Source organism: Ruegeria sp. TM1040 (genome assembly GCF_000014065.1).
Taxonomy (GTDB): Bacteria; Pseudomonadota; Alphaproteobacteria; order Rhodobacterales; family Rhodobacteraceae; genus Epibacterium.
Genome location: NC_008044.1, coordinates 1 through 57,065 on the forward strand (window position 1 = coordinate 1; position 57,065 = coordinate 57,065).

A 57,065-nucleotide genomic window follows, 5' to 3' on the forward strand; every position below is an offset into this window, starting at 1 on the left:
ACAGGCCGTGAAACGGCCACAACACAGGATGCGTGAGGCGCAGCATGACAGACGACACATGGGGTCTACTAAGAAAACGTTTGCTAAAAACGGTCGGGCAGAACAACTTCACCACTTGGATCGAGCCGCTTGAGCTGGACCAGGTGGATGGCGGCGTGGCGACGTTCCACGTGCCCACAAATTTCATGGGGAATTATGTGAGCCAGAACTTTGCAGATCTGATCCTGCATGAGTTCAACAAATCTGGCGAAGCTGTACAGCGACTGGCGTTCAAGGTCGCGGCCAATTCTCCGACCCGCCCGGTGCAACCAACGATGTCCGAAGCGATCGAGGAACCTGCCCCGCTTCAGACAACCGTTGTGGATCAACTGGGCAATCAAGAAGGGAATACGTCTGTGAAATCGCCGCCAGAAGACCTTCAGGCAGCGCCGCTTGACCCCCGTTTCACATTCGACAGTTTTGTGGTCGGCAAACCCAACGAGCTGGCACACGCGGCCGCGCGCCGTGTGGCCGAAGGTGGCCCGGTGACGTTCAATCCGTTGGTCCTTTATGGCGGCGTGGGTCTTGGTAAGACACACCTGATGCATGCGATCGCGTGGGAGTTGAAAGAGCGCAATCCCGAGCTGAACGTCCTGTATCTTTCCGCCGAACAGTTCATGTATCGGTTTGTTCAGGCGCTGCGCGAGCGCAAGATGATGGATTTCAAACATCTCTTCCGCTCTGTTGATGTGCTGATGGTGGATGACGTGCAGTTCATCGCCGGCAAGGATTCTACCCAAGAGGAGTTCTTCCATACCTTCAATGCGCTGGTGGACCAGAACAAGCAGATCATCATCTCAGCCGATCGCGCACCCGGCGAGATCAAGGATCTCGAGGATCGCGTAAAGTCGCGCCTGCAATGTGGTCTGGTGGTGGATCTGCATCCAACCGACTACGAATTGCGTCTGGGCATCCTTCAGACCAAGGTGCAGCAGAACCGCAAGAACTACCCGGATCTGAAAATCGCAGATGGTGTTCTGGAGCTGCTTGCGCACCGGATCTCGACCAATGTGCGCGTGCTCGAAGGCGCGTTGACACGCCTGTTCGCCTTCGCTTCCCTTGTGGGACGCGAGATCGACATGGACCTTACGCAGGATTGTCTTGCGGATGTGCTGCGCGCCTCCGAGCGCAAGATCACCGTCGAGGAAATCCAGCGCAAGGTGTCGGAGTATTACAACATCCGGATGTCGGATATCATCGGCCCCAAGCGCCTGCGGTCTTATGCGCGCCCGCGTCAGGTGGCGATGTATCTGTGCAAACAGCTGACCAGCCGCTCGCTACCGGAAATCGGGCGCCGTTTTGGTGGTCGGGATCATACCACCGTTATGCATGGTGTGCGTCGCATCGAAGAGTTGAAGACCATCGACGGCCAGATCGCCGAGGATGTGGAGATGCTGCGCCGCTCGCTCGAGGCGTAATGCACCGGTAGAATTGGCAGGCTGCGCCTCAACAGGTCTGCCAAGGTTTTTGCGGCCCCGGATGCCCACCGGGGCCGTTGCCATTTTTGGCGCGGCAATTGAGACGCATCTTGGATTGTTTTGCGACTTTGTGGTCGGGTGCGTCGCTCTGCTCTTGACGCTCCGCTCAATCCCTTGGAGAAATCAATAAAAACCTTGTGTTGAAGGGTAGGAACGTTAATCTGCCGCTCCGCTCGAACCACATGTTTCCAAAGACTGCCAGCCGAAGAGGATAGAGGGAAATGAAGATCAGCATTGAACGCGCAACGCTTCTGAAGGCTGTGGCCCAGGCGCAGTCGGTGGTTGAGCGCCGCAACACCATTCCGATCCTCGCCAATGTCCTGATCGAGGCCGAAGGCAGTGATGTGATGTTCCGCGCAACCGACCTCGATATCGAGGTCGTCGACAAGGCGCCCGCACAGGTGGAGCGTGCAGGCGCCACCACCGTTGCGGCCACCACATTGCATGAGATCGTGCGCAAGCTGCCCGACGGGGCACTGGTCACGCTCGATGCCGACGCGGCCAGTGGTCGCCTCACTGTGGAGGCTGGCCGGTCGAATTTTTCGCTGGCAACGCTGCCGCGAGAAGATTTTCCGGTTATGGCGACGTCGGAGTATCACTCCAACTTCACGGCAAATGCCGCCATGTTGCGGCGCCTGTTTGACAAGTCAAAGTTTGCGATCTCCACCGAAGAGACGCGCTATTACCTGAACGGTGTCTATATGCATGTGGCCACCGGTGAAAGCGGTGGCAAGGCGCTGCGCTGTGTGGCAACCGACGGGCACCGTCTTGCGCGTATTGATGCGGATTTGCCGATGGGTGCCGAGGACATGCCAGGCGTGATCGTGCCCCGCAAGACTGTGGGCGAGTTGCGCAAACTCCTCGACGAGGACGACATGGATATCGCTGTCTCTGTCTCAGAGACCAAAGTGCGCTTTGCCACGCCCAATATCACTCTGACATCCAAGGTGATTGACGGGACTTTCCCCGATTACACCCGCGTTATTCCGGTCGGCAATACCCGCCGTCTGGAGGTGGATGCCAGTGAGTTTGCGAAAGCTGTGGACCGGGTTGCCACGGTGTCTTCAGAGCGGTCACGCGCGGTAAAGCTGCAACTTGATGAAGATCGGCTTGTGTTGTCGGTGAATGCCCCTGACAGCGGTGCAGCCGAAGAAGAGCTGGCTGTTGCCTATAGCGACGAGCGGTTGGAAATCGGGTTTAACGCGAAATATCTTCTGGAGATTGCCAATCAGGTTGATCGAGAGAATGCCGTGTTCATGTTCAACTCTTCTGGTGATCCGACATTGATGCGCGAAGGCAGCGACGAAAGCGCGGTCTATGTGGTCATGCCGATGCGCGTCTGACCGGTGTTGCAACGGGTCTGACGGCCCGGCCTCCGGCGGAGGTATTTTTGAAAAGATGAAGCCCCGTGTTGGCACTGACGTCCCTGTTCATGTCTCACTTCCGCTCGCATTTGCGGGCGGATTTGCATTTGGATACGCGCCCGGTCGCGATCCACGGCAACAATGGTGCGGGCAAGACCAATATCCTTGAGGCAGTATCGTTGTTTTCCCCGGGGCGGGGGCTCCGGCGCGCCTCCGCGGCAGATATGGCGCGCCAGCCAGAGGCCCTGGGATGGAAGCTTCGGGGTGTGCTTCAGTCCTCCGGCCAGGCCTATGAGGTGGAGACCTCCTCTGAAGTTGGTAACGCCAGACAGGTCAAGATCGACAACAAGAGTGCAAGCCAGGTTGCGCTCGGGCGGATCGCTCGCGTTGTCTGGTTGGTTCCGGCGATGGATCGCTTGTGGATCGAGGGGGCTGAAGGGCGGCGGAGATTTCTCGATCGCATCGCGCTCAGTTTTGATCCGGATCACGCTGAGGCAAGTCTTTCCTATGAAAAAGCAATGCGGGAGCGCAATCGCCTGCTAAAGGACAACGTCCGGGATGCGGCATGGTATCGCGTACTTGAGGGGCAGATGGCCGAAACCGGCTTTCGCATCCATCAGGCCCGTATGGATGCGGTGGCACGGCTGACAGCTGCTCAAGCTGAGGCAGAGACCGCATTTCCGGTGGCGCAGTTGCAGCTTGTGCAGGCCGAAGGGGATATGCCCGCCAGTGCCGAAGCGCTGCGCGAAATGCTGGATGCTGGACGGATGCGCGATCTGACGGTTGGGCGAACCCTGGTCGGGCCACACCGAAGCGATTTGATTGGCACCTTTTTGGCCAAGGGGTTGCCAGCAAAGGATTGCTCCACAGGAGAGCAAAAGGCGCTGTTGGTCTCCTTGATCCTCGCCAATGCGCGCGCGCTGCAGGCACAGGAAGGTGCGGCCCCGATTCTGCTGCTGGACGAAGTGGCGGCGCATCTGGATGCGGGGCGGCGGGCCGCGCTCTATGACGAGATTTGCGCGTTGGGCACGCAGGCCTGGATGACGGGCACGGGACCTGAGCTGTTTCAAGAATTGGGCTCCCGCGCGCAACATTTGACCGTGAGCGATCGGGGCGGGACAAGCGAGGTTACACTGCAATGAGTCTGAGCCTTTGGGATCTGGTGATTTATGCCAGCGCTGTTTTTGTGCTGTTTCTGACGCCCGGACCGGTCTGGCTGGCCTTGGTGGCGCGGGCGATGTCTGGTGGATTTCACGCTGGGTGGCCGTTGGCGCTTGGAGTGGCGATTGGCGATGTGGTCTGGCCTCTGGTCGCCATCCTCGGAGTCGCGTGGATTACCGCGGCCTCAGCCCAGATTGCACTGGTCTTGAAAGGCGTCGCCGTTCTCGTGTTTGTGCTTATGGGACTCTCGACAATCCGCAGTGCGGGTCAGCCGATTTCAACAAACAGCCGTTTGACCAAGCCCGGACGATGGGCTGGGTTTGTGGCGGGCGTGATTGTTATTCTTGGCAACCCGAAGGCTGCCTTGTTCTATATGGGGATCTTACCCGGGTTCTTTGATCTGTCGCAGGTGACATCGGCAGATATTGCCCTGATTTGCGCGGTTTCCATGGCGGTGCCGCTGATTGGAAACGTGATGCTGGCCGGATTTGTGAGCCAGGTGCGGGTGCTTCTATCGTCTCCGGTGGCGTTACGACGCATGAATCTCGGTGCCGGCTACCTGTTGATCGCTGTCGCCTGCATAATCCCCTTCACTTGAGGAGCCATTGCTCAAGATAGGGCACAAGAGCCTTTGACGGTGGTGGGGTGTTACTGTGTTCCATGCAGAAACCCGTTGCAAGGACATGGTTGAGAAAGCCCTGTATGCCTTCCGCCAGAAGCTCGGGATTGCCGTTTTGGGAAATCTGCCCCTTGGCCTGCATATTGGTTATCCAACGGATGAACAGTGCGATCTGGCGCAGGAAGCCTTCGGTGACGACTTCTTCGATTTCGGCGCCAGTGGTGCCGGAGTAGCGTAGCAACAGATCAAAGATGATCCGATCCTGGGATATGAAATCCAAGAGTGGCGCGAGTCGCTGCGCGATTTCTGCCGGGCTACTTGGTGCAGGTGCGTCTTCCATGTCCTCAATGTAGCGCATGACGCGCGCGCCCAGGATCACTGCCAGCAATCCGTCCTTGTCTCCGAAATGAGAAAAGAACGTGCCCTTTGCAACGCCGGCCTGCGCAACCACGTCTTCGACCCGCAATGCAGAAACACCATGTGAATCAATTATTTCTGCGGCAACCGTCAGCAGTTTAGCACGTGTTTCTAGGCGTCTTCTCTGCGGCGCGCGACCCATGTCTGAATGTCTCCCACATCTAATAAATTGACCAGGGTCAAAAATAAACTTGACCGCGGTCACTTATGGGGTCATTAAATTGACCGAAGTCACATTTAGCAATGCGGAGCCACAAATGTCCACGCGAAAGATTCTCGTTCTGAATGGCCACCCCGGTCAAAATTCGCTCAATAAATCCCTTGCCGATGCCTATCGGCGTGCTGCCGAAGCCGCCGGGCATGAGTTGCGGTATCAGGATCTGTCCCAGATGCAGTTCGATATGGATTTTGGCGAGGGGGGCTATCACGACACAAAGCCGTTGGAGCCCGCGCTGCAATCCTTTGTGGCAGATCTCGAATGGGCGGAGCATCTGGTGGTGACCACGCCACTTTGGTGGGGGGCGTTCCCAGCAAAACTCAAAGGTCTGTTTGACCGGGCGCTGTTGCCGGGGCAGGCGTTTGACACGCGCAACACAAACGCCTTTGGTGTGCCTGCGCCGATGATGACCGGCAAGACCGCACGCGTCATGCTGACCAGCGACACGCCGTCCTGGTTCCTGCGTCTGCTCTACGGCAATGCCATCAAGAAGATCATGTCACGTCAAATCCTCGGCTTTGTCGGCATCAAGCCTGTGCGCTACACCAGCTTTGCGGCGGCCTCACATCCCAAGCCCGGACAGGCGGATCAATGGCTGAAAACAGTGGCTAATCTGGGGCGTGCGGCAGCGTGATTCAGCCAAGAAAAAAGGGGGCTTGCGCGTGACATCTCCCCTCGGAACGCGTATAAAATCCGAAAGCAAGAATAGGATCACGTGAATGTCCGAAAACGAGCAAGCCCCAGCAGAATATGGCGCAGATTCCATCAAGGTTCTCAAGGGGTTGGAGGCCGTGCGCAAGCGGCCTGGCATGTATATCGGCGACACCGATGACGGCTCCGGTCTGCACCACATGGTTTACGAAGTCGTCGACAACGGCATCGACGAGGCGCTGGCCGGCCATGCGGACCGGGTGACGGTCACGATCCACGCCGACTCCAGCGTCTCCGTGAGTGATAATGGTCGTGGTATCCCGGTTGATATCCACGCCGAGGAAGGCGTCTCCGCAGCAGAAGTCATCATGACCCAGCTGCACGCGGGCGGTAAGTTCGACAGCAATTCCTACAAGGTCTCCGGCGGCCTGCACGGGGTCGGCGTATCCGTTGTGAACGCGCTGTCGGATTGGCTCGAGTTGCGCATTTGGCGCAATGGCAAAGAACACGTCGCTCGCTTTGAGCGCGGGGATACCGTGAAACACCTCACCGTGGTGGGGGATTGTGGCGATCGCACCGGGACCGAAGTGCGCTTTTTGGCGTCTACCGATACGTTCTCCAACCTCGAATACTCCTTCGAGACACTGGAAAAGCGCCTGCGTGAACTGGCGTTTCTCAATTCAGGCGTGCGGATCGTGGTGGCGGACGAGCGCCCGGCCGAACGTCTGGAGAGCGAGCTTTTCTACGAGGGCGGCGTCAACGAGTTTGTGAAATACCTCGATCGCTCCAAAACCCCGGTGATGGATGCCCCGATCTATATCAAGGGCGAAAAAGACGACATCGGCGTTGAGATCGCGATGTGGTGGAATGACAGCTATCACGAGACGGTGCTGCCCTTCACCAACAACATTCCTCAGCGTGATGGAGGCACCCATGTGGCGGGCTTCCGTGGCGCGCTGACGCGGACCATCAACAGCTACGCGCAATCCTCCGGCATCGCGAAAAAGGAGAAAGTCTCCTTCACCGGCGACGACGCGCGCGAAGGCCTGACTTGTGTGCTCTCTGTCAAAGTCCCGGATCCCAAATTCTCGTCCCAGACCAAGGACAAACTGGTCTCCTCTGAGGTGCGCCCAGTTGTAGAGAGCCTGATGGGGGAAAAACTTGCCGAGTGGTTCGAGGAAAACCCCAACGTTGCCAAGCAGGTGGTCGGTAAGATCATCGAAGCGGCTCTGGCGCGCGAGGCCGCCCGCAAGGCGCGCGAACTCACACGTCGCAAAACCGCGATGGACGTGAATTTCCTCGCCGGAAAGCTCAAGGATTGCTCGGAGAAAGACCCCGCCAAGACCGAAGTCTTCCTTGTCGAGGGGGACTCTGCGGGGGGCTCGGCGCAGACTGGACGCGACCGCCAAACCCAGGCGATCCTGCCCTTGAAAGGTAAGATCCTGAACGTGGAGCGCGCGCGCTTTGACCGGATGCTCTCGAGCCAGGAAATCGGCAATCTCGTGATGGCCCTGGGCACGGGCATCGGCCGTGACGAGTTCAACATCGAGAAACTGCGCTACCACAAGATCGTCATCATGACCGACGCGGACGTGGATGGGGCGCACATCCGGACGCTGCTGCTCACGTTCTTCTATCGCCAGATGCCGGAACTCATCGAAGGTGGCTATCTCTATATTGCGCAGCCGCCGCTTTATAAGGTCAGCCGTGGCAAGTCCGAGGTGTATCTCAAGGACCAAGCCGCGATGGACGACTATCTGATCAATCAGGGCGTCGACGGCGCGTTGCTGCGTCTGGGCGACGGGTCCGAGATTGCGGGTCAGGATCTCACGCGTGTCGTTGATGAGGCACGCCGTCTGAAGCGTCTTTTGGACGCGTTCCCGACGCATTACCCGCGTCACATCCTTGAACAAGCTGCCATTGCTGGGGCTTTTGTGCCCGGAGCGGTGGATGCGGATCTGCAGGGCGTTGCGGATAAGGTTGCGGCACGACTTGATTTGATCGCGCTGGAGTATGAGCGCGGCTGGCAGGGCCGTATCACGCAGGATCACGGCATCAGGCTGGCACGTATCCTGCGCGGGGTTGAAGAGGTCCGCACATTGGATGGTCCGATGCTGCGCTCTGGCGAAGCGCGCAAGACCGGTAGCTTCACCAAGTCGCTCCAAGAGATTTACGGAGCCCCGGCCACACTGCATCGCAAGGATCGTCAGCAAGCGATCTACGGTCCTCTAGATCTCCTTAAGGCGATTTTGGAGGAAGGTGAAAAAGGTCTGACTCTCCAACGCTACAAGGGTCTGGGCGAGATGAACCCCGATCAGCTCTGGGAAACGACGCTGGATCCTGATGCAAGAACCCTGCTGCAGGTGCGTGTCGATGACATGATCGAGGCAGATGATCTCTTTACCAAGCTGATGGGCGACGTGGTGGAGCCGCGCCGCGAGTTCATCCAGAAAAACGCCCTGAGTGTCGAGAACCTCGACTTCTAAAGCAGGCCTTCGGAGCGAAAGGACAGCTCGTCCGACGCTCCGATGATCAGGTGGTCATGAAGCGTGATGTCGAGTGCGCCGAGGGCGGCCCCCACCTTGCGGGTCATGCCGATATCCGCCTGAGAGGGGGTCGGATCGCCTGACGGATGATTGTGGACTAAAATCAGGGCGCTGGCGTTGAGCTCCAGCGCCCGTTTTGCAACCTCTCGCGGATAAACCGGGACGTGATCCACGGTGCCGCGAGCCTGTTCTTCATCCGCGATCAAGATGTTCTTTCGGTCGAGATAGAGCACGCGGAACTGCTCTGTCTCACGATGTGCCATTGCTGTATGGCAGTAATCCAGCAGTGCATCCCAGCTTGCGATCACCTGGCGTTGAAGGACACGCGATCGCGCCATGCGCTGCGCTGCGGCCTCAAAGATCTTGAGATCGCAGATTACAGCCTGTCCGATGCCTTGCACCTCAGCGAGCCGCTCCGGAGAGGCGGTCACAACGCGGTTGAGGTCGCCAAAACTGGCAAGAAGCTGATGCGCCAAGGGCTTCACGTCCTTGCGTGGAATGGAGCGAAAGAGGATCAGCTCCAGGAGTTCATAGTCCGGCAGGCCGATTGCCCCTGCGCTCATAAAGCGTTCGCGTAAACGGGCGCGATGATCTCTGATATAGGATGGGATCCGCCCCTGCATGATGGGCAGGAGAGGCGCCTCGTCACTGTCGCCATTCGCGCCCTCAAAGAGGGGCAGCATATCTTCCTCAAAGCGTTCTGATTTCCCCATGCTGCCATGGTGTCGCCTTAATGGTTATCAAAGTGTTAACAGCGCTGGCGCAGATCGTGAGGCTACCAAAAAGAAAAACGCCCCGAAGGGCGTTTTGCACGTCAAGACGGGCCAGATGGCCCGTCAAAGGGGGGTAATCACCCTTTCATTCCGTCCCAGAAGCTCTTGACCGAGGAGAAAAAGCTGCGCGTTTCAGGGTTGGTGTTTTCCTCTGAAATCTCGTCAAACTCCTTCAGGATCTCCTTCTGGCGCGGCGTCAGGTTGACAGGTGTCTCCACCGCAAGTTCGATGAACATGTCACCGGTCCCACCGCCACGCAGCGCAGGCATGCCTTTGCCTCGTAGGCGCATCTGGCGGCCCGACTGGCTGCCTTCGGGGATCTGGACACGCCCGCGACCACCATCGATGGTGGGCACCTCGATGGCGCCGCCCAGCGCCGCCTTGGCCATGGAGACAGGAACCCGGCAGTGAAGGTTGTTGCCTTCGCGCTCAAAGAGTTCGTGGCGTGCGACCTCGATAAAGATGTAGAGATCGCCCGGAGGTCCACCACGCAGGCCTGCCTCGCCTTCGCCAGCGAGACGGATGCGGGTGCCGGTTTCAACACCTGCAGGAATGTTCACCGAGAGCGAGCGATCTTTTTCCACGCGGCCATGGCCGTTACAGGTCTTGCAGGGGTTTTTGATCATCTGGCCCAGACCCGAACAGGTCGGGCAGGTCCGTTCCACCGTAAAGAAGCCCTGCTGCGCGCGGACCTTCCCCATCCCCGAACAGGTCGGGCAGGTTGTTGGCTCTGCGCCGCCCTCGGCACCTGTACCCTCACAGGAGGTGCAACTTACGGAGGTGGGCACGTTGATGGTCTTGTGAAGGCCGGCAAAGGCTTCCTCAAGCGACAGGCGCAGGTTGTAGCGCAGGTCCGCGCCGCGAGTTGCGCGCTGGCGCGCGCCCGCGCGCCCGCCTCCTCCGCCCATGAAGTCGCCAAAGAGGTCGTCAAAGACATCCGAAAAGGCAGAGGAGAAGTCCCCTCCAGGGTGACCGCCTGCGCGTCCACCGCCTCCGCCACCCATGCCGTTTTCAAAGGCGGCATGACCATAGCGATCATAGGCTGCCTTGCGTTCCGGATCTTTCAGAACGTCATAGGCCTCATTGGCTTCTTTGAACTGGGCTTCTGCGTCCGGGTTGTCCGCATTGCGATCCGGGTGCAGCTCTTTGGCCTTCTTGCGAAAGCCCTTTTTGATTTCGTCGGCGCTGGCCCCCTTAGAGACACCGAGCACCTCGTAATAGTCACGTTTTGACATCGGAAAATCCCTTCTGCCTCAACGAAAGAGGGCCGGTCCGGGATCGGACCGGCCCATCTTTGGCCAAGGTGCTGCCTTAGCGCTTGTTGTCGTCCAGATCTTCAAACTCGGCATCAACGATGTCGTCGTCACCGGGGCCTGCGGAAGCATCTTCATCAGCGGCAGAGGGCTCGTCCGCGCCACCTTCTTCGGCTTGTGCCTTGTAGATCGCCTCGCCCAGACGCATCGCCGCTTCGGTGACGTTCTGGATGCCGGATTTGATCTTCTCGGCATTCGCCTTGTCGCCTTCGAGATCGTCTTTGAGCGCCGCAATCGCCAGTTCAATCGCCTCGATGGTCGAGGGATCAACCTTGTCGCCGTGATCTTCGATCGATTTCTCGGTCGAGTGGATCAGGCTCTCGGCCTGGTTGCGTGCTTCGATGAGCTCGCGACGTTCCTTGTCAGCCTCGGCATTGTCCTCGGCGTCCTTGACCATCTTTTCGATGTCCTCGTCGGACAGGCCACCAGACGCTTGGATGGTGATCTTCTGCTCTTTGCCAGTGCCTTTGTCTTTGGCGGACACCGAAACGATACCGTTGGCGTCGATGTCAAAGGTCACTTCGATCTGAGGCATGCCGCGCGGTGCGGGCGGGATGTCTTCGAGGTTGAACTGACCGAGCATCTTGTTGTCGGCTGCCATTTCGCGTTCACCCTGGAATACGCGAATGGTCACGGCGTTCTGGTTGTCCTCGGCGGTGGAGAAGACCTGAGACTTCTTCGTCGGGATCGTGGTGTTGCGGTCGATCAGGCGGGTGAAGACGCCACCAAGGGTTTCGATGCCGAGCGACAGCGGGGTCACGTCGAGAAGAACAACGTCCTTCACGTCACCCTGCAGAACACCAGCCTGAATGGCGGCGCCCATGGCAACCACTTCGTCCGGGTTCACACCCTTGTGCGGCTCCTTGCCAAAGAATTTGGTCACCTCTTCGATGACCTTCGGCATGCGGGTCATACCACCGACCAGAACCACCTCGTCAATGTCGGACGCGGACAGGCCAGCATCCTTCAGCGCGGCGGCGCAGGGCTTCATGGAGTTCTTGATCAGGTCGCCCACGAGGCTTTCGAGCTTTGCGCGGGTCAGTTTGATGACCAAGTGCAGCGGCTGGCCAGACGACGGGTCCATCGAGATGAACGGCTGGTTGATCTCGGTCTGCGAAGAGGACGACAGCTCGATCTTGGCTTTCTCTGCCGCTTCTTTCAGACGCTGAAGCGCCATCTTGTCTTTGGTCAGGTCGACGCCATGCTCTTTTTTGAACTCATCCGCGAGGTAGTTCACGATGCGCATGTCGAAGTCTTCACCACCGAGGAAGGTGTCACCGTTGGTGGATTTCACTTCAAACAGGCCATCGTCGATCTCGAGGATGGTAACGTCAAAGGTACCGCCACCAAGGTCATAGACTGCGATGGTCTGGGTTTCGGCCTTGTCGAGGCCATAGGCCAGCGCCGCTGCAGTCGGCTCGTTGATGATGCGCAGCACCTCGAGGCCAGCGATCTTGCCGGCGTCTTTGGTGGCCTGACGCTGGGCGTCGTTGAAATACGCAGGAACGGTGATGACCGCTTGCGTCACTTCTTCGCCAAGATAGCTCTCGGCGGTTTCCTTCATCTTACCAAGGATGAAGGCGGAAATCTGGGAGGGGGAGTACTTCTCGGACTTCGCTTCGACCCATGCGTCGCCGTTGCCGCCGTTGATTACGGCGAAGGGCAGGTTTTTCTTGTCCTTGGCGAGGTCGCTGTCGTCAAACCGACGGCCAATGAGGCGCTTCACACCAAAGATGGTGTTGTCCGGGTTGGTCACGGCCTGGCGTTTTGCAGGCTGTCCAACAAGGCGCTCTTCATCGGTGAAGGCAACGATCGAAGGGGTGGTGCGTGCACCCTCGGCGTTTTCGATCACGCGCGGCTGAGAGCCGTCCATGATGGCAACGCAGGAGTTGGTGGTCCCGAGGTCAATCCCGATCACTTTGCTCATTGTGTTCGATCCCTTTTACTTCATAAGGCGATTACCCGAAGCCGAAACCCGTTTTGGCATTCCGGCCCCGATTCAGTTGCGGTAGGAACAAGATCCGACCGCTTCTCGGCGTATATAGGGAGCGAAATTCACCCCTGCAACCGCGCGATTGCCCTGTCATAGGCAATTATCAGCGGTTTTGCGACAAACAGAGTAAAGATAGGGTAAATGACACGGCTGAAGGTGCGTGGATTCGAAATCCATAAGGGATTTCTATCAGTGCAGGCCCAAAAGGAGCTGATCTCAGCGCTGCGTCCAGTGCTACGGGCGGCCCCTTTATTTTCGCCTGAGGTTCCAGGGGGCGGGCAAATGTCCGTGCGGATGACCTCTGCGGGAGAATATGGCTGGTTCAGCGATCCCAGCGGCTATCGCTATGAAGGCAAACATCCCTCGGGGCGTAAGTGGCCGGAGATCCCGTCAGAAGTTCTAAACGTTTGGACCACTCTCGTTGATCGAGAGCGCCTTCCCGATTGTTGCCTCTTCAACTACTATGGAGAAGGCGCGCGGATGGGACTTCATCAGGACAAGGATGAAGCGGATTTCTCCTTCCCTGTGGTGTCGATTTCTCTGGGTGACGATGGGCTGCTGCGCCTTGGGGGTACCTCGCGCAAAGAAAAGACCCAGACGGTTTGGCTCAATTCGGGAGATGTTGTGGTAATGGGTGGCGAGGCTCGCCTCGCGTATCACGGGATCGACCGTATCCGGTTCCGCTCCTCGCGCTTGCTGCCCAAAGGGGGGCGCGTGAACCTGACGCTGCGCGTTGTAACGTAGTGGGAGTGTCGCAGGATTAGCGCCGTGCACCCCAGCTGAGCGAGACCGCGCGTCTTGTGTAAAACTCTCCCATCAGCCCCAAGACGAGGAAGATAAGCGCAAGCCACATGGTGTACTCCCACCAGGTGACATGGGGATTATAGTTGATGAAGATATAGCCACGTGCCTGATCGATCGTATGGAACAGAGGGTTCCAGATGAACATTGGCAGCATGTAGCCCGGCAGGGTGTTCGCCAGCACCATTTTGCCTGAAAACAACATGTTGGAGCGCTGGTAAATCGTTGAAATGATCCCGATCGCACTTGGCATCCAGGGTTTCAGAACATAGAGTACCAGGCCGATTGCAGCCCCGGAGGCCCAGGCCAATAGCAGCATGCCAAAGGCGGGGACCGGCTCCTCGATGTGGATCGGGGTAAATGCGACATGATACGCAAAGAGAATGATCAACATCGACAACACCTGCAGATAAAGCGCCCCAAGGGCCGCGGACAGGATTGCGATGGTTGTGTTCATCGGGGCGTGCTGCATCATGGGGCTCGAGGCCCCTTCGGCACCTACCACGGCGCCCACGGTTTTGGTGTGGGTCATGAACAGGAACACGCCGGACATCATGTAGAGTAGAAAGTCGCCCCGGATGGCGGCACCCTTGATGCCCATGACCGTGAACATGAAGTAGAAAAACATCACGAACAGCACGGACTGGATGATGTTGATCCCGAGCGCCATAAAGGCGTTGTTGTGCTTCGAACGCACGCTACGCACCACTGAATGAAAGACAACTTCACTCAGCGTGATGGCGCGGGACAGCGGTGACTTATCGGTGCGATATCGAAACATGGCCTCAGAATTCAGCAGCAAGTGGCTTATTCTCACATGGATTTCTTGCTGATCCATTGAGAAGCAAGCATAAGAAGCGCAAACCTTTGTGGCAATAAGTAGGTCTTTGGGAGACTCCGAGTGAATTATGATGATCTGGTAGTGGTGATGCGGCGCTTGGCTCTGGAAGCGGGTGACAAGATCATGGAGATCTACAACTCCGATGATTTCGACGTGAAGCAGAAATCAGACGATAGCCCTGTTACCGTTGCGGACGAGGCGGCAGACGCATTGATCTCGGCGGGGCTGCGCTCGGCTTTTCCTGACGTGATGCTCGTCACCGAAGAGCAAGCCGAGTCTCATAGCGCAACAGGCGATACATTCCTGATTGTTGACCCTCTGGACGGCACCAAGGAATTCATCAATCGCCGTGGCGACTTCACCGTCAATATCGCCTATGTCGAGGCAGGCGTGCCCACGCGCGGTGTGGTCTACGCGCCCGCCAGAGACCGTATGTTCTACACTCTTGCCGATGGATCAGCGGTCGAGGAAAAAGGCCCCTTCAGCAAGAATGAAGTGGGCGAGACCACGGCGCTCAAAGTGGCTGAGAGCGACAATAGCGCTCTGCTTGTGGTCGCGTCGAAATCCCACCGCGATCAGGCCACAGACGATTACATCAACAAATACAGCGTGAAAGACACTCGCAGCGCAGGGTCTTCGTTGAAATTCTGCCTTGTTGCGACGGGCGAGGCCGATCTTTATCCGCGCGTTGGCCGCACGATGGAGTGGGATACGGCGGCAGGGCATGCTGTTCTTTCGGGCGCTGGTGGCCGCGTTGTGCGTTTTGATGATCACAACCCGCTGCGGTACGGCAAGGACGGATTTGCGAACCCGTTCTTTATCGCCCACGCGCCTGCGGTCGAGTTGAAAGACGCGTAAATGTCCGTTCTGATTGTCATTCCCGCGCGTTACGCCTCTACACGGTTTCCCGGCAAGCCTTTGGCTGAACTGACTGGCGCAACAGGTAAGACGCGGTCGCTTATCGAGCGCTCCTGGCGTGCGGCCTGCGCCGTGAATGGCGTGGACCGCGTGGTGGTTGCAACAGATGACGATCGCATCAAAGCGGCGTCAGAAACCTTCGGGGCTGAGGTCGTAATGACCTCAGAGACATGCGCCAATGGCACCGAGCGCTGCGCCGAGGCGCATGCAGCCCTCGGGGGAGGCTATGAGGTGGTGGTGAACCTTCAGGGCGACGCCCCACTGACACCGCCTTGGTTCATCGAGGATCTGATCAATGGCCTTCAGGCGGCAGAAGGAATGGGGCTGGCGACGCCCGTGCTGCGCTGCGATGGCGCCACGCTCAACAGCTTGCTGGAGGATCGCCGTGCTGGGCGCGTTGGGGGAACCACTGCGGTCTTTGGGGCAGACCATAGCGCGCTCTATTTTTCCAAGGAAGTGATCCCATTCCAGTCTGGCAGGTATTCTGACGCAGAGTGCACTCCAGTCTTTCATCACGTTGGCGTATACGCCTACCGCCCGGACGCGCTTCTGGCCTATCCCACGTGGCCAGTTGGTCCGCTTGAGACACTAGAAGGCCTCGAACAGCTGAGGTTCCTGGAGAATGGCCGTAAGATTCTCTGTGTCGAAGTCGATGCAAGAGGACGGGAGTTCTGGGAGCTGAACAACCCAGAAGATCGGCCGAAAATCGAAGAAATGATGCGAAAAATGGGCGTCGAATAGGCTAATGCCCGCAAAATAGGCGAATTTTCTCGCCTTGGGTCGGAAACCTGTGACGCCGTCACAGGATTGCGATAGAGTTATGTTACTGTGGTGGAAGAGTTGAGCCAGACCCGGCTCCAAGTCGTCTTTGATAGACCAACGAGAGTGTAAATGCCTAGAAAAGTTACAAAAGCTATTTTCCCTGTTGCCGGTCTTGGCACGCGTTTTTTGCCTGCCACGAAGTCTGTGCCCAAAGAGATCATGACTCTCGTTGACCGGCCTCTCGTGCAATATGCCATCGACGAGGCGCGCGCTGCTGGCATCAAGGAATTCATCTTTGTGACATCTCGCGGCAAAGGAGCGCTTGAAGACTATTTCGACCACGCGCCTGTTCTGGAACAGGAACTGCGCAAAAAGGGCAAGGATCAGCTTCTCGAAGTTCTCAAGGCGACCAATATGGGATCAGGAGATATTGCCTATATTCGTCAGCACAAGGCGCTGGGCTTGGGCCATGCGGTCTGGTGCGCGCGCCGTCTGATCGGGGATGAGCCATTTGCGGTGATGCTGCCTGACGATGTGATCGCGGCCGACAAGCCCTGCCTTCAGCAGATGGTCGAAGCCTATGCTGAAACCGGCGGCAACATGGTGGCAGCGATGGAAGTTGCGCCAGAGAAAACGTCGTCTTACGGGATCCTCGACGTCAAGGATAGCAAGGATGCCGTGATGCCGATCAATGCGATGATCGAAAAGCCGAGCCCCGAAGAAGCGCCCTCGAACCTCGCAGTGATCGGGCGTTATATTTTGTCGCCTTCGGTGCTTCAGAATCTCAATAAGCGCAAACAAGGGGCGGGCGGGGAGATCCAACTGACCGACGCGATTGCGGAGGATATTGCGCGGGACGTGCCGGTTTGTGGCTACCGTTTCAAAGGGCGCCGCTTTGATTGTGGCTCCAAGTCTGGGTTCTTGCAGGCTACGGTCGCCTTTGCGTTGGAACGTGAAGAACTGCGCGATGATCTCATGGAGTATCTTTCGACCCTGTCGGCCCATCGACAGGCTGCTGAATAAGCTTTACCGCGTTTTAAACGATCAAGCCTGCTCCCTTTGAAAAAGGGAGTGGCTTCTGAGAAAATCATAGCAGAATTCCAAAGCCGGGAGGCAGACACGCATGGCCAATGTGCTGGTCACAGGAGGGGCGGGCTACATTGGCTCGCACGCATGTAAAGCTCTGAAACAGGCAGGCTATACGCCAGTCACATATGACAATCTGGTCACGGGCTGGCAGGATGCGGTGAAGTTCGGCCCCTTCGAACAAGGCGATCTGACCGACCGGGGCCGCCTTGATGAGGTGTTTGCACAATATAAACCTGTGGCCGTGATGCATTTTGCAGCCCTGAGCCAGGTGGGCGAGGCGATGTCCGAGCCGGGACGGTATTGGGCGAACAATGTTGGCGGCTCGCTCTGCCTGATTGAGGCAGCCGTGGCGGCAGGGTGTCTGGATTTCGTCTTTTCGTCCACCTGCGCGACATATGGCGAGCACGACAATGTGGTTCTGGACGAGAATACTCCGCAGCAGCCTTTAAATGCCTATGGTGCGTCCAAGCGGGCGGTCGAGGATATCTTGAAAGACTTCGAAGCCGCGCATGGCCTGCGCAGCGTGATCTTTCGGTATTTCAATGTCGCGGGCGCAGATCCTGAGGCCGAGGTGGGAGAGTTCCACCAGCCTGAAACCCATTTGGTGCCACTGATGATTCAGGCGATCAAAGGCGAGCGGGCGGCGCTTACTGTGTTTGGGACCGACTATGACACCCCAGATGGCACCTGCATTCGCGACTATGTCCATGTCTGCGATTTGGTGGATGCTCATATCCTTGGCCTGAAATGGCTTGAGGATGGCAAAGGCAGCCGCGTGTTCAACCTTGGCACCGGCACCGGGTTTTCCGTCAAGGAAGTGCTGTCGCATTCTCATGCCGTAACGAATACCGAAGTGCCGCATGTCATCGGCCCGCGCCGTGCGGGCGACTGTACCAAGCTGGTGTCCGGCTCGGTGCGCGCCGGAGAGGAACTGGGCTGGGAGCCGAAGCGCTCCACCATGGACCAGATGATCTCTGACGCATGGCGCTGGCACCAAAGCGGCCACTACGAGCGCTGAGGTGAGCGCACCGCCGATGCCCAAGATCTCGCTGATGGCCGCCTACCGGTTGCGCCTGAAGCGGCGGCGGTGTCTGTGGCGGGCCTATCGGGCAAGGCGACAGCTTCGGTGCATCGTCGACAACACCATCAACATAGGGCGCGATGATATTCTCGTGGTGGTGGTGCTGCGCAATGAAGCGCAGCGCCTACCATATTTTCTGGAGTATTATCGTCGGCTTGGCGCAGCGCATTTTCTGGTGGTGGATAACACGAGCGAAGATGGCAGCCTTGCCCTGCTGCAACGCGAAGCCCGGCGTGGCGATCTCTCGCTTTGGCAAACCCACGACAGCTATCGCGCGAGCCGCTTTGGGATTGATTGGTCGGGCTGGTTGCTGATGCAACACGGCAGTGGTCATTGGTGCCTGACGGTCGATGCCGACGAGCTGCTCGTCTATCCCGGCATGGATCAGATGGACTTGCCAATGCTCACGCAAAGACTGGATCAGATCGGGCTGGAGGGATTTGGCGCGCTGATGCTTGACCTCTACCCAAAGGGGCCGCTCGGCACGCAAGAGTATCGCGTTGGGCAAGACCCGACAGAGGTGCTCCGGTGGTTTGATGCGTCACCCTATCACGCTGTGCGGCAGGCCCCGCAGGGCAACCTTTGGCTTCAAGGTGGCGCGCGGGCGCGCATGTTCTTTGCTGACACCCCAGAGCGGGCTCCGACGCTCAACAAGATCCCGCTCATGCGATGGCATTGGCGCTACGCTTACACGAATGCGACGCATGCGCTTTTGCCGCCTCGGCTCAACGCGATTTATGGTGGGACCGAAGGACAGGCACCTTCGGGCGTGCTCCTTCACACCAAGTTCCTGCCAGAAATCGTAAGCAAGTCGAAACAGGAGCGCAGCCGCGCAGAGCATTTCCACAACCCGACCCTCTTTGAGGGGTATTACGCACAGATTGAAACCAAGCCTGATTTCTGGCATCCAGATTCACAAGAGTATCACAGCCCCGAACAGTTGGCCGAGCTCGGGCTTTGTCGGGGATTTGACGCGCGTACCACCGTTGCGGGTGGACAACGTAACCAGTTCTAAACACATTGTTTCCTATTCGTGGACATGACATATTGATGCGACCTTGCGTGGCTTGAGGCGAGCCATGCCTGTATCGGGGTCTTGGGGCAGACTCCGAAGAGCGGGGACACAGATTTGGGGCTTTGGGATTCTTACCGGATGCGGATCAGGCGCAAGCGCCGGATCCTGCGTGCGTTGCGCAAGTCCCGAAACCTGCATTGCGTGCAAAATAATACCTCTCGCATCCGCCCGGGCGATATTCTCCTTGTCTGCACCTTTCGTAATGAACAGGTCCGCCTGCCCTATTTTCTGCAGTATTACCGCAGCCTTGGGGTGAACCACTTTCTGTTCATCGACAATGGATCCACCGATGGGGCACAGGGCTATTTGGCTGGCCTGCAGGATGTATCGGTCTGGAACGCGCAAGGCAGCTATAAGCGCGCCACCTTTGGTGTCGACTGGGCCAACGCCCTACTGCGCAAATATGGTCACGGGCACTGGTGTCTCGTGGTCGATGCGGATGAGCTTTTTGTTTATCCGTTCTGCGATACGCGTCCGATCCGGGCGCTGACCGATTGGCTCGACAGCTCTCAGATCCGCAGTTTCTCGGCCATGCTGCTGGATATGTATCCCAAAGGTCGTGTGGATGAGGTGCCGTATAAGCCCGGTCAGGACCCCCTTGAGATCACGCAGTGGTTTGACAGCGGCAACTATTCGATCACGCGCAACAAGCGCTATGGTAACTTGTGGATCCAAGGCGGGCCTCGGGCGCGGGTGTTTTTTGCCGACCGCCCCAAACTGGCGCCTGCCCTCAATAAAATCCCTCTGGTCAAGTGGGATCGGCGCTATGCCTACGTCAGCTCCACCCACATGCTTTTGCCGCGCGGGCTCAATCAGGTCTATGAAATCAATGGTGGCGAGAAGGCCAGCGGGATCCTGATGCATACGAAGTTCCTCGACACTTTTCCGGCCAAGGCGGAAGAGGAGTTGAAGCGGCGCGAACATTATGCAGGGTCGGTCGAATACCAGGCCTATGTCAAAGAAGCCGAGAGCAGTCCGGAGCTTTGGTGCAAGTGGAGTGAGAAATACATCAACTGGCGCCAGTTGGAGATTCTTGGCCTCATGTCCAAAGGAAACTGGGCATGAGCAACGTTGGCGTGATCATGTTGGTGCATACGGCCCTCGAGCGGGCCGAGCAGGTCGTGCGCCACTGGACCGCCGCGGGCTGCCCAGTAGTGCTGCATGTAGACCGGCAAGTGAGCAAACAGGTGTTTCAGGAGTTCTGCGCGCGCCTGAAAGACGACCCCCTGGTACGCTTTTCGCGCCGCCACAGATGTGAATGGGGGACCTGGGGCATTGTGGCCGCCTCTCAAAGCGCGTCTGAATTGATGCTCTCCGAGTTCCCGGATGTGAGCCACATCTATCTGACCTCCGGGTCCTGCCTGCCGTTGCGCCCGGTGAAAGAGCTGCAAACATACCTCGCGGCTCGGCCCGACATTGATTTCATCGAAAGCGCCACAACCTCGGATGTCCCTTGGATCGTTGGGGGTCTCAGCACCGAGCGCTTTACGATGCGGTTTCCCTTTTCCTGGAAACGGCACCGCAAGCTGTTTGATCGCTATGTCCGGCTGCAACGGAAACTGAAGTTGCGACGTCGGATCCCGGCCGGATTGGTCCCCCACATGGGGAGCCAATGGTGGTGCCTTACTCGACGCACTTTGACGGCCATTCTCACGGATGCCGACAGAGCGCGGTATGACGCGTATTTTCGTCACGTCTGGATCCCGGACGAGAGCTACTATCAAACGCTTGCCCGGCTCCATTCCGACAATATCGAGAGCCGGTCGCTGACCCTTTCGAAGTTCGACTATCAGGGCAAACCGCATGTGTTCTATGACGATCACCTGCAACTCTTGCGGCGTTCCGACTGTTTTGTCGCGCGCAAGATCTGGCCGCATGCAGAGCGGCTCTATCAGGCCTTCCTGTGCCCATCGGCCACTGACATCAACCGCACAGAGCCCAATCCGGGCAAGATCGACAGGATTTTTGCCAAAGCGGTGGAGCGGCGCATCCGAGGGCGCAAGGGGCTCTACATGCAGAGCCGCTTTCCCGCCAAAGGAGTCGAAAGCCAGCAGACCTGTGGGCCGTATTCGGTGTTTCAAGGTTTTTCCGAATTGTTTGAGGATTTTGAAAGCTGGCTGGCGCGCGCAACCGGTGCGCGCGTGCATGGCCATCTTTTTGCGCCTGAACGGGCCGAATTCGCGGGGGAGCAGAGGCTGTTCAACGGCTGTCTGAGCGACAGTGCGCTCCTGCGCGATCGAAACCCCCAGAGCTTTCTGTCGAACCTGATCTGGAACACACGCGGCGAGCGGCAGTGTTTCCAATTCGGACCCCATGACACCCAGAGCATCAACTGGTTTATCGCGCAGGACAGCAATGCGCAGATCTCGGTGATCTCTGGGGCATGGTCTGTGTCCCTGTTTAAGACTAACCGAAGCTTTAGCGATCTTCGGCGCGAGGCGGCAAAGCTGCAGCGCATTGAGGCTGAGCATCTCAAGATCTTGCGAGGGCGCTGGACCCATGCCCGGATCCGGGTCTGGAGCATGGCGGAGTTTATCGAGGCGCCGATGGAAAACCTGCAAACCATCGTGGATGAGATCGGTCCCATGTCCCGTAGCCATATACTAGAAGCGCCGCAGATGGTGGATCTCACAGGGTTTGGCCAGTTCCTGCAAAATCTGAAAAATCAGGGGATGCACCCCTATTTGATGGGGGATTTCCCCGCGCGCTCTGCGCCAAAGCAACCCATGCGCCAGGCGCGCAAAACCTATATCGTGAAGTAATCCCTGATGTCCGCCGATTTCACATCCTTCGTGGTGCTGGCAGAGATGCGCACCGGCTCAAACTTTCTCGAAGCCAATCTGAATGCTCTTAGAGGCGTGAGCTGTCTGGGAGAGGCGTTTAATCCTCATTTCATTGGCTATCCAAACCAAGAGTCCATCTTCGAGGTTTCCAGAGAAGCACGCGATGACGATCCGCATGCGCTCGTGGACGCGATCCACGCGGCGGAGGGGCTGTGCGGCTTTCGCTATTTCCATGACCATGATCCCCGGATCCTTGAAAGGATCCTGAACGACCCGCAGGTTGCCAAGATCATTCTGACCCGGAACCCGCTCGACAGCTATGTATCGTGGAAGATCGCTCGGACGACCGGGCAGTGGAAGCTGACCAATGTAAAGCGACGCAAGGAGGCCAAGGCGGTCTTTGATGCTGAGGAATTTGGCGCCCATGTGGATGGCCTCCAAGAATTCCAGATCGCCGTCTTGAACCAATTGCAACGCACGGGGCAGACGGCTTTTTATGTCGCTTATGAGGATCTTCAGAGCCTTGAGGTCATGAATGGTTTGGCGACTTGGCTAGGGGTGGATGCGCGGCTTGATGCGCTGGACGACAGTCTAAAACGTCAAAACCCCGCGCCCGTCATTGCCAAGGTCGAAAACCCCGAGGAGATGACCGAGGCCCTTGCGGGGATGGACCGGTTCAACCTCACACGCACGCCGAATTTTGAGCCACGTCGCGGTCCCGCCGTTCCCGGATACGTTGCGGGAGTGGTGACGCCGATCCTCTATATGCCAGTGCGGAATGGGCTTGAGGCTCATGTGAGCGAGTGGATCGGGGGGCTCGACAAAGTCCCGGCCGAAGGGTTGATCACCGGCATGAACCAAAAGCAGCTTCGCCAGTGGCGTCATGCGAATCCGGGGCACCGCAGTTTCACGGTTGTGCGTCACCCATTGGCGCGTGCGCACCATGTGTTCTGTACCAAGATCCTGCCGAATGGGCCCGGAAGCATGAAGCATATCCGCAATACGTTGCGGCGCCAATTTCATCTGGATATTCCGCAAGATGGCATTGATGTGGGCTATTCTCGCGAGAGACACCGTCAGGCGTTTGAGCAGTTTTTGACATTTCTCAAGTCCAACCTTGCGGGTCAGACCGCGATCCGGGTGGATGCACGCTGGGCAAGTCAGGCGCAGAGCATCAGCGGGTTTGCTGAGTTGGGTGCGCCGGATCTGATCCTGCGTGAAGAGGATCTTGCAACAGATCTACCGTGGCTTGCGCGCAAGCTGGGTCGGATGTCTCCGGCGGAGGTTCCCCCTGTGCCCGCGGATCAGCCGATCGCACTGGCGGAGATTTACGATGACGCGCTCGAGGTCCTGTGCCGGTCGATTTACACCCGCGACTATTTGACGTTCGGTTTTGACAGTTGGTCGCCCAGGATCGAGCGCTAGCGCCTGATCCTGCCCGGTCTCGGCGCAGGTCAGTTCGGGTTTTCTAATGCTTGGATGCGAGGAAACGCGGGGCTCAGGCCGCCTGTACAGACTGGCTTTCGGTCAGGATCGTGTACAGGGTCGCTGTATCCGGGTTTGCGCGCAGCTTGGTGCAAAAGCTCTGCTCGCGCAGGGTGCGAGAGACCAGCGCCAATGCTTTCAAGTGTTCCACGCCGGCATCAACGGGCGCCAGAAGCGCAAAAACGATGTCGACGGGTTGGCGATCAACGGCACCGAAATCCAGTGGCTTTTCCAAGGAGACATAGACACCCACCACCCGGTCAATGCCACTCAGCCGAGCGTGCGGCAGGGCTACGCCATGGCCAACGCCAGTTGGACCCAGGCTTTCGCGGTCCAGCAATGCCTCAACGGTGAGCGATGCCTTCAGGCCATAGGCGGTTTGTGCGACCTCGGCGACTTCCTGAAACAGGCGCTTTTTGCTCGACGCCGCACCGATAACACGGACGGCCTCCTGCGTGAGGATGTTCGAAATCTGCATTGCCACTGCTCCATTCGGGGTGAAGGGGCCTTATCTCGGCCCCTTCGGAATTCAATCAGGGATCGATCCAGCCGATGTTGCCATCTTCACGCCGATACACCACGTTCAGTCCGTCTTTACCTTCGTTGCGGAACACGAGAACCGGGGAGCCCGCAAGCTCCATCTGCATCACGGCCTCACCGACCGACAGAGACGGGATCTTGGTTTCCATCTCCGCCACGATAATGGGCTGCAGCGAGTCCGGTTCCTGGTCGGATTCCGCTTCTTCAGACGCGAGGATATACGAGCTCGCCCCCATAAGTTCAACCGGCTCGGCGCGATCACGGTGGTGGTCCTTAAGACGCCGCTTGTAACGGCGCAGCTGCTTGTCCATTTTTTCAAGGCAGCTTTCAAAAGACGCATAGATCTCAGTGGCATGGGCTTTGGCCTGACATGTCAGGCCGGTAGACAGGTGCACGATTGCTTCGCAGACAAATTCATGCGCGTTGCGGGAGAAAACGACCTGAGCATCGGTCGGTCGGCCTGCGTATTTCTCCAGAACCGCACTCAACTCAGTCTCTACGTGGGTTTGCAGAGATTCGCCGATGTCGATCTGTTTTCCGCTGACTTTGTAACGCATGTGATCTCCTTTTTGTTTTGCCCGGGTCCGCACAGCACAGTGCGCATGTTCGCACGGTCTATGTCAGGATCGCCAGGAAGGATGGGCACGAAATGCAATGTGCAGAAACCGGGATCCCGAAAGCGGGATCAAAGCGGAGACTGCTGCGGTTTGCACATGTGCCATACTTCAATTCGATGCCAAACCCCGGACGGAGTCAATGGAATTCAGACTGCATTTTTAAGTGTGGGACAACTTATCGGCGAGCCCCTGCCAATCATTCCGCGCGCAAGGGTTATGCCCACGCCTATGCGCCTGCACTGCAGGACTGGCTCTGAGATCAGGAAATCCGGAAGTTGTCACCGAGGTAGACCCGCCGGACGTTTTCGTTCTCGACCACTTCCGAGGGGCTGCCGGACATCAGGACCTGCCCATCATGCAGGATATAGGCCCGGTCCACGATTTCGAGCGTTTCGCGCACATTGTGGTCCGTAATGAGGACGCCAATGCCGCGGTTCTTCAAGTCTGCAACGAGGTTGCGGATGTCGCCAACAGAGATTGGATCAACACCTGCAAAGGGTTCATCCAGCAGAAGATATTTGGGATCGGCCGCGAGACAACGCGCGATCTCGACCCGGCGCCGTTCGCCACCGGACAGCGCCAGCGCGGGTGCGCGGCGCAGATGCTCGATCGAAAAATCCGACAGCAGCTCTTCTAGGCGCTCGCGACGTTTGTGATCGTCAGAAACGGCAATATCCAGAACGGCCGAGATGTTGTCCTCGACGGAAAGGCCGCGAAAAATCGACATTTCCTGGGGCAGATAGCCGATACCCAGTCGGGCGCGGCGATACATCGGCAGCGAGGTGACATTCTGCCCGTCCAGTGTGACGCGCCCAGCTTCGGGGAAAACCAGCCCGGCAATGGTATAAAAACTCGTGGTCTTGCCCGAGCCGTTTGGCCCCAGCAAGGCCACGACCTCACCGCGGTTCAGTTCCATCGAGACGTCACGGATCACCACACGTTTGCGATAGCTTTTGCGCATCTTCTCAATGCGCAGACCCGACGAGCCGGAGGTGACTTCTAGTTTTGGTTTTGCCATCAGTTGCCGCCACTGCCCGGCAGGGTGGTGCGCACGCGGCCGCTCAGCGTGGCATTCCCGGTGGTCATATTGACCGTCATCTGCTCTGCGCCAAGGGTACTGCCCTGCTGCGTCAAAAGCACATTGCCACGCATCACCACGGTACCACTCTGAATGGTGTAATCCGCCTCGCGCGCCTCGGCAGCATCCTCGCCACTTACGAGCAGAACGTTGCCGCGCGCCTCTAGGCGTTCGATCCCGTTGCCTTCAGTGCGCCGGACCACAAGCACGTTGTCCGCACTCAGGCGCATTTCGCCCTGGATAATCAGCACATTGCCTGTCAGCAACGCAGAGCCATCTTCTTGATTGACGCTCATATTGTCAGAGGCAATATCAACGGGCTGCGAAGTGTCCGTTTGCAGCACCCCAAAGGACACGCCTGTCCCCTGCGCCATTGCGGCGGATGGGGCATGCAAGATGCAAATCAAACCAAGAAGAATAACAAATGTCAGTCGTCGCACGGGTTATCTTTCTATTTTTGCAGGATCGTACACCAGCTTTACGCCTTCCGTGAACTCTATATGTACCGGGGCGTTCTTCGAATCCGTGAAGATCCGCATTGTCCCGGCGCTAAAATCGCCCATTGGCCCTTGTGCGGTGACCGGGCCGGGGCTGACCACCTGAAGTCCACTGAGCTCTGCGTTGAGGCGCTCGGACTCCACGCGGGTGCCATCTGCCGTGATAATACGGACATTGCCCACCAGGACGGCAAGGTCTTGGTCCGGTCGAATAGAGCCCCGATCCGAGAGCAATAAGATGCGGCGTCCCTCGGTGGTGAGGATTTCTGCCTCGAGATCACTTGCCGAAGCCCCTTCGCCATCACCGCCCGGAAGCGCTTTCGTTGCAGCAATCGTGATCTCCTGTCCGGTGGCCGTGGTGCCGGTGAAAAACGGTGCAGTAACCTGTTGGCCGCGCAGCCTGTTTTCCAGTTCGATCTCGGCAAACGGGATCGAGGGGTCCGTATTGATGTTGTGTGAGATCAGGAACAATGTCGACAAGAGCGCCAAGGCCGTGAGTGGCAGCGCCACTTTGAGATAAGAGACGACGCGGGAATAGCGATCCATTGCGGTGTCTCCTTTCTCTTGTATCTTCTATGTCATTGCGTGTCTTCAGGGCAAAGTCACGGCTGGGTGATGTCAGGAATGGGCGAAAATATCGGTGTCTGGCCAGCCGGCCAAATCCAGTCGCGCCCGTGTCGGTAGAAAGTCAAAACAGGCCTGGGCAAGGTCGCTACGCCCCTCGCGCACAAGGCGTTGATCAAGGGCGTCGCGCAATCGGTGCAGATGTAGAACGTCCGAGGCGGCATAATCCATTTGCGCCCGCGTGAGTGTTTCCGCGCCCCAGTCGCTCATTTGCTGCTGTTTGGAGATGTCTTGGCCGAGCAGGTCTTGGGTCAGGTTTTTCAACCCGTGACGATCCGTATAGGTGCGCACCAGACGGCTGGCGATCTTGGTGCAATAGACCGGCGCCGCCAGCGCTCCAAAGCGATGGTATAGTGCCGCGATGTCAAAGCGCCCGTAGTGAAACAGCTTGAGCACATCCGGGTTGGTAAGCATCGCGGTCAGGTTCGGAGCGTCGGTTTGCCCCTTTGCGATCTGCACAAGATGCGCGTCGCCGTCACCGCTCGACATCTGCACAACGCAGAGACGATCGCGATGAGGGTTGAGCCCCATGGTTTCGCAGTCAATTGCCACCACAGGTCCGAGATCGAGGGAATTTGGCAAATCGTGTTGGTAAAGATGCGTGGCCACAGCGCGGTCCCTGATCGTGCGATGAAAATGGGTTGATGCCGACATAGGCTCTTTGAGGGGCGAACTCAACAGGCAGAGGGCGGCGGATCAAGCTGGACCAGAGCCACTGATGGTTGCCATCGGCGCTGTGTTCGAAGGGTGCGAGAGTTTTATTGTTGCAAAGATTGACAGCGAATGACGTATCTGTTTTTATTTTACTAGCCGAATTAAATATGTGCATGACCCTCGTTGGCTGTGCGCGCGTGGCGATTGGGAGGACATCTATGTTTTTGGGTCTTGACGTGGGGACGTCGGGGCTGCGCGCATTGCTGGCCGATGAGGGCGGCAATGTCATTGGCGTGGCAGATGCGGCGTACGGAGTCTCTCATCCGAAAACCGGGTGGAGCGAACAGGACCCGCAGGACTGGATAACTGCGTGCCAGAGCGCGGTTGCAGAGCTGAGAGGCGAGCATCCAGAAGCCATATCCGCCTTGCGTGGCATCGGCCTCAGCGGCCATATGCATGGCGCGACTCTTCTGGACGTGGATGGCAAGGTTCTGCGCCCCTGTATCTTGTGGAACGATACGCGCTCTGCAACAGAGGCTGCTGAACTCGATGGCACTGAGGGCGTGCGGGATCTGTCAGGCAACATCGTCTTTCCGGGTTTTACCGCGCCAAAGCTGGCTTGGGTCAAAACTCACGAGCCAGACATCTACGCGCAAATCGCCAAGGTTCTCTTGCCAAAGGATTATCTGCGCTTCTGGCTTACTGGTTCCTATATTTCGGACATGTCCGATAGTGCGGGGACATCCTGGCTCGATGTGGGGGCGCGCGACTGGTCGCCGACACTGCTTGAGGCTTCAGGCATGCGCCGCGATCAGATGCCTGATCTGGTCGAAGGCTCGGCAGCCGGCGGGGAGCTGCGCGCGGATCTTCGGGCCGATTGGGGCATCAAGGGCTCTGTGGTCGTGGCAGGTGGCGGTGGAGATAACGCCGTTGCGGCCTGTGGCGCGGGCTGTTTTCGCGAGGGGGAGGGGTTTGTGAGCCTTGGCACTTCCGGCGTGCTCTTGGCAGCCAAGTCGGCCTATAAACCCGACCCAGCATCTGCTGTTCATACCTTCTGTCATGCGGTGCCTCAGACCTGGTATCAGATGGGGGTGATCCTCGCGGCGACCGATTGTCTAAACTGGCTGTCACGCACTTTGGGTCAGACCCCCGCGACCCTCGCGGGGCGCTTGCCAAATGAGGTCAAAGGACCGTCCAGCATTACTTTTTTGCCGTATCTGTCCGGCGAACGCACGCCGCATAATGATGCGCAGATCCGCGCCACACTGGCGGGGCTGGATATAGGCGACGGCCCGGCAGAGCTTACACAGGCAGTGATGGAGGGCGTGGCATTTGCCCTACGCGATTGCCTAGAGGCGCTCAAGGGCACCGACACGTCGTTCACCCGACTGCTGGCAGTCGGTGGCGGCACCCGTTCACCCTACTGGGTCGAGACCCTTGCAACCGTGCTTGGGGTATCGCTCGACATCCCCGACAAAGGCGAATTTGGTGCCGCATTGGGCGCGGCACGTCTGGCTATGACAGCGACCGGCGCCGATCTGGCGACCGTTATGCGCGCGCCGCCCATCTCTCACACTATTGATCCGCGCAGTGATCTCATCGAGGCCTATGATACGTCATATGCCCGGTATCGCGCGCTTTATCCTAACATGAAGGCACTCATGACATGACCACTGGTTTTTTTGGCGATGTTTCCAAGATCACGTTCGAAGGGGCAGACAGCACCAACCCGCTGGCGTTTCGACATTACAATCCCGACGAGGTGATCCTCGGTAAGCGGATGGAAGAGCATCTGCGGTTTGCAACCTGCTACTGGCACAACTTTGTGTGGCCGGGCGGTGATCCGTTTGGTGGTCAGACCTTTGATCGCCCTTGGTTCAAGGACACGATGCACGCCGCCAAGCTCAAGGCCGATGTGGCCTTTGAGATGTTCACGCTGCTGCAGTCGCCCTACTACTGCTTCCACGATGCGGACGTGCGGCCTGAAGGGGCGAACTTTGCGGAAAACACACGCAATCTCAACGAGATCGTCGACTACTTCGCGCAGAAGCAGGAAGAGACCGGCGTGAAGCTCCTCTGGGGCACCGCGAACCTCTTTTCAAACGCCCGCTACATGTCTGGGGCGTCGACCAACCCGGATCCGGACGTCTTTGCGTTTTCGGCGGCGACGATCAAAACCTGCATGGATGCCACCCACCGTTTGGGCGGCGAGAACTATGTGCTCTGGGGCGGTCGCGAAGGCTATGAGACGTTGCTGAACACCGACCTCGCACAGGAAGATCAGCAAATGGGCCGGATGCTCAACATGGTGGTCGAGTATAAGCATAAGATTGGCTTCAAAGGCGCGATCCTTGTGGAACCCAAGCCGCAGGAGCCCTCCAAACATCAGTACGATTACGACGCGGCCACCGTTTACGGTTTCCTCAAGCGTCACGGGCTTGAAAACGAGGTGAAGCTCAATCTCGAACAGGGGCATGCGATTCTTGCGGGCCATTCGTTTGAACACGAAATCGCAACGGCGCAAGCGCTGGGCATTTTTGGCTCGATCGATATGAACCGCAATGATTACCAGTCGGGCTGGGATACAGATCAGTTCCCCAACAATACGCCCGAGGTGGCGCTGGCCTATTACCACATCCTGAAGCATGGCGGGTTCACGACAGGGGGCACCAACTTTGATGCCAAGCTGCGCCGTCAGTCCATCGATGCCGAGGATCTCTTGATGGCGCATATCGGCGGCATGGACATCTGTGCGCGTGGCTTCAAGGCGGCTGCGGCTATGATCGAGGACGGTACCTTGGATCAATTTGTTACCGACCGCTATGCAGGCTGGCAGACCGATCCGGCGCAGGACATGCTGGCGGGCAAACTCTCGCTTGATGAGATTGCAAAGCGTGTCGAGGCCGAAGATATCAATCCCAAGCCGCGCTCCGGGCGGCAGGAATATCTTGAGAACCTCATCAACCGGTTTGTCTGAATGAAAGATGCGCAGATCGTGGAGCATGGTCTCCATCGCGGACATACGCTGAAGGAAGCTCGACTGCAAAGCGCCGGGCTTTCCATCAGTCTGTTGAACTTTGGGGCCGTGACCCGCGATCTACGCCTTCTGGAGGAGAACCGTCCGCTCATTCTCGGCTTTCAGGACCCAGCAGACTATCTGCTCAACCCCGGCTACCTCGGTGTAATCGCAGGCCGCGTCGCCGGACGGATCAAGAACGCCCGTTTCACACTCGGCAGGCAGAGGTTTCAGCTCAATCCCAACGAAGGCGATACCCTCCTGCACGGTGGTGCCAACGGGCTGTGTCATGTGTTCTGGAACCTTGAGGTCCTGTCAGAAAACACGGCTCGACTGCGCTATCACTCGCCCGAAGGCGAGGGTGGTTTTCCCGGTGCAGCCGAGATAACCCTCACGGTAATGCTTGAGGCACAGGCGGTTGTCTATGACCTCACGGCCGAAGTAACGGCGCCAACGCCATTCAGCCTTGCTCAGCACAATTATTACAACCTCATGGGGGGCGCTCAGTCGATCCGGGAGCATCGATTGCAGGTTGATGCCACAAGCTATCTCGGACTGGACGATGCAAATGTTCCAGATGGCAGGCTTTTGGCGCTTGACGGGTGTCACCATGATTTCCGTTTGGGGCGCAGCTTTGCGGAACTTGATCCGCAGACCAAAGGCAGTGACGTGGCCGTGGTGTTTGATGAGTGTCGCGACCCGGAGCAGCCAGTAGCCTCTCTCATTGCGCCGGACGGTCTGCAGATGCGGGTGATCAGCGATCAGCCCTGCGCGCAGATCTACACGGCCAGCGCTCTGCCAGAACAGCCCGGCGCTTTGCCGGGACAGCGGATCGGGTCCGACATGGGCGTCTGTATTGAGCCACAGGGCTATGCCAACGCGGTAAACCTGCCGCAGTTTCCAAGCATGATCGCAACGCCGGAACGGCCCTACCGGCAACGTCTGCGCCTTGAGTTTGGGAGGATCTGATGCGCTGGTTTATATTGCTGACACTCATGGGCGCCTCAGCCACGCAGGCGCAGAGCCGCCCAGACCTTGGCCCGCGCCCAGCGTTTCCCGCCCCGGACATGGCTGCGGTCGAGCTGGGGCAGCTGCTATTTTACGATCCTATCCTGTCTGGCAATCGCAATATCGCCTGTTCCACCTGTCATCACCCACGCCTTGGAACAGGAGATGGGCTATCGCTGGGGTTGGGCGAGGGGGGCATCGGCCTTGGCCCGGACCGAAAACCAGATCCAGCCAACCTGCCCGAGCAACGCATTCCCCGTAATGCGCCGGGGCTCTGGAATCTTGGTGCGCCCGAATTCACGGTGATGTTTCATGACGGTCGGCTCGAGGACCACCCCGATCATCCCGGTGGCATCCGCACCCCCTTGGGAGAAGATATGGTTGCGGGGTTTGATGACGCGCTCGCCGCGCAGGCCATGTTTCCGGTGCTCTCCGCAGACGAGATGGCCGGGCATTATTCAGAAAACGAAGTGGCGCAGGCGGTGCGGCTGGGCCAGCTTTCAACACCGGGCGGGGCCTGGGACAGAATCGCGGCGCGGGTGGAGGCGATTCCGGCCTATCGCGTCGCATTTGACGAGGTCTTGGGCGAGGGCACGCCCATTACCTTTGCCGACATTGGCAATGTTCTTGCCGATTTCATTCGCTTTGAATGGCGCGCGGATATGAGCCCATTTGACGCATACATGCTGGGGCAGGGGGATCTGCCCAAAGCGGCCAAACGCGGGATGGAGCTGTTTTATGGCGCGGCGGACTGTAGCCAGTGCCATACTGGGTGGTTCCAGACGGACCACGGTTTTCACGCCTTGGCCGTGCCTCAGATCGGGCCGGGCAAGGCTGCGCGCTTTGAAACTCATAGTCGGGACGAGGGCCGTATCCGCGTGACGGGCCGAGCGGAGGATGCTTTTGCCTTCCGCACGCCGTCTTTGCGCAATGTGGGTCAAACTGCGCCCTATGGGCATTCAGGGGCCTTTGCGACCCTCGAGGACATCGTGTGGCATCATCTGTCGCCAGAGCAATCCTTGAGCAGCTATTCCAAATCGCAAGCCGTACTACCCCAACTGGAAGGCGCCCAGGACTGGACGATCCAGGACAACGCGGCAGAGCGCGCCGCGTTGATAGCCGCTGTGGATCTCGACCCGGTCTCGCTTACGGCCGCGGAAGTGGCTGACATTGTTGCCTTCTTGCACGCGCTCACCGATGAAGAGGCCGCAAAGGGGCGTCTTGGCGTTCCCGCAGAAGTCCCAAGTGGCTTGCCCGTAGATCAGTGAGCTGTGAGATCCTCAGCGCTTGTCTTGATCACAAAAGCCATTCAACCGGCAGCACGCCAATCACCGCGATTGCAATCTGCTGGAACCAGGTGGCGCCGGGCTCTTCTTGGTAGATCAATGTCTCGCCATCTTCGATTGGCTCGCGCCATATCATCTTGCCTTTGGGTGTCAGCGCCGGTTGATAGGACACCGTCAGGAGTGGGCCGTCAAAGCCTGCGCTGACCTGCCCGGCGAGCGTCGGACTTTCGATGAGAAACCCCATCTCGCAATTTAGGGTGGCCGAGCGCGGATCAAAGTTGAAAGAGCCGATAAAAACGCGATCACCGTCGACGGCAAAGGTCTTGGCGTGCAGGCTCGCCCCCGAAAGACCAAAGGGTTTGAGTTGCCGGTTGGCGTCAGCCGACATCTGAGCGCGCAGTTTCAACTCGTAGAGCGAAACATCTGCTTCCAGCAGCGCGCGACGGTACCGCGTGTAGCCAGAATGCACCATCAAGACATCCGTGGTGTTCATCGCATTGGTCAACACACGCACATCCACGCCAGCAGCCGCCAAATCCGTGAGGTACTCCGTTCCTCGCTGCCCGGGTACAAAATAGGCCGAAACTAGATCCAAGCGGGTCTCGACCTGGCCGAGGATCTCGCCCAGACGAGAGATCATCAACTGGTCTGATGTCGCGCTGCCCTGACCTTTCACAGGGTCATCGGCCACCACGCGAACATTTGTCCACTCCATCGGCATCTCACCACGCGCGAATTTATCTGCACTGCTTTGCAGATCGCCCATCAGGCGTTGAGCCTCTGGTGTGGCCATCACCTCTGATACGCGTTGATCAAAGGTAATCAGGTTCCCATCGGATGATACAATCGTCTCGAGCGCAAAAACGGAGGCGCTGTTCCAGTAGTCATCAAAGACGGTGGCCGTTTCCGGCACCACTTTGCCCGCAGCCAGCGCATCCATGTCGATATAAAATGCATCCCGCTGCACGTCGAAATACTCGTCACCAATGTTGCGCCCGCCAATGATCGCGACCGCCCCGTCCACGATAAGGGACTTGTTGTGCATTCTCCGGTTCATCCGAAAGAAATCAAAGCTGTAGCCCAAGAGCTTTGGGCGCCGGATCGTTGAGGGGTTGAACAGTCGGATTTCGAAATTGGGTTGCGCGTTGAGCGTAGCCATTGTTGCGTCAAGCCCAGGCACGCCGTTATCGTCCAGCAGAAGTCGGACCCGCACGCCCCGCAGCGCCGCGTTGCGCAATTCCTCTAGCAGGAGAACCCCGGAGGTGTCGTCGTGCCAAATGTAGTATTGCGCGTCGATCGAGGCTTCGGCGCGACGGATCAGTTCGACCCGGCTTGCAAGCGCATCCGTCCCGCTGCGCAGCGGGATGATCCCTGACTGGCCGACATGCGCCGCGTTCAGATCTGCAACTGTCGCCCCGATCGAAGTCTGATCGCTCGCCGGAAGGGCCGAGCTGATCTCGCGATTGGAAATGTCGGGCAAAGGAAAAAGAAGCCGTGCGAGCATCACAAATGCCGCAAGCGTAAGGCCAATCAAAGCCAGTGTTTTTAAGAACCGCATCATCCTCGCATGCTAGCACCTAACCACTGCGCTGCAGCGGGAAAATCTTGCCACATGTCTCATGTGCAAACCGGTGTAGACATTGAGCCGCAGAAGCCAGCCTGAAGGGGACTGGATGGAAAGTGCACTACCGCTTCTGTCAAATTTGTTGTCTGCTGGCCGTGGTCCACGGGACCAGAGGGGGGCACGTCAACGCAGAGGGCGGAAGGATCGCAGCCTCTGAGCGCGCGCATTGAGGGGAGTGATAAAACTCTAGCGCGCCGTTTTCGCCGCCTTGTTGCGCCCAATCGCGTCCGATTTAAACGTCGCGAGAGGTATATTTTGCATGAGGAAATACTCTTGATATGACTTTTCTAATCCTGCTCGTGCTTTTGGCCTTTGCGCTTTATTCCTTGTTCAGCAAGCGGATAGATCGCAGTGTTCTGACCCTGCCTATCTTGTTTACAGGGCTTGGGTTTTTGCTCTCAAAGCCGCTCAGTGAGGTGATCCCCGCCGGGCTTATTCACGAAGGCAAAGCAGGGCTTGCGGAGGTGACGTTGATCCTCGTGCTGTTTTCCGATGCCAGCCACGTGCGATTGCGCAGCCTGGCACGGGGCTGGCAGTATCCGACACGGATGCTGGTGATCGGGTTGCCGCTCACCATTGCCTCGGGCACGGCGGTTGCATTCTGGCTCAACCCCAGTTCCGGGCTCGCCGTCGCGCTCCTGACGGCTGCAGTCTTGACGCCGACCGACGCGGCCTTGGGGCAGGCGGTTGTGAACAGCCCGGATGTCCCGGACCGTCTCGCACAGACGATCAATGTCGAAAGCGGCCTCAATGATGGGCTGGTGCTTCCCTTTGTGCTGACGGGGGCGATACTTGCTTCGGGTTTTGCGGGCGAGGCGCATACCGCGGGGCTCGCTCTTGAGGCGCTCATCGAAGTGATCCTTGGGCCTCTGGCGGGGATTGCGGTTGGCTGGGTTGCGGCGCGGGCGATGGATTGGGCGCAGAACCGTGATCTCATGCAGGAGGCGGCGGGCGCAGTCGTGTTTCTGGTCACAGCCTTTGCAGCCTATCTGTTTGCGGTTCTGATCCACGGAAACGGTTTTATCGCGGCATTTGTCGCGGGCATGGTGTTCGGCAACAGCTATCGTCACAACATTCATTTCATAAGCGAGTTCATGGAGGGCGCGGGACAGTTGCTCACGATGGCCGCCTTTCTGGTGTTCGGCGCATTCCTGTTGCCAGACGGGCTGGCTCATGCGGGCGTCTCCACTTTGGTCTTGGCGCTCTTGTTTTTGACGGTAGTTCGCATGGGGCCGATCCTCCTGTCGCTCATCGGAAGCGGCCTTCCCACACGCGAGAAACTATTTCTGGGCTGGTTTGGCCCGCGCGGCCTCGCTTCGATCCTGTTCACACTGTTGATGATGGATCAGTTCGACATCCCAAATGAGGAGGAGCTGCTCGCCTGTGTTTCTCTGACGGTCGGACTGTCGATCCTCCTGCATGGTATCACATCCACGCCGCTTGCCAGTTGGATCAGTCAGGAGGGCAAGCGCAACACATGAGAGCGCCGCACCTTGCGCTGGTGCTTGTGGGCAAGGGGGAATGCCCCCCGCCCAGAAGGTAATTTAAGCAGTCTCCACGCTCGCCACGCGATTGGCCGAAGCATTCAGAAGGTGCTGTGTGTAATCATGGGCGGTTTTGCCAGCGCGCATGTCGTCGATGCTGAGAATCTCCATGATCTCGCCGTTGCGCATCACCGCAGCCGTACTGCACATATGCGCAACCACAGCAAGATCATGCGATACCATTACGTAGGTGAGGTCATGCTCGGCCTGTAGATCCTTCAGGAGATTGAGGATTTCGGCCTGCACGGACACATCAAGCGCCGATGTGGGCTCATCCAGCAGTAGGATCTTGGGGTTCGGCGCAAGCGCACGCGCGATCGCAACCCGTTGCCGCTGCCCACCCGAGAGCTGGTGCGGGTAGCGAAAGCGAAATGCCGGGCCAAGGCCCACGTCCTTCAGCAGCTGATCCACTCGGTCGTTGATGTCCTTGAACCCATGCAGACGCAGCGTTTCCGACAGCACTTGATCGACAGATTGGCGTGGATGCAGCGAGGCATAGGGATCCTGAAATACCATCTGCACAGTCTTATAGAAGGTCCGGTCGCGTTTGCCCGCGAGGGGGTGGCCCGCCACCGTCATTTCGCCTTCCCAATAGGGCGCAAGGCCGGTGATCGCCTTCAGGATCGTGGACTTGCCGGACCCTGATTCCCCCACAAGGCCAAAGCTCGCGCCGCTATCTACCGAGAACGACGCATTCTTGACGGCATGAAAGAGATTGTGACTGTCCCCAAAGTAGACGTTCAACCCCTTGATATCGATGGCTGTTCTCATGGCCTGCCCTCCACGCTTGCAGTGTCGCGCCATTGGGGGTCGCGATCCAGCACCTGAAGCCGTGGCTTGGGGTGATCGAACCGCGGCAAAGATCCCAAAAGCCCCTGAGTATAAGGGTGTTTGGCCTCGTGCAGCTTGTCAGCGTCGCAGACCTCGATGATGCGGCCCGCATACATGATGAGCACGCGATCACAGAACTGCGACACCAGATTGAGATCGTGACTGATGAAAATCAGCCCCATGCCCCGCTCGCGCACCAGCTTGTCCATGATTGACAGAACCTGCCCCTGCACGGATACATCCAGGGCCGAAGTCGGTTCATCCGCGATTAGGATTTCCGGGTTGGGAATCAACATCATGGCGATCATGATGCGCTGGCCCATGCCGCCCGACATCTCGTGGGGATAGGCTTTCATCACCCGCTCGGGATCGCGGATCGATACGGCCTCAAGCATCTCGAGCGCTTTGCTGCGCGCCTCGGCCCTGCTGGATTTGGCATGCAACCGGTACGCTTCGATGATTTGATCGCCCACAGTGACAACCGGATTAAGAGAGAACTTCGGATCCTGCATCACCATGGAGATCTTCTCGCCCCGCACCTTGCGCATGTCGCGCTCGGAGAGATCGAGAAGGTTGGTGTCATGCAGCTTGATATGACCTGCCTCAACAATGCCTGGCTTGCGGATCAGGCGCAGGATTGCGCGCCCGGTCATGGATTTACCAGACCCGCTTTCGCCCACGATCCCAAGCCGTTCTTTTCCAAGCGAGAAGCTCACCCCGCGCACCGCATCAAAGATGCCGTTGCGGGTCGGGAACTTCACCCAGAGGTTTTCAATATCCAGAAGTGTGCTCATGAGCTGCTATCCTTCGGATCAAGCACATCGCGCAAACCATCGCCCAGAAGGTTGAAGGCCAGCGAAACGGCAAAGATGGCAAGACCGGGCATGGTGGCGACCCACCAGTAGTCCAGAATGAACCGGCGCCCCTCGGAGATCATCGCGCCCCATTCCGGGCTTGGAGGTTGCGCGCCAAGGCCCAGAAAGCCAAGTCCCGCAGCCGCCAGAATGATCCCCGCCATATCCAGTGTCACCCGCACGATCAGCGAACTGATACAGAGCGGCCAGATATGTTTGGTGATGATCAGGAGCGGCCCCGCCCCTTGCAGACGGATCGCGCTGATGAAATCCGACGAACGGATGGTGAGCGTCTCGGCCCGTGCCAGACGCGCGTAGGGGGGCCAGGCCGTGAGTGAAATCGCCAGCACTGCGTTCTCAATCCCGGCTCCCAGCGCCGCCACAAAGGCCAGCGCCAGCACAAGGCGTGGGAACGCAAGGAAAATATCCGTCACCCGCATCAGCATGATGTCGACCCAGCCGCCCACGTAGCCGGAGACCGTTCCGACCAACAACCCGACGATGGGCGCGATCATGGCAACAAGTGCGACGATGTAGAGCGTGATCCGTGCGCCCCAGATGAGGCGGCTCAGGATGTCCCGCCCCAGCGAGTCGGTGCCGAGGATGTGCCCTTCGGTGCCCAGGGGCTGAAGCCGATTGCCAAGATCCTGATAGTAGGGATCATGAGGCGCAAGAAGCGGTGCAAAGATCGCAACGGCGACGAGCAGAACGATGATTGCCAGCCCCCCCATCGCCATATGGTTGGACCGTAAGGTTAGCCAGCCTTTGTAATAGGCGGCCAGCCTGGCCTGACGGCGCGACGTTGGCGTATCCGTCAAGAGCCACTCTCGAAGTGTCATGGTCTGGCTGCTCATTTCGACCTCGGATCAAAGACTTTGTAGAGGAGGTCGGAAAAAACGTTCAGCACGATGAACACGAGGCCGACGACCACGGTGCCACCAAGCACGGCGTTCATGTCAGCCGACAACAATGCCGTGGTGATGTAGTTTCCGATCCCCGGCCAGGAAAAGATGATCTCCGTCAGCACCGATCCCTCGAGGAGGTTCGCATAAGAGAGCGCGATCACGGTGATGAGCTGCACGCGGATATTCTTGAATGCATGGTTCATGACCACCGCCCATTCGCTCATGCCTTTGACGCGGGCTGTGGTGATGTACTCGGCCGAAAGCTGTTCCAGCATGAACGAACGCGTCATGCGGCTGATGTAGGCCAAGGAGTAGTATCCCAGCAGAGAGGCGGGCAGGATGATATGTGAAAACGCATCCCAGAAGGCGCCCCAGTCGCCTGCAATGATCGAATCCACAAGGATCATGCCCGTTACGGAGGGGATCATGTCCTCGTAAAAGATGCCCTGCCGCCCCGGTCCGCCGACCCAGCCGAGCATGCCGTAAAAGAGCAAAAGCCCCATCAGGCCCAGCCAGAAGATCGGCATCGAATAGCCCACCAATGCCACCACGCGGGCGATCTGATCCACCCAACTGCCACGGCGCACCGCGGCGATGACCCCTAGCGGCACCCCGAGGACGCAGCCAAAGATAATGCCAATCGTTGCAAGCTCAAAGGTGGCAGGAAACACGCGGGCGATGTCCTCTGACACCGGGCGCGCGGTCAGAAGCGATTTGCCAAAGTCACCTTGCAGGACATCGCCGACGTAATAGAAAAACTGTATGATCAATTGTTTATCGAGCCCAAGCTCCAGATAAACCGCATTGTATTGCTCTTCGCTGGCGCGTTCGCCAACCACCGCCAGAACCGGGTCAATAGGCATAACGCGCCCGATCAGGAAGGTGACGAACAAGAGCCCCAACATGGTGATTGAGACGGAAAGCAGGGTGATCCCCATGCTTCTTGCCCAAGGGGGAAGAGGCAGCCAAGGCTGCCTCTTCGGGACGTTGCTGTAAAACGCCATCTTACTTGGTCACGTCCCAGTAAGCGGCTGCGGTGATCGCGCCACCAAGGTTCAGACCCTCGACCTTTTCGCTGATGCCAGCCTGTTCAACCAGCTGGAACATCACGGCAAAAGGCGCGGTATCGCGGAACTCGGCCTGGATCTCGTGATACATGTCTGCACGTTTCACGGTATCGCCTTCGACCACGGCTGCGGCGACTTTGTCGGTCAGCCCTGCAGTGTCCCAACCGTTGCGCCACGCCAGAAGGCCCGTTGCATTGGCCGCGTCAGAGTTGTCGGGGTTATAGGCAAATGTGCCCGCGTTGGTCTGAGGATCGGGATAATCCGGACCCCAGGCGCCAAGGTAGATGTCCAGTTCCCGCGCGCGGTACTTGCCCAGAACCTGCTTGCCGGTGCCGACCTCGAGGTTCAGCTTGATGCCGGCCTGCGAAAAGGTGTTTTGCAGCGATTGCGCGATCTCCAGACGCTCTTGCGCCTCGCGTACACCAACCGTCAGCTCCAGCCCTTCGGGCACACCGGCCTCTGCCAGCAATTCCTTGGCTTTCTCGATATTGAGCGAGAAGGGGTTTTCATCCACGGCACCCAGATAGGTCTTTGGCAGGAAGTTCTGGTGCTTCACATACCAGTTCTTGAGGAAGCTGTTTTCCATGCCGTCATAGTCGATCAGATACTTCAGCGCCTGACGGACCTGCGGCTTGGAGAGCTCAGGATGCTTTTGGTTGAAGGACACATACATCAGGCGACCGCGCATCTCGCGCTGCACTTCGACGCCGTCGATACCTGCCAGGCCGTCCACATCCGCAGGGGTCAGGTCACGAGCCACGTCAATATCGCCGCGCTCCAGCATCAGGCGCTGGGTCGCACTTTCCTGAACGTGACGCACGATCACGCGCTGCATCGCCGGGGCGCCTTCATAGTAGTCTGGGTTTGCGGTCAGCGTGACGCTTTCCTTGGGCTTCCAAGAGGCCAGCTTGTAGGGGCCGGAGCCGGCGGAGTTGGTCATCAGCCACTCGTTGCCGAGGTCGCCGTCCTTGTCGTGCTCCATCACCAGTTTTTCGTCGACGATTGCGCCCAAGGTCGCTGTCAGGCAGTTCAGCACAAAGGAGGTCGCATAGCGTTTGTCGGTCGTGATCGACACGGTGTTGCCATCGACGGTGATCATCTCATCGACGTTTTCCGGAGTGAACCCAAACTGTGTCAGGATGAACGACGGCGTTTTGTTGAGCTTGATCACGCGGCGCAGTGAGAAGGCCGCATCTTCCGCCCGAACCGGGTTGCCAGAGTGGAACTTGACGCCCTCGCGCATGGTGAAGGTGATGGTTTTGCCATCTTCCGAGACAGTCCAGCTTTCGGCCAGATCGGGCTGATAGCCTGCCTCAAGGTTGGAGGGGTCGAAATTCACCAGCTTGCCGTACATGTTGCGGATCACATCCGCGCCCGCAAATTCAAAGCTTTGCGCCGGATCCAGCGTGGTGATGTCGTCGATACGGTTGGCGATGACCAGCATATTGTCTGGTGTCGCGGCGACCGCCGGCAGGGCGGTGACACCCAGCGCGAGCCCAAGTGCAGCAGAGCCGATTAGTTTGGAAAAAGCGTTCATTTAATGAACTCCCTGTTTTGATTTGATTATAAACGCCGGTTTTTGCCCGGCTTTTGGTTATTCTCCCCAGGTCTTGCCCAGGACTCGGAGCCAGTTTTCATGGCAGAGTTTCTTCATCAAAGCATCGTCATAGCCGCGGTCCCGCATCGCGCGGCGCAACGCCGGCAGGCCTGCGATTGTGCCGATCTCGGCGGGTACCGTTGCCCCGTCGAAATCCGAGCCCATGCCAACCCGATCCTCGCCAACCTCTGCGATGAGGTAATCGAGATGATCCAACATGCGCGAAATCGGTGTGTTTTCGTCCATGCGTCCGTCTTCGCGCAGGAAGGCCACCGCAAAATTCAGCCCGACCATGCCGTCACTGTCCCGGATCGCATGCAACTGGCGGTCGGTCAGGTTGCGGCTATGCCGGGTGAGCGCCACCGCGTTCGAGTGGGTCGCCACCAAAGGTGCATCACTGACGCGGGCCACGTCCCAAAAACCGGCTTCCGTCATGTGCGAGAGATCGATCATAATCCGCATCTCATTGCAGCGTTTGATCAAGCGAAACCCATCTTCCGTGAGGCCCTCGCCCGTGTCCCCGGTGGAGGGATAGCGAAACGGAACCCCATGGCCAAAGCGGGTTGGGCGGCTCCAGACCGGCCCAAGAGAGCGCAGCCCCGCGCCGTGCAGGACGTCAAGCGTGTGGAAATCACGGTCGATTGCCTCTGCACCTTCCATATGCATCACGGCGGCCATCAGACCTTGTTCCATCGCCGTGCGAATTTCTGCGGTCGAGCGACAAATCTGCAGCGCGCCCTGCCTTTCGAGCTCGATCAGGAGAGCGGCCTGGGACAGGGCCACCTTGATGGCGTTGTGCCACGTGACCTGCTCTGGAAGCGGCAGGTCATAGGTGTCCTTCATCATCTCTTCGTCATGGGAGACCGACTCTTCGCCAGGCACAAAGATGGCGAAGAATCCGCCGCCGAACCCACCGGCCTTGGCTTTGTCAACGTCGATCTGGCGGCCTCCGCTGCCAAAAACCCCCGCCTGGTCCATTCCTACATCTTTATTGTGAAGGCGCAGCAGCAGGTCGTTGTGACCATCGAAAATAAGCGGAGTGTTCATTATTCAGCCAGTAAATTTGATCCCCGACGTCCGGTATTCCCGTGCTTCGGGAAGCCGTCGGCGCAATGTGATCGGTAACTCTAGGTAAAGCCTGCGCCAAGTTTGTTCACTTGGCAAGTATGTAGCGGGAAAAGATCCGGCTTTTTGGTTCAAGGCGCGGTCGCGCGCTCATGAGGTCGGCAGGCCAAGGGCAACAGAGGCACAAGGCGCATCTGCTGCACCACGACAGATCAAGAGCCCTGCCGATCATCTTCTGTAGACAGGGTTTTTTTCGTAGATGTAGTAAGGTCTCCATCACCGGCCCCAAGCTGGCACACGCATCTTTAAGGATCGATCCCGATGAAAGCCGTCCTCTATGAGACCTTTAAGGAGTTGCCAAAACTGGTCACGGTCGAGGATCCCACCCCGGATCCGGATGGCGTGGTGATCAAGGTCGAGGCCACCGGGCTCTGCCGCTCAGACTGGCATGGCTGGATGGGGCATGACAGCGACATCGTGCTACCGCATGTGCCCGGCCATGAATTTGCAGGTGTGATTGTGGCCTTGGGGAAGAATGTCCGCAACTGGACGGTTGGGGATCGCGTGACCGTGCCATTCATCTCTGGATGCGGAGCCTGTTCGGAGTGTCACGCCGGCCACCAGCAGGTTTGCCACAACCAGCAACAGCCTGGATTTACCCATTGGGGGTCTTTTGCGGAATATGTGGGGGTCCGTCAGGCCGATCTGAACCTCGTGGCGCTGCCACAGGAAATGGATTTTGCCACCGCAGCAAGTCTTGGGTGCCGCTTTGCCACCTCCTTTCGCGCAGTGGTCGATCAGGCCCAAACGCGGGCCGGACAATGGGTTGCGGTGCATGGATGCGGTGGCGTGGGATTGTCTGCGGTGATGATTGCTCAGGCGGTTGGCGCCAATGTGATCGCCATTGATATCGACGACGAAAAACTCAATCTCGCCCAAGAACTCGGAGCCGTTGCGACTATCAATGGTGCGCGCGTGGCCGATGTCCCAGAGGCGGTGATCGACCTCAGCAGAGGCGGCGCGCATGTCTCGCTGGATGCACTGGGCCACCCGTTGACCTGCTTCAACTCGATCCAGAACCTGCGCCCTCGCGGCAAACACGTGCAGGTGGGCTTGATGCTCGCAGAGCACAGCACGCCGTCGGTGCCGATGGCGAAAGTCATTGCAAAAGAGTTGGAGATCCTCGGATCCCACGGCATGCAAGCGCATCGGTACGACGCCATGCTGGATATGATCGCATCCGGAAAACTTGATCCCAGGCGGCTTGTGGGGCGTGAAATCAGCCTCGATGCGGCCCCCTCCGCCCTTGTGAAGATGGATCAGTTCCAATCGATCGGCGCGACGGTTATCACCACCTTCTGAATCTCGCATCGTCTGTGGATGTATTCATGCCCACCCGCAGGAGATAGACTGTTCTAAAACGGAGAGCGCGCGCTCCGACATCAAGGCCATGAGGGGCGAAGCATATGCAGGACTGGGATGCGGTCGTGATTGGAGGCGGTCCGGCTGGATTGATGGCAGCAGGGGAGGTCGCGCGTCAGGGCCATCGGGTGCTCTTGGTGGAAGCCAAGCCGTCGCCTGCGCGCAAGTTTCTGATGGCCGGAAAATCCGGTCTAAACCTGACCAAAGACGAACCCTTCGAGGATTTGCTGGCGCAGTATGGCGACTCGGCTGAGTGGCTGGCACCGATGATCAAGGCGTTTGACGCTGCGGCTGTGCAAGACTGGGCGCGCGGGCTCGGGCAGGAGCTTTTTACCGGGTCGACGGGACGGGTGTTTCCCACGGTCATGAAGGGCTCTCCCTTGTTGCGGGCGTGGCTTCAGGATCTGGACACACATCGCGTTACCCGGCAACTCGGCTGGCGCTGGACAGGTTGGCAGCAGGACGGGCAGCTGTTGTTCGGTACGGCTGCAGGGCCACAAATCGTGACATCCCGCGCCACCATACTGGCGCTTGGTGGTGCGAGCTGGGCACGGCTTGGTTCGGATGGCGCCTGGGCGGCCCTATTGGCGTCGCGCGGCGTCGCCTTGGCACCGTTTCAACCGTCGAACGCTGCCCTTTCGGTCGCCTGGAGTGATCACATGACGCCGCATTTTGGCGCAGCACTCAAGGCAGTGGCCTGGCAGGCAGGCGCATTGCAGGCCCGTGGCGAGGCGACCTTGTCGCAACGCGGGCTCGAAGGCGGTGGGCTTTACACGTTGACCCCAGCTCTGCGCGAAGGGCAGCCGCTTTTTGTCGACTTGTCGCCGGACCTCAACGAGGGCGATCTTGCCCGGCGGCTCGCGAAACCGCGTGGTAAGACGAGCTGGTCGAACCACATGCGCCGCACGCTCAAGCTTGCGACGGTGAAAATGGCACTATTGCAAGAGTTTGGCCGCCCGCTGCCGCAGGATCCAGAGAGCCTGGCCCGTCTCATCAAACATTTGCCCGTGCGCCATACGGGGTTACGCCCAATGGACGAGGCAATCTCGACGGCTGGCGGTGTGCGCCGCGATGCCTTGGATGACGGCCTCATGCTAAAGGCGATCCCCGGCACGTTTTGCGCCGGAGAGATGCTTGATTGGGATGCGCCAACGGGAGGGTATCTCTTGACTGCCTGCTTTGCGACCGGCCGTTGGGCAGGGCAAGCGGCGGCGCGCTACTTGGCGAGTTCCGCCACGCGCTGAAATGCCGGTCGCGCGCGCATGCGCTTGCCATAGTCCAGCACCGCATCGCCTTCGACGTCAAACTTCGCGCCACGCGCCCAGTTGAGGCAATGCGTCATCAAAACATCTGCGATCGTGAACTGATCGCCAGCGACAAATTCCCCGCTGAGCTGCGCGTTGATGCGTTTGATGGAATTGGCGAATTCCCACCTAAGAGAGTCTTTGATCTCTGGCACCCGGCGGTCTTCGGGCAGAATGAAGCTGTGACGCGCTGCCGTCCAGAGGATCGCGTCCATCTCGTCGATCACCATATTGGTGATGGCGTCCTGTCTTGCGCGCGCCAAAGTGCCTGCAGGTGCGGTCAGAGCGCCATGTTTGTCGGCCAGATAGGTGATGATCGCCACAGAATCGGTGATGCTCTCGCCGTCCTCAACCAGAGCCGGGACCTTGCCCGAAGGATTGGCAGCACGCGCCTCCGCGCTTTGGGGTTGTGCCGGGACCAGATCGTAGCTCTGCCCCAGCTCCTCGAGAGTCCACAACACCCGGAACGCGCGGGTCTTGGGAACGCCAATCACTTGATACATTGGAAATCTCCTCGTTTGTTGCCGCGCAGGGTTGCCGCCAATCCGAGAGAGGTCAAGCATCAGCTTGAGCTGCGCTCAACGTGCGCGGGCGAGCATCGCAAGCCGGATCATCGCGCGTTCTGTCAACGCAAGGGCAGGTGCGCTTTGCCCGGCGGAGCGCAATTGCAAGTCGGTGTCGGTCAGAATCGTCAGCGCGTTTTGCAACTTCTGCGCCCCCCAGCCTTGTGCCTGTCGCAGCATGCGATCGCGGCGCTTGCCATAGAGCGGCGGACGCAGGCCTCCGATGCCTTGGGCAGCACCTCCGGGATGGGCGGCAATGGTATAGAGCGTGCGAAAATGACGAGTCGCCCCGATGCAGAGCGTCACCGCATTGGTGCCCTGAGCCTGCAGCCTTCGCAGGACCGGACCGATGTCGGCACTGCGCCCCTCAGCCACCACATTTAGGAGATCGTCGAGCGCCGCCTCTGTGGATTGCGGGGCCACGGCGTCGATGTCCTCCAGCGTCAGCGGGCTGTTGTCGCCATTTTTGTAGAGGCTCAGTTTCTCGATCATTCGGGAAAAATCGCCGGGACCAATGTCATTGGCGATATCCGCGAGCGCAGACATGCTGTCGCCCGGCACATCCCGTACGCCTGCTTCACTCAGGATTCGCTCAATTTCTGCACGCGAGGGAGGATCGTCATAGATGCCGGTCGCATAGGCATTGGTATGAGTTTCAAACGCCTTGCGCAGTTTGGATGACGCCTTGAGCTGACCTGCCGTCACAACGATCTGCGCATCGCCGGGTTGCCAGGCCTCGAGCGCGGTGGTGATCGCCGGGGTCGCAGAATCATTGGCATCCTCGACAAACACGGCGCGAATGCCGGGAAAGAAACCGACCGCCTTGACCGCGTCCAGAAGCTGCGCGGGATCCTTGCGCAGTTCGCTTGCGGGCATCCGCGTGAGGCGCATCTCCTCCTCCGCACCCGGTCCGAGGAGCGCAGCCAGCATCTGCTGGCGCTTGAGCGAGACGCGCATGGCGTCCGCACCGTAGATCAACAGCCCGGTCTTGCCGGGGTCAGGGCGGGCGAAATAGCCCTCGGCCTCGCGCGGGCTGAGTTTCATGAGCCTTCGGGACGGCCCAACCCGGGCGCCGCATAGAGGCGGGTCACAATCTGATCCGCCAGAATCACCATCAGTCGCTCATGCGCATCCGTTTCCCCCGCCTGCGTCTGAACTGTTGTGCCGCTCGCCGAATAGCCAGAGAAGTTTTCGACCTCGCCGCTGGCAACGATCTGCCCGTCCGAGAGGCGCACGAGGCTGTAACCAGCGGTGCCGGTCAGGGAATAGCGGGTGATACTGCCTTCTGCAGTGATCGCTTGGCCCACCTCTTTGGTGTCGAGCGTCAGGTCCATCCGATACGCAGGGGCGCCAGAGCGCCCAAGCCGAGTTTCGAGCCTGCGCACAAAGTAATAGGCGTCACTGTCGCGTGGCGCGCCGATGGTTTCGGGGGACTGAAACGCGATTTGGTCACGCAGCGCGGTGCCAGCCCCAACCGGGCCATAAACAGGCTCAAACCCGCAGGCAGAAAGGCTGGCGCCAAGAGGCAGCGCCAGCGTGAGCTTCAAGAATTTGCGTCGATCAGGCAACAACATTTACGATCCGCCCCGGCACCACGATCACCTTTTTGGGTGCGGCACCTTCCAGCACCCGTTGCACAGCTTCGTGGGCCAGCGCGAGTTTTTCAACCTCTGCCTTATCGAGATCCTTCGCCACGGTGATCTCACCGCGCCGTTTGCCATTCACCTGAATGGGCAGGGTGACGCTGTCTTCGACGAGCATCGACTCGTCCGCCACAGGCCAAGCTGCGTTGGCAATCAGGCCCTCGCCACCTTGATGCGCCCAGATATCCTCGGCAAGGTGCGGCGTCATCGGCGACATCAGCTGGGCCAGAGTCTTGATGGCCTGTTTTTGCACGGCGGCGCTCGCCTTGGATTTCGACAGCGTATTTGTAAAGCCATAGAGCTTTGCAATCGCGGCATTAAAACCAAAACTTTCAACACCGAGCGTCACGTCACGGATCGCCTTGTGCATCTCGCGCAATAGCTCCTCGTCGCCTTCGCCCTTGGCATCCGGGTCCATCTCGCCAATCCGGTCACAGAGGTTCCAGACCCGATTGAGGTGCTTGTAGGCCGCTTCGGCGCCAGAGGCCGTCCATTCCACATCCCGTTCGGGCGGCGAATCGGACAGAACAAACCAACGCGCGGTATCAGCACCGTAGGTGGAGATGATCGCCAGCGGGTCGACCACGTTGTTCTTGGACTTGGACATCTTGGCAGAGGGGATCACCTTGATCCGCTCGCCGGTCTCCTTGACGAAGACGCCGCCGTCGCGCTCCTCGACCTCGCTCGGGTAATGATAGATCGCGCGGCCGTTGTCGTCCTTGCGCTCGGCATTCTCATAGATCGCGTGTGTCACCATGCCTTGTGTAAAGAGCGCGTCAAACGGCTCTTTGGCGCTCTCGGGGAGGTGGCCGCAGATCTGCATCGCGCGGGCAAAGAACCGCGAGTAGAGCAGGTGGAGAATCGCATGCTCGATGCCGCCGATATATTGATCGACGTTCATCCAATAGTTTGCCGCGTCCAGATCGGTCGGTGTTTCCGCGCGCGGTGCGGTGAAACGGGCAAAATACCAGCTCGAGTCCACAAAGGTGTCCATCGTGTCCGTTTCGCGCTGGGCGGGCTTGCCACAGTTGGGGCAGGCACAGTTGCGCCAGCTCGGGTGACGGTCGAGCGGATTACCCGGCACCGAGAAGTCAATCGCCTTGCCGTCCTCATCATACGGCAGCGCGATGGGTAGATTTTCTTTCTTTTCGGGCACCACGCCGCAGTCGGGGCAGTGGACGACCGGAATCGGGCAGCCCCAATACCGCTGACGGGACAGACCCCAATCGCGCAGACGGAATTTGGTGACACCTTGGCCCCAGCCTTCGGCTTCGGCCTTGTCGACGGCGGTATTTACGCCTTCTTCGCCGGTCTGCAGCTCATCACCTGCAAATCCGCGGACATAGCGGACTTTTTCGGCTTTTGTCGGCACATAGGCCTCGGTCAGTTCACCTGCGCCCTCGACGGGTTCGAGAACGGGGATGATCGGCAGGTTGTATTTGGTGGCAAATTCAAAGTCGCGCTGGTCATGCGCCGGGCAGGCAAAGATTGCACCGGTGCCGTAGTCCATCAGGATGAAGTTGGCGATCCAGACCGGCAGCTCCCAGTTCGGGTCCAGCGGGTGCTTGACCCGCAGGCCGGTGTCATAGCCCAGCTTCTCGGCGGTTTCGATCGCCTCTTCAGTGGTGCCACCCTTGCGGCATTCCGCAACAAAATCGGCCACCTCTTGCGATTCGGCCTCGAGCTTCTTGGCAATCGGGTGATCCGGAGAGATGCCGACAAAGCTCGCGCCCATCAGCGTGTCGGGGCGAGTCGTATAGACCTCGATCGCCTCTTCCCCATCGGTGCGCTCGAAGCTGAACTGCAGCCCGCGGGACTTGCCGATCCAGTTTTCCTGCATCAGGCGCACCTTGGCGGGCCAATTCTCCAGGCCATCCAGTGCCTCAAGCAGCTCGTCGGAATAATCGGAAATTTTGAAGAACCACTGCGTCAGTTCGCGCCGTTCCACCAGCGCGCCAGAGCGCCAGCCACGGCCGTTCTCGACCTGCTCATTGGCCAGAACGGTCATGTCCACGGGGTCCCAGTTGACCACAGCGTTTTTGCGGTAGACCAGCCCTTTTTCAAGGAAATCAAGGAACAAGGCCTGCTGCTGGCCATAGTATTCGGGGTCGCAGGTGGCAAACATGCGCGACCAGTCAAGCGAGAGACCCAGCGGCTTCATCTGCTCGACCATCGTGTCGATGTTGGAATAGGTCCAGTCCTTGGGGTGTCCGCCCGAGGCCATGGCAGCGTTTTCCGCAGGCATCCCAAAGGCGTCAAATCCCATGGGGTGCAGCACGTTATGGCCGGTGGACAGCTTGTAGCGCGCGATCACGTCGCCCATCGTGTAGTTGCGCACATGGCCCATGTGCAGCTTGCCCGATGGGTAGGGGAACATCTCCAGCACATAGTACTTGGGTTTGCTGTGATCTTCTTTCGCTTGGAAAATGGCAGCCTCTTCCCAGGCTTTTTGCCATCTGGCTTCGATGTCCGAGGCTTCGTAACGCGACATGTGAGCGGTCCTTTGACTAAAAACGCCGGGCTTTAGTCCCGGCGCTTCTGATACGTGGTATTCGTGTTGGGTTCCAGTGCAGAGGCGTCAGATCTTCTTGTCGGCCATGCGTAGTTGGCGCGCGCGAGAGAGAATCGCATCCTCAACAGCGCGTGCGGTCGCGGAGCTGACGGCGCCACCGCGGCTCTGGAGCGCGACATTCAATGCGCGCGCTTCAAGAGCAGGGTCTTTGATGTGAATCGTCGCGCGATATGCGCGACCGCCACCCGGGGGCGTGCCATATCCGGTGATGATCACACCGGTGAAGGGATCGACGGATTGAACAGGCAGGAAATCCAGAACCTCCAGGCTTGCGGCCCAGAGATAGCGATTCACCTGAACGCGCTGTTCGCTTTTGCGCGGCCCGAAGGCTTCCCAGATCGTCGTCTTGTCGTCGTTGGCTTCGCGGCCTTCGCCCGCAAGGACGATGGTATCGGTGTCATTGACCTCTGTGCTGGTGTCCAATGACCGAAATGCACCGCAGGAGGCTGTGACAGCCAGCGCTGAAAGAAGGAAAAAGGTCTTGATACCACGCATGTTGACCGTGCCCGCTCCTGAATTTGCAGTTGGACTACTCCTAGACAAGCGGGCATGCGCCAACAAGCCTATTCTTTAAAGACTCTCTCCTGCTGCCTTTTGCAGAGTGGCTCGGGGAAAACGACTGTGACCTTGATGCATCATTTGGTTGATGAATGGTTTTCAGCTTTCAGCACCTACTTGCTTCATGACCCCCTTTCGAGCGAGAGGATGTGCGTACTTGAGGAGCGAAGTGGCGTCAGCCGATTGCTTCTTTGGAAATTCAAACCCGAGGGAAAACCATGAAAAAGATTCTCTTCGCTTCGACCGCACTGGTCGCGACTGCAGGCGTCGCAGCAGCAGAACTGACCATCGGCGGCTCCGCCCGTTTTGGTCTGGCATACGACGAGTCCCAAACTGAAGAGACCCGCATCGAACAGCGTATGCGCGTCAACATCACCGGCATCGCGGAAACCGACGCTGGCGTGAAACTGGAAGCTCGCTTCCGTCTCGAAGCCAACGAAGACTCCCACGCGAACGACATCTCCGGTCGTGGCCCGGGCGCAGCTGGCTTCGCAGTGTCCTACGGCGGTCTGCGTGTTGACGTTGGTAACGTCTCCAACGTTCTCGACTCCGGTGACCAGGTTGACTACTACGGCTACGGCGTTGGCTTCACCTCCTTCCTGGAGCACAATGCCAACTTCAACGGCCCGGCAACCGGCTTCGGCGCTGGTAGCCAAGATGCGACCACCATCAAAGCACGCTACAACGTTGGCGACTTCTCCGCATCGCTCTCCTACAAAGAGACCCGTGCGCAGGCAGCAGTTGCAAACGCACCCGGCGTTCTGGGTTCCACCGCAGTTGCAGCTGACGAAGAGTGGCAGCTGGGTCTGGGTTACACCCTGGCAAACGGCATGGCGATCGGCGCAGTTTACTCTGACACCGACTCCTCCGGCGACTACTGGGTCATCGGCCTGAACGGCACCGCCGGTGCAGTTGGCTACTCCGTAATCGTGGGTGACGGCGACAACCAAGCCGACGCTTCCTTCGGTGCGTCCATCAACTACGAAGTGTCCTCCGCGACCTCCATCCGCGCTGTTGTTTCCGACGGTGGCGCAGCCAACGCAGACACCTCCTACGGCCTCGGCTTCCGCCACGGTCTCGGCGGTGGTGTGACCCTCGCAGGTGGTGTTGGTTCCAAGAACGACAACACCCTGGCAGACCTCGGTGTGTCCTTCTCCTTCTAATTGGAGAACGGAACCACTCGGTTCTTGGGGCGGGCTCTTCGGAGCTCGCCCTTTTCTTTTGTGCGTAAACAGTGTTTTGTCCGGCCCAACAGTATTTCCAAAGTGAAACGAGGCCGAGATGTCGCTGAGTGAGATCAAATCCCGCATTGCCGCTGCCGAATCTGCCGCTGGACGCGTGCCCGGGTCGGTGGAATTGATTGCCGTATCCAAAGTGCAGCCCAACGAACGTGTTGAGGCAGTGTTAGAGGAAGGCCACCGCTGCTTTGGCGAAAACCGTGTGCAAGAGGCCGCAGGCAAATGGCCTCAGTTTCGTGAAAAGTTCACTGGCGTGGATCTGCACCTGATCGGGCCGCTGCAGACAAACAAGGCGCGACAGGCGATGGAACTGGTGAATGTGATCCACTCAGTTGACCGGCCGAAGCTCGCAAATGCCTTGGCGCGATTGGCGCAGGAACTCGGCCATTGTCCGGATCTTTTCATTCAGGTGAACACCGGAGAAGAAGAACAAAAGGCCGGTATCTTGCCTCAGGATGCAGACGGCTTTGTTGCGGAATGCCGCAAGCTGGATCTGCCGATCAAGGGGCTCATGTGCATCCCGCCCGTTGATGAAGAGCCGAGCCTGCATTTCGCGCTCCTCGCCAAAATGGCAGAGCGCAACGGTCTGAACGGGCTTTCCATGGGGATGAGCGGAGACTTCGAGAGCGCCATCGCGCTGGGGGCGACCCATGTGCGTGTTGGCTCCGCGATCTTCGGGGCGCGTGCCTATTCAGCGTGAGCCAACTATCAATTGGGCACCGGGGCGCAGGCGTTCAGCGATCCAGCGCAGATTCTGACGGGAAAAGGCAATGCACCCCTCGGTAGGGTAGCCGGGTCTGCGCCACTGGTGCAAAAAGATCGCCGAGCCCCGCCCGGAGGTCGCATTTGGCCAGTTCCAATCCGTGAGCAGCACCAGATCATAAAGTGGATCTGCCCGGCGCAGGCGCTCGTGGCTGAAGGGGTAGGGCGCGCGCACCATCTGGTTGTAGTCGCGCGCCTGCGTGTCATCCGACCATAGATCCCCGGGCAAAATCGGGCGCGCCCAATCTTGGGGCGCCGAGATCCGGTCGGGACGATAGAGCATGCCGCTGATGTGATGCGTCCCCACAGGTGTTGCCCCGTCCCCTTCGCGTTTCGCCGTCGAAAGTCCGCCCTTGCCGATCGTACAGGGCAGAAGCCGACCCATGAATCGCAGGCCCTTCGGTGTCAGAACTAGGTCTGCGGGGCTCATAGCATGTGGCCTGATTTTGCAGCCTTGGTCGCGAGATAGTGACGGTTAAACGCGTTCTCACCGACCTTGAGCGGTACGCGTTCGACAACGGAAATCCCGGTTTTCTCCATCATGGCGATCTTGCCGGGATTGTTGGTCATGAGGCGCACGGAAGAAAACCCAAGTTCGCGCAAAATCGACGCGCCAAGGCGAAAATCGCGCTCATCATCCTCAAAGCCAAGGCGATGATTGGCCTCGACTGTGTCAAATCCCTGATCTTGAAGGGAATAGGCGCGCATCTTATTGGCCAGCCCGATGCCGCGGCCCTCTTGGTTGAGATACAGCAGGATGCCCGCGCCCTCTTGGCCCATGTGACTCAATGCTCCGCGCAGCTGCGGTCCGCAGTCACATTTCAATGACCCCAACACATCACCGGTGAAACAGGCTGAGTGTAACCGCGCCAAGACTGGCTGGCTCCGATCCGGGCGACCGATCTCGATCGCATAGTGCTCCTCGCCGCCATCCTCTGGGCGAAAGATATGCAAGCGACCTGCCTCGGAGGCCTCCATCGGCAGGCGTGCGGCCGCAACCGGGTGGAGGGGCGAGCTGGTATTCAGCAGAGGCTCGGCTGCGGACTGCGGCAGCAGGGTCAGGTCGTGTTTCAGCGCAAAGTCACCAGCATTCTCAAGCGCGACGTAGGCGGTCGCAGGCAGAAGACGGGCGGATTTTACCATTGCTATTGCAAGGCGCGGCAGGGACGCATCGCCTTCGCGCTCACTCAATAGGGGGCCTTTCATCGGGGTCTCGAGATCATCCGCAGGGTCCGCCAGCGCCTGAACCCAGGCCAGGCCTGCGTCGCTGGGCACCGTGACGCGCGCAATATCATTGTCATAAACGCGCGCCTTCAGCGTGGCCGCCCGCCGTGCAGTCAGCGCCAGAGTCACCGGGCCGAGGCTGCGCAGATCCGTAAGCCGCTCAGGGCTGAGACTCTCGACGGAAATGGCAAGAATGGCGCTCTCACCGGTGGTCAAGATCACCGGCAGTCCCATCCTCAGATCCACTCGGGCGCGGGCGATCCGCTCCAGCATTGTCGGCATTAGGCTCATCAGGTCTTCGTCCCGGCTGTAACATCAGGAGCTTACTCCTATGCTCAATTGCTGCAAAAGTGAAATATTTCCGCGTCTGCGGACACGTCGACGTGAAGCTGACCCGGCAAAGCTTGTTCTTTTGTGAGCCTGGGCACATCTGTCAAAGCAAGACACCAGGAGAGATACGATGGCCCAGTTGAAGAAGATCCTGCTCGTCGACGATGACGAGGACCTGCGCGAGGCGCTGAGCGAACAGCTTGTTATGACCGAAGATTTCGACGTCTTCGAAGCCGGCGATGGCCAAGGAGCGATGGAGCGCGCGAAGGAAGCGATCTATGACCTGATCATCCTCGACGTGGGCCTGCCAGATACGGATGGGCGTGAACTATGCCGCCTGATGCGCAAGCAAGGGGTTAAATCCCCAATCCTCATGCTGACCGGTCATGACAGCGACGCCGATACCATTCTGGGACTGGATGCAGGCGCCAATGACTACGTGACCAAGCCGTTCAAGTTCCCGGTGCTTTTGGCGCGTATCCGGGCCCAGCTTCGCCAGCACGAACAATCGGAGGACGCGGTCTTTGTGCTCGGCCCCTATACTTTCAAGCCCGCGATGAAGATCCTGATCACCGAAGACGAGCGCAAGATCCGGTTGACCGAGAAGGAAACCAATATTCTGAAGTTCCTCTATCGCTCCAACAATGGGGTGGTGCCGCGGGATGTCCTGCTGCACGAGGTCTGGGGCTACAATGCGGGGGTGACGACGCACACGCTCGAGACCCATATCTACCGCCTGCGCCAGAAAATTGAGCCCGATCCGTCGAATGCGCGGCTTCTGGTGACGGAATCAGGCGGTTACCGGCTCGTGGCCTGAGCCACAGTCAAAGTCGAGAAGTTCTGAGCTGCATCGCGACCGCAACAGGCCTTCGAGAGATCCCGCGCATATCCGGGTCACGATATGCATCCTCCCTGTCGGACTGGCCGGGCTTCGCGCCCGGCCTTTTTTGTGGCCTCACTGCCCGCGATGCAGAACGCGCAGTCGGCTCTCGAACTCGCCGCGGTCCACATAGCATCCGTGCAAGTGCCGATACCCGGTCTGAGGATCAAAGGCCTCGCGGCCATGCAGGACACGCCTGTTGTCAAACACAACCATCTCGCCACCTTTGAGCTTGAGCGTCACGAGGTAGTTGGTTGAGCGCGTCAGGATCATGAATTTCCGGTATGCGCGGTAGTAGCGCTGCATCAGCGCGGGCTCTAGGTCAAAGATATCCGCCAAATGGGCATTGAAACAGATCTCGATCACGCGCCCGTCCTCATCCAGCGTGATGACCTTTTTGCGGTTTCGGATGTCGGTGTCCTGATCGTGGAACCGAAACGGCACCGAGACGGTCGATAGAAGCTCAAAACTCTCGGGATCATCCCGGCGCAGGTCCTCGGCAATGGCATATCCATCGCAAAACAGAGAACCACCGCCCCTGGCCTCGTTCGCAAGACAGTGCAGGAACTGAAACCCGGGCGGCAATTCCTGGTTGGTCAGATCCGTATGCAGGGGCAGCGCGATCGGGGTATAGGCGAGATTGTTGGGGTTGGGTTTGGATTTGACCTCGAAGGTCACGCCAAAGTTGGTTTGGCGCAAAAAACCGATACGGCGTGCCACATCCATGCCCGCCTCGGTGCTGTCCGCAAGCCCCTCGACGATGGAGATCCCATAGATTTGGGTCTGTTCCAGCCATGTCCGCAGGGCAAGATCTGAGCTCAGGATCTCTTGTGCTGTGGCGCGCGGAATCCCACCTGCGCCCAGGTCGCAGCGCCAGTGCTGAAACCCGGTGCGGGCGGGGTCCGCAGTGCGTGTGCCCGGCACATAGCTGCGCAACCAATCAAGGTCAAAGCGGCTGGTGGCGGAATCAGCGCCTTCCCAGTGGATGAGAAGCTGAGAGTCGTTCAGCTCGACATCTGCCACCGTAATGTCTGGCGATATTGCAGAAAGATCGGTGATCCGTTCCTGCGTGTCAGGGTGAAACCCTTCCGGGTCGTTGTCGCGCAGCCAGATATAGGGGTACTGCGCCGTTGTTCCGTCGGAAAACGAGAGGAGAACGCAAGCGTTCTGTGGCTGCAAAGCGGCCTGTGCCATGAGAAACCTCCTGGCGTTAGATATGTCGTGTGTAAGAGCGGTCTGCGCCTTAGCGCACAGCGGCACGACCCGGTGGTGGCCACCAGTCATAGGCTTTTTTGTAAGGGTGCCCGGGGCGTTGCCCCAATCGCGGTGCCATGGACCGGCCTGTCCTCACAGAGTTACAGTTCTCCGCTAAATCTAGAATATGAGACCGTCCATTTTGCAAGGGTTTTCGTGGCGCTTCGATTGTGCAGGAAACCACAGCAGAGCCACTGGTATCTCCCGCGCGGCGCAGGCAATATTCGCCCAAACACTTACCACAGATTGAGAGCCCGCATGTCCTTTACCCTTGCCACATGGAACATCAACTCCGTGCGTCTACGCGAACCGATCGTTGTCAAGCTGCTCGAAGAGGAAGGGCCGGATGTTCTCTGTCTTCAGGAGTGTAAGAGCCCGGTGGACAAGATCCCGATGGAGGCCTTTCGCGCGCTGGGCTACGAGCATATGATCGCGCGGGGGCAGAAGGGCTATAACGGCGTGGCGATCCTGTCGCGCCTGCCGATTGAGGATGTCGGCGACAAGGATTTCGCCAGCCTGGGTCACGCCCGCCATGTGGCGGGTCGGTTGGAGAATGGTGTCACAATCCATAACTTTTATGTCCCTGCGGGGGGCGACGAGCCCGACCGCGAAAAGAATGTGAAGTTTGGCCAGAAACTCGATTACCTCACGGAGATGCGGGATTGGTTCCATGCGGAACGTCCCGAGAAGTCGGTATTGGTCGGTGATCTCAACATCGCGCCGCGCGAGGATGACGTGTGGGATCACAAGAAGCTTTTGAAGGTGGTGAGCCACACGCCCATTGAGGTGGAGCATCTGGATCAGGTGATGGACGCGGGCGGATGGGCCGATGTGACACGCAAGGACATCCCCGAAGGGCAGCTTTATAGCTGGTGGAGCTATCGGGCAAAGGATTGGGATGCGGCTGACAAAGGGCGTCGCCTCGATCATGTATGGACAACGGCGGATATTACCAATGCCGCCCACTCCAGCCGGATCTTGCGCCATGCGCGCGGCTGGGAGAAACCCAGCGATCATGCGCCGGTCTTTGCCACCTTTGATCTCTGATCCTCGCAAGGCGACCGCCGCGCTCTTATCCGGCGCTAAGCAGTCGGCGGGAAGC

At 58.8% G+C, this 57,065-nt stretch carries 52 protein-coding genes; 26 read left to right on the forward strand and 26 right to left on the reverse strand.

The window, feature by feature from the left end; genetic code table 11:
* Positions 1-44 precede the first annotated feature (44 nt).
* The 4 genes from dnaA (at position 45) to TM1040_RS04315 (ending at position 4,640) form a co-directional block, all read left to right on the forward strand.
* On the forward strand, positions 45-1,457 hold the full coding sequence (gene dnaA / locus TM1040_RS04300; protein WP_011537372.1) for a chromosomal replication initiator protein DnaA: 1,413 nt from the start codon (positions 45-47) through the stop codon (positions 1,455-1,457).
* Positions 1,458-1,738: 281 nt separating this feature from the next.
* The gene (gene dnaN, locus TM1040_RS04305) at positions 1,739-2,860 is read left to right on the forward strand and encodes a DNA polymerase III subunit beta (RefSeq protein ID WP_011537373.1); all 1,122 of its coding nucleotides are present in this window, start codon (positions 1,739-1,741) and stop codon (positions 2,858-2,860) included.
* A 65-nt stretch (positions 2,861-2,925) separates the two neighbouring features.
* The gene (recF, locus tag TM1040_RS04310; protein ID WP_044026625.1) at positions 2,926-4,023 is read left to right on the forward strand and encodes a DNA replication/repair protein RecF; all 1,098 of its coding nucleotides are present in this window, start codon (positions 2,926-2,928) and stop codon (positions 4,021-4,023) included.
* Positions 4,020-4,640 (forward strand): LysE family translocator, encoded by a 621-nt coding sequence (locus tag TM1040_RS04315; protein ID WP_011537375.1) that lies wholly within the window; start codon positions 4,020-4,022, stop codon positions 4,638-4,640. Before recF ends, TM1040_RS04315 begins: the two co-directional genes overlap by 4 nt.
* On the opposite strand, the gene TM1040_RS04320 is transcribed toward TM1040_RS04315, so the two are convergent.
* Complete coding sequence (locus TM1040_RS04320) at positions 4,633-5,220, reverse strand: TetR/AcrR family transcriptional regulator (RefSeq protein ID WP_011537376.1); 588 nt, start codon at positions 5,218-5,220, stop codon at positions 4,633-4,635. The genes TM1040_RS04315 and TM1040_RS04320 overlap by 8 nt on opposite strands.
* A gap of 115 nt (positions 5,221-5,335) precedes the next feature.
* Here TM1040_RS04320 and TM1040_RS04325 point away from each other — a divergent pair, with 115 nt between their 5' ends.
* Together TM1040_RS04325 and gyrB are read left to right on the forward strand one after the other, a co-directional pair.
* Entirely contained in the window at positions 5,336-5,929 is a 594-nt protein-coding gene (locus TM1040_RS04325; protein WP_011537377.1) for an NAD(P)H-dependent oxidoreductase, read from the forward strand.
* An 85-nt stretch (positions 5,930-6,014) separates the two neighbouring features.
* Positions 6,015-8,432 carry a DNA topoisomerase (ATP-hydrolyzing) subunit B gene (gene gyrB / locus TM1040_RS04330; RefSeq protein WP_011537378.1) on the forward strand — a complete coding sequence of 806 codons (2,418 nt, stop codon included), beginning with the start codon at positions 6,015-6,017 and terminating at the stop codon, positions 8,430-8,432.
* Here the strand turns inward: gyrB and radC are convergent.
* The 3 genes from radC to dnaK all read right to left on the reverse strand — a co-directional run bounded on the left by radC (position 8,429) and on the right by dnaK (position 12,505).
* On the reverse strand, positions 8,429-9,205 hold the full coding sequence (gene radC / locus TM1040_RS04335) for a RadC family protein (RefSeq protein WP_011537379.1): 777 nt from the start codon (positions 9,203-9,205) through the stop codon (positions 8,429-8,431). The two genes, gyrB and radC, sit on opposite strands and share 4 nt — an antisense overlap.
* A 137-nt stretch (positions 9,206-9,342) precedes the next feature.
* Positions 9,343-10,500 carry a molecular chaperone DnaJ gene (gene dnaJ / locus TM1040_RS04340; protein ID WP_011537380.1) on the reverse strand — a complete coding sequence of 386 codons (1,158 nt, stop codon included), beginning with the start codon at positions 10,498-10,500 and terminating at the stop codon, positions 9,343-9,345.
* Positions 10,501-10,576: 76 nt separating this feature from the next.
* Positions 10,577-12,505, reverse strand: a complete 1,929-nt coding sequence (gene dnaK, locus TM1040_RS04345; RefSeq protein ID WP_011537381.1) for a molecular chaperone DnaK — start codon at positions 12,503-12,505, stop codon at positions 10,577-10,579.
* Between the two features lie 207 nt (positions 12,506-12,712).
* Here dnaK and TM1040_RS04350 point away from each other — a divergent pair, with 207 nt between their 5' ends.
* On the forward strand, positions 12,713-13,315 hold the full coding sequence (locus TM1040_RS04350; protein WP_011537382.1) for an alpha-ketoglutarate-dependent dioxygenase AlkB family protein: 603 nt from the start codon (positions 12,713-12,715) through the stop codon (positions 13,313-13,315).
* A 16-nt stretch (positions 13,316-13,331) separates the two neighbouring features.
* On the opposite strand, the gene TM1040_RS04355 is transcribed toward TM1040_RS04350, so the two are convergent.
* Entirely contained in the window at positions 13,332-14,153 is an 822-nt protein-coding gene (locus TM1040_RS04355; protein WP_044026970.1) for an ABC transporter permease, read from the reverse strand.
* Positions 14,154-14,273: 120 nt separating this feature from the next.
* Between TM1040_RS04355 and cysQ the strand changes: the two genes are divergently transcribed.
* The 8 genes from cysQ (at position 14,274) to TM1040_RS04395 (ending at position 23,346) form a co-directional block, all read left to right on the forward strand.
* Positions 14,274-15,071 (forward strand): 3'(2'),5'-bisphosphate nucleotidase CysQ, encoded by a 798-nt coding sequence (cysQ, locus tag TM1040_RS04360; protein WP_011537384.1) that lies wholly within the window; start codon positions 14,274-14,276, stop codon positions 15,069-15,071.
* On the forward strand, positions 15,072-15,872 hold the full coding sequence (locus TM1040_RS04365; RefSeq protein ID WP_011537385.1) for a 3-deoxy-manno-octulosonate cytidylyltransferase: 801 nt from the start codon (positions 15,072-15,074) through the stop codon (positions 15,870-15,872).
* Positions 15,873-16,022: 150 nt separating this feature from the next.
* A complete protein-coding gene (galU, locus tag TM1040_RS04370; protein WP_011537386.1) occupies positions 16,023-16,916 on the forward strand; it encodes a UTP--glucose-1-phosphate uridylyltransferase GalU in 894 nt (297 codons plus the stop codon).
* A gap of 100 nt (positions 16,917-17,016) precedes the next feature.
* Complete coding sequence (gene galE, locus TM1040_RS04375) at positions 17,017-18,000, forward strand: UDP-glucose 4-epimerase GalE (protein WP_011537387.1); 984 nt, start codon at positions 17,017-17,019, stop codon at positions 17,998-18,000.
* Between the two features lie 16 nt (positions 18,001-18,016).
* On the forward strand, positions 18,017-19,078 hold the full coding sequence (locus TM1040_RS04380) for a glycosyltransferase family 2 protein (RefSeq protein WP_011537388.1): 1,062 nt from the start codon (positions 18,017-18,019) through the stop codon (positions 19,076-19,078).
* A 138-nt stretch (positions 19,079-19,216) separates the two neighbouring features.
* Complete coding sequence (locus TM1040_RS04385; RefSeq protein WP_011537389.1) at positions 19,217-20,203, forward strand: glycosyltransferase family 2 protein; 987 nt, start codon at positions 19,217-19,219, stop codon at positions 20,201-20,203.
* A complete protein-coding gene (locus TM1040_RS04390) occupies positions 20,200-21,900 on the forward strand; it encodes a beta-1,6-N-acetylglucosaminyltransferase (protein ID WP_011537390.1) in 1,701 nt (566 codons plus the stop codon). The genes TM1040_RS04385 and TM1040_RS04390 overlap by 4 nt, the downstream gene beginning before the upstream one ends.
* A gap of 6 nt (positions 21,901-21,906) precedes the next feature.
* Positions 21,907-23,346 (forward strand): sulfotransferase family 2 domain-containing protein, encoded by a 1,440-nt coding sequence (locus TM1040_RS04395; RefSeq protein ID WP_011537391.1) that lies wholly within the window; start codon positions 21,907-21,909, stop codon positions 23,344-23,346.
* Positions 23,347-23,419: 73 nt separating this feature from the next.
* On the opposite strand, the gene TM1040_RS04400 is transcribed toward TM1040_RS04395, so the two are convergent.
* The 6 genes from TM1040_RS04400 to TM1040_RS04425 all read right to left on the reverse strand — a co-directional run bounded on the left by TM1040_RS04400 (position 23,420) and on the right by TM1040_RS04425 (position 27,371).
* Positions 23,420-23,884, reverse strand: a complete 465-nt coding sequence (locus TM1040_RS04400) for a PTS sugar transporter subunit IIA (protein WP_011537392.1) — start codon at positions 23,882-23,884, stop codon at positions 23,420-23,422.
* 55 nt (positions 23,885-23,939) lie between these two features.
* Entirely contained in the window at positions 23,940-24,503 is a 564-nt protein-coding gene (gene hpf, locus TM1040_RS04405; RefSeq protein WP_011537393.1) for a ribosome hibernation-promoting factor, HPF/YfiA family, read from the reverse strand.
* A gap of 319 nt (positions 24,504-24,822) precedes the next feature.
* Positions 24,823-25,581, reverse strand: a complete 759-nt coding sequence (lptB, locus tag TM1040_RS04410; protein ID WP_011537395.1) for an LPS export ABC transporter ATP-binding protein — start codon at positions 25,579-25,581, stop codon at positions 24,823-24,825.
* The gene (lptA, locus tag TM1040_RS04415; protein WP_044026627.1) at positions 25,581-26,081 is read right to left on the reverse strand and encodes a lipopolysaccharide transport periplasmic protein LptA; all 501 of its coding nucleotides are present in this window, start codon (positions 26,079-26,081) and stop codon (positions 25,581-25,583) included. Before lptA ends, lptB begins: the two co-directional genes overlap by 1 nt.
* A 3-nt stretch (positions 26,082-26,084) precedes the next feature.
* Positions 26,085-26,684 (reverse strand): LPS export ABC transporter periplasmic protein LptC, encoded by a 600-nt coding sequence (gene lptC / locus TM1040_RS04420; protein WP_011537397.1) that lies wholly within the window; start codon positions 26,682-26,684, stop codon positions 26,085-26,087.
* A 72-nt stretch (positions 26,685-26,756) separates the two neighbouring features.
* Positions 26,757-27,371, reverse strand: a complete 615-nt coding sequence (locus tag TM1040_RS04425) for a ribonuclease D (protein ID WP_011537398.1) — start codon at positions 27,369-27,371, stop codon at positions 26,757-26,759.
* Between the two features lie 263 nt (positions 27,372-27,634).
* Between TM1040_RS04425 and xylB the strand changes: the two genes are divergently transcribed.
* The 4 genes from xylB to TM1040_RS04445 are packed head-to-tail and all read left to right on the forward strand — an operon-like array spanning position 27,635 to position 32,708.
* Positions 27,635-29,086, forward strand: a complete 1,452-nt coding sequence (gene xylB / locus TM1040_RS04430) for a xylulokinase (RefSeq protein ID WP_011537399.1) — start codon at positions 27,635-27,637, stop codon at positions 29,084-29,086.
* Positions 29,083-30,393 (forward strand): xylose isomerase, encoded by a 1,311-nt coding sequence (gene xylA / locus TM1040_RS04435; RefSeq protein WP_011537400.1) that lies wholly within the window; start codon positions 29,083-29,085, stop codon positions 30,391-30,393. Before xylB ends, xylA begins: the two co-directional genes overlap by 4 nt.
* On the forward strand, positions 30,394-31,401 hold the full coding sequence (locus TM1040_RS04440) for an aldose epimerase family protein (RefSeq protein WP_011537401.1): 1,008 nt from the start codon (positions 30,394-30,396) through the stop codon (positions 31,399-31,401).
* Positions 31,401-32,708, forward strand: a complete 1,308-nt coding sequence (locus TM1040_RS04445; protein ID WP_011537402.1) for a cytochrome-c peroxidase — start codon at positions 31,401-31,403, stop codon at positions 32,706-32,708. The genes TM1040_RS04440 and TM1040_RS04445 overlap by 1 nt, the downstream gene beginning before the upstream one ends.
* Before the next feature lie 28 nt (positions 32,709-32,736).
* Here TM1040_RS04445 and TM1040_RS04450 read toward each other — a convergent pair whose 3' ends face one another.
* Entirely contained in the window at positions 32,737-34,287 is a 1,551-nt protein-coding gene (locus TM1040_RS04450) for a phospholipase D family protein (RefSeq protein ID WP_011537403.1), read from the reverse strand.
* A gap of 341 nt (positions 34,288-34,628) precedes the next feature.
* On the opposite strand from TM1040_RS04450, the gene TM1040_RS04455 reads away from it, so the two are divergent.
* Positions 34,629-35,831 (forward strand): cation:proton antiporter, encoded by a 1,203-nt coding sequence (locus TM1040_RS04455; protein WP_011537404.1) that lies wholly within the window; start codon positions 34,629-34,631, stop codon positions 35,829-35,831.
* Positions 35,832-35,894: 63 nt separating this feature from the next.
* On the opposite strand, the gene TM1040_RS04460 is transcribed toward TM1040_RS04455, so the two are convergent.
* The 6 genes from TM1040_RS04460 to TM1040_RS04485 form a co-directional block, all read right to left on the reverse strand.
* The gene (locus TM1040_RS04460) at positions 35,895-36,665 is read right to left on the reverse strand and encodes an ABC transporter ATP-binding protein (protein ID WP_011537405.1); all 771 of its coding nucleotides are present in this window, start codon (positions 36,663-36,665) and stop codon (positions 35,895-35,897) included.
* Positions 36,662-37,519, reverse strand: a complete 858-nt coding sequence (locus TM1040_RS04465; RefSeq protein WP_011537406.1) for an ABC transporter ATP-binding protein — start codon at positions 37,517-37,519, stop codon at positions 36,662-36,664. Before TM1040_RS04465 ends, TM1040_RS04460 begins: the two co-directional genes overlap by 4 nt.
* Entirely contained in the window at positions 37,516-38,433 is a 918-nt protein-coding gene (locus TM1040_RS04470; protein ID WP_011537407.1) for an ABC transporter permease, read from the reverse strand. Before TM1040_RS04470 ends, TM1040_RS04465 begins: the two co-directional genes overlap by 4 nt.
* Positions 38,430-39,422, reverse strand: coding sequence for an ABC transporter permease (locus tag TM1040_RS04475; protein WP_084789012.1), 993 nt, complete (start codon positions 39,420-39,422; stop codon positions 38,430-38,432). Before TM1040_RS04475 ends, TM1040_RS04470 begins: the two co-directional genes overlap by 4 nt.
* Before the next feature lie 67 nt (positions 39,423-39,489).
* Entirely contained in the window at positions 39,490-41,088 is a 1,599-nt protein-coding gene (locus tag TM1040_RS04480; protein WP_011537409.1) for an ABC transporter substrate-binding protein, read from the reverse strand.
* A gap of 57 nt (positions 41,089-41,145) precedes the next feature.
* Positions 41,146-42,195, reverse strand: a complete 1,050-nt coding sequence (locus tag TM1040_RS04485) for a dipeptidase (protein ID WP_011537410.1) — start codon at positions 42,193-42,195, stop codon at positions 41,146-41,148.
* A gap of 339 nt (positions 42,196-42,534) precedes the next feature.
* On the opposite strand from TM1040_RS04485, the gene TM1040_RS04490 reads away from it, so the two are divergent.
* Both TM1040_RS04490 and TM1040_RS04495 read left to right on the forward strand, forming a co-directional pair.
* Complete coding sequence (locus TM1040_RS04490; RefSeq protein WP_011537411.1) at positions 42,535-43,575, forward strand: zinc-dependent alcohol dehydrogenase family protein; 1,041 nt, start codon at positions 42,535-42,537, stop codon at positions 43,573-43,575.
* A 104-nt stretch (positions 43,576-43,679) separates the two neighbouring features.
* Positions 43,680-44,879, forward strand: coding sequence for a TIGR03862 family flavoprotein (locus TM1040_RS04495; protein WP_011537412.1), 1,200 nt, complete (start codon positions 43,680-43,682; stop codon positions 44,877-44,879).
* Here the strand turns inward: TM1040_RS04495 and TM1040_RS04500 are convergent.
* From TM1040_RS04500 to TM1040_RS04520, 5 genes are all read right to left on the reverse strand, one after another.
* Positions 44,852-45,442 (reverse strand): glutathione S-transferase family protein, encoded by a 591-nt coding sequence (locus TM1040_RS04500; protein WP_011537413.1) that lies wholly within the window; start codon positions 45,440-45,442, stop codon positions 44,852-44,854. The two genes, TM1040_RS04495 and TM1040_RS04500, sit on opposite strands and share 28 nt — an antisense overlap.
* A gap of 75 nt (positions 45,443-45,517) precedes the next feature.
* Positions 45,518-46,546, reverse strand: coding sequence for a DNA polymerase III subunit delta (gene holA / locus TM1040_RS04505; protein WP_011537414.1), 1,029 nt, complete (start codon positions 46,544-46,546; stop codon positions 45,518-45,520).
* Entirely contained in the window at positions 46,543-47,076 is a 534-nt protein-coding gene (gene lptE, locus TM1040_RS04510; RefSeq protein ID WP_011537415.1) for an LPS assembly lipoprotein LptE, read from the reverse strand. The genes holA and lptE overlap by 4 nt, the downstream gene beginning before the upstream one ends.
* Positions 47,063-49,636, reverse strand: coding sequence for a leucine--tRNA ligase (gene leuS / locus TM1040_RS04515; RefSeq protein WP_011537416.1), 2,574 nt, complete (start codon positions 49,634-49,636; stop codon positions 47,063-47,065). The genes lptE and leuS overlap by 14 nt, the downstream gene beginning before the upstream one ends.
* A gap of 87 nt (positions 49,637-49,723) precedes the next feature.
* Complete coding sequence (locus TM1040_RS04520) at positions 49,724-50,212, reverse strand: DUF3576 domain-containing protein (RefSeq protein WP_011537417.1); 489 nt, start codon at positions 50,210-50,212, stop codon at positions 49,724-49,726.
* Between the two features lie 281 nt (positions 50,213-50,493).
* Here TM1040_RS04520 and TM1040_RS04525 point away from each other — a divergent pair, with 281 nt between their 5' ends.
* Positions 50,494-51,438 (forward strand): porin, encoded by a 945-nt coding sequence (locus tag TM1040_RS04525; RefSeq protein ID WP_011537418.1) that lies wholly within the window; start codon positions 50,494-50,496, stop codon positions 51,436-51,438.
* Between the two features lie 118 nt (positions 51,439-51,556).
* Positions 51,557-52,213 (forward strand): YggS family pyridoxal phosphate-dependent enzyme, encoded by a 657-nt coding sequence (locus tag TM1040_RS04530; protein ID WP_011537419.1) that lies wholly within the window; start codon positions 51,557-51,559, stop codon positions 52,211-52,213.
* On the opposite strand, the gene TM1040_RS04535 is transcribed toward TM1040_RS04530, so the two are convergent.
* Together TM1040_RS04535 and ribA are read right to left on the reverse strand one after the other, a co-directional pair.
* Positions 52,205-52,705, reverse strand: a complete 501-nt coding sequence (locus TM1040_RS04535; protein WP_044026630.1) for a L,D-transpeptidase family protein — start codon at positions 52,703-52,705, stop codon at positions 52,205-52,207. The two genes, TM1040_RS04530 and TM1040_RS04535, sit on opposite strands and share 9 nt — an antisense overlap.
* Positions 52,702-53,790: a GTP cyclohydrolase II gene (ribA, locus tag TM1040_RS04540; protein ID WP_011537421.1), complete on the reverse strand. Its 1,089-nt coding sequence runs from the start codon at positions 53,788-53,790 to the stop codon at positions 52,702-52,704. The genes TM1040_RS04535 and ribA overlap by 4 nt, the downstream gene beginning before the upstream one ends.
* 169 nt (positions 53,791-53,959) lie before the next feature.
* Here ribA and TM1040_RS04545 point away from each other — a divergent pair, with 169 nt between their 5' ends.
* Positions 53,960-54,646, forward strand: a complete 687-nt coding sequence (locus TM1040_RS04545) for a response regulator transcription factor (RefSeq protein WP_011537422.1) — start codon at positions 53,960-53,962, stop codon at positions 54,644-54,646.
* A 138-nt stretch (positions 54,647-54,784) separates the two neighbouring features.
* Here TM1040_RS04545 and TM1040_RS04550 read toward each other — a convergent pair whose 3' ends face one another.
* The gene (locus TM1040_RS04550; RefSeq protein WP_044026632.1) at positions 54,785-55,903 is read right to left on the reverse strand and encodes a TauD/TfdA family dioxygenase; all 1,119 of its coding nucleotides are present in this window, start codon (positions 55,901-55,903) and stop codon (positions 54,785-54,787) included.
* 318 nt (positions 55,904-56,221) lie between these two features.
* Between TM1040_RS04550 and TM1040_RS04555 the strand changes: the two genes are divergently transcribed.
* Positions 56,222-57,010 carry an exodeoxyribonuclease III gene (locus TM1040_RS04555; RefSeq protein ID WP_011537424.1) on the forward strand — a complete coding sequence of 263 codons (789 nt, stop codon included), beginning with the start codon at positions 56,222-56,224 and terminating at the stop codon, positions 57,008-57,010.
* Positions 57,011-57,065: the final 55 nt, after the last annotated feature.

Coding starts and splice junctions, on each gene's coding strand:
- dnaJ (WP_011537380.1), bottom strand. CDS start 10,500: ATGTCAAAACGTGACTATTACGAGGTGCTCGGTGTCTCTAAGGGGGCC.
- TM1040_RS04490 (WP_011537411.1), top strand. CDS start 42,535: ATGAAAGCCGTCCTCTATGAGACCTTTAAGGAGTTGCCAAAACTGGTC.
- TM1040_RS04545 (WP_011537422.1), top strand. CDS start 53,960: ATGGCCCAGTTGAAGAAGATCCTGCTCGTCGACGATGACGAGGACCTG.
- dnaN (WP_011537373.1), top strand. CDS start 1,739: ATGAAGATCAGCATTGAACGCGCAACGCTTCTGAAGGCTGTGGCCCAG.
- dnaA (WP_011537372.1), top strand. CDS start 45: ATGACAGACGACACATGGGGTCTACTAAGAAAACGTTTGCTAAAAACG.
- TM1040_RS04530 (WP_011537419.1), top strand. CDS start 51,557: ATGTCGCTGAGTGAGATCAAATCCCGCATTGCCGCTGCCGAATCTGCC.
- galE (WP_011537387.1), top strand. CDS start 17,017: ATGGCCAATGTGCTGGTCACAGGAGGGGCGGGCTACATTGGCTCGCAC.
- holA (WP_011537414.1), bottom strand. CDS start 46,546: ATGAAACTCAGCCCGCGCGAGGCCGAGGGCTATTTCGCCCGCCCTGAC.
- TM1040_RS04385 (WP_011537389.1), top strand. CDS start 19,217: ATGCGGATCAGGCGCAAGCGCCGGATCCTGCGTGCGTTGCGCAAGTCC.
- TM1040_RS04535 (WP_044026630.1), bottom strand. CDS start 52,705: ATGAGCCCCGCAGACCTAGTTCTGACACCGAAGGGCCTGCGATTCATG.
- ribA (WP_011537421.1), bottom strand. CDS start 53,790: ATGAGCCTAATGCCGACAATGCTGGAGCGGATCGCCCGCGCCCGAGTG.
- TM1040_RS04440 (WP_011537401.1), top strand. CDS start 30,394: ATGAAAGATGCGCAGATCGTGGAGCATGGTCTCCATCGCGGACATACG.
- leuS (WP_011537416.1), bottom strand. CDS start 49,636: ATGTCGCGTTACGAAGCCTCGGACATCGAAGCCAGATGGCAAAAAGCC.
- TM1040_RS04380 (WP_011537388.1), top strand. CDS start 18,017: ATGCCCAAGATCTCGCTGATGGCCGCCTACCGGTTGCGCCTGAAGCGG.
- xylA (WP_011537400.1), top strand. CDS start 29,083: ATGACCACTGGTTTTTTTGGCGATGTTTCCAAGATCACGTTCGAAGGG.
- TM1040_RS04555 (WP_011537424.1), top strand. CDS start 56,222: ATGTCCTTTACCCTTGCCACATGGAACATCAACTCCGTGCGTCTACGC.
- TM1040_RS04495 (WP_011537412.1), top strand. CDS start 43,680: ATGCAGGACTGGGATGCGGTCGTGATTGGAGGCGGTCCGGCTGGATTG.
- TM1040_RS04365 (WP_011537385.1), top strand. CDS start 15,072: ATGTCCGTTCTGATTGTCATTCCCGCGCGTTACGCCTCTACACGGTTT.
- TM1040_RS04395 (WP_011537391.1), top strand. CDS start 21,907: ATGTCCGCCGATTTCACATCCTTCGTGGTGCTGGCAGAGATGCGCACC.
- TM1040_RS04520 (WP_011537417.1), bottom strand. CDS start 50,212: ATGCGTGGTATCAAGACCTTTTTCCTTCTTTCAGCGCTGGCTGTCACA.
- radC (WP_011537379.1), bottom strand. CDS start 9,205: ATGGGGAAATCAGAACGCTTTGAGGAAGATATGCTGCCCCTCTTTGAG.
- TM1040_RS04455 (WP_011537404.1), top strand. CDS start 34,629: ATGACTTTTCTAATCCTGCTCGTGCTTTTGGCCTTTGCGCTTTATTCC.
- TM1040_RS04350 (WP_011537382.1), top strand. CDS start 12,713: ATGACACGGCTGAAGGTGCGTGGATTCGAAATCCATAAGGGATTTCTA.
- TM1040_RS04460 (WP_011537405.1), bottom strand. CDS start 36,665: ATGAGAACAGCCATCGATATCAAGGGGTTGAACGTCTACTTTGGGGAC.
- TM1040_RS04325 (WP_011537377.1), top strand. CDS start 5,336: ATGTCCACGCGAAAGATTCTCGTTCTGAATGGCCACCCCGGTCAAAAT.
- TM1040_RS04465 (WP_011537406.1), bottom strand. CDS start 37,519: ATGAGCACACTTCTGGATATTGAAAACCTCTGGGTGAAGTTCCCGACC.
- TM1040_RS04390 (WP_011537390.1), top strand. CDS start 20,200: ATGAGCAACGTTGGCGTGATCATGTTGGTGCATACGGCCCTCGAGCGG.
- TM1040_RS04525 (WP_011537418.1), top strand. CDS start 50,494: ATGAAAAAGATTCTCTTCGCTTCGACCGCACTGGTCGCGACTGCAGGC.
- gyrB (WP_011537378.1), top strand. CDS start 6,015: ATGTCCGAAAACGAGCAAGCCCCAGCAGAATATGGCGCAGATTCCATC.
- TM1040_RS04445 (WP_011537402.1), top strand. CDS start 31,401: ATGCGCTGGTTTATATTGCTGACACTCATGGGCGCCTCAGCCACGCAG.
- TM1040_RS04550 (WP_044026632.1), bottom strand. CDS start 55,903: ATGGCACAGGCCGCTTTGCAGCCACAGAACGCTTGCGTTCTCCTCTCG.
- TM1040_RS04315 (WP_011537375.1), top strand. CDS start 4,020: ATGAGTCTGAGCCTTTGGGATCTGGTGATTTATGCCAGCGCTGTTTTT.
- TM1040_RS04500 (WP_011537413.1), bottom strand. CDS start 45,442: ATGTATCAAGTGATTGGCGTTCCCAAGACCCGCGCGTTCCGGGTGTTG.
- TM1040_RS04320 (WP_011537376.1), bottom strand. CDS start 5,220: ATGGGTCGCGCGCCGCAGAGAAGACGCCTAGAAACACGTGCTAAACTG.
- galU (WP_011537386.1), top strand. CDS start 16,023: ATGCCTAGAAAAGTTACAAAAGCTATTTTCCCTGTTGCCGGTCTTGGC.
- TM1040_RS04470 (WP_011537407.1), bottom strand. CDS start 38,433: ATGAGCAGCCAGACCATGACACTTCGAGAGTGGCTCTTGACGGATACG.
- TM1040_RS04480 (WP_011537409.1), bottom strand. CDS start 41,088: ATGAACGCTTTTTCCAAACTAATCGGCTCTGCTGCACTTGGGCTCGCG.
- TM1040_RS04450 (WP_011537403.1), bottom strand. CDS start 34,287: ATGATGCGGTTCTTAAAAACACTGGCTTTGATTGGCCTTACGCTTGCG.
- TM1040_RS04400 (WP_011537392.1), bottom strand. CDS start 23,884: ATGCAGATTTCGAACATCCTCACGCAGGAGGCCGTCCGTGTTATCGGT.
- lptE (WP_011537415.1), bottom strand. CDS start 47,076: ATGTTGTTGCCTGATCGACGCAAATTCTTGAAGCTCACGCTGGCGCTG.
- TM1040_RS04485 (WP_011537410.1), bottom strand. CDS start 42,195: ATGAACACTCCGCTTATTTTCGATGGTCACAACGACCTGCTGCTGCGC.
- dnaK (WP_011537381.1), bottom strand. CDS start 12,505: ATGAGCAAAGTGATCGGGATTGACCTCGGGACCACCAACTCCTGCGTT.
- lptC (WP_011537397.1), bottom strand. CDS start 26,684: ATGGATCGCTATTCCCGCGTCGTCTCTTATCTCAAAGTGGCGCTGCCA.
- TM1040_RS04355 (WP_044026970.1), bottom strand. CDS start 14,153: ATGTTTCGATATCGCACCGATAAGTCACCGCTGTCCCGCGCCATCACG.
- TM1040_RS04475 (WP_084789012.1), bottom strand. CDS start 39,422: ATGGGGATCACCCTGCTTTCCGTCTCAATCACCATGTTGGGGCTCTTG.
- xylB (WP_011537399.1), top strand. CDS start 27,635: ATGTTTTTGGGTCTTGACGTGGGGACGTCGGGGCTGCGCGCATTGCTG.
- lptB (WP_011537395.1), bottom strand. CDS start 25,581: ATGGCAAAACCAAAACTAGAAGTCACCTCCGGCTCGTCGGGTCTGCGC.
- hpf (WP_011537393.1), bottom strand. CDS start 24,503: ATGCGTTACAAAGTCAGCGGAAAACAGATCGACATCGGCGAATCTCTG.